The 50,337-nt window shown below is 71.6% G+C and carries 51 protein-coding genes and 1 riboswitch; of the genes, 36 read left to right on the top strand and 15 right to left on the bottom strand.

Annotation, left to right across the window (positions count from 1 at the left end):
• The first annotated feature begins 110 nt into the window (after positions 1–110).
• Complete coding sequence (gene ftsH, locus ACFQ79_RS24630) at positions 111–2,036, top strand: ATP-dependent zinc metalloprotease FtsH (RefSeq protein ID WP_383586919.1); 1,926 nt, start codon at positions 111–113, stop codon at positions 2,034–2,036.
• A gap of 40 nt (positions 2,037–2,076) precedes the next feature.
• Here ftsH and ACFQ79_RS24625 read toward each other — a convergent pair whose 3' ends face one another.
• Positions 2,077–2,802, bottom strand: a complete 726-nt coding sequence (locus tag ACFQ79_RS24625) for a class I SAM-dependent methyltransferase (protein ID WP_383586917.1) — start codon at positions 2,800–2,802, stop codon at positions 2,077–2,079.
• A gap of 362 nt (positions 2,803–3,164) precedes the next feature.
• Here ACFQ79_RS24625 and ACFQ79_RS24620 point away from each other — a divergent pair, with 362 nt between their 5' ends.
• The 17 genes from ACFQ79_RS24620 (at position 3,165) to ACFQ79_RS24540 (ending at position 16,325) form a co-directional block, all read left to right on the top strand.
• Positions 3,165–3,758 carry a hypothetical protein gene (locus ACFQ79_RS24620; RefSeq protein WP_351787236.1) on the top strand — a complete coding sequence of 198 codons (594 nt, stop codon included), beginning with the start codon at positions 3,165–3,167 and terminating at the stop codon, positions 3,756–3,758.
• Between the two features lie 155 nt (positions 3,759–3,913).
• On the top strand, positions 3,914–4,357 hold the full coding sequence (gene rpsP / locus ACFQ79_RS24615) for a 30S ribosomal protein S16 (protein ID WP_187623038.1): 444 nt from the start codon (positions 3,914–3,916) through the stop codon (positions 4,355–4,357).
• 2 nt (positions 4,358–4,359) lie between these two features.
• Positions 4,360–4,599 (top strand): RNA-binding protein, encoded by a 240-nt coding sequence (locus ACFQ79_RS24610; protein ID WP_003980229.1) that lies wholly within the window; start codon positions 4,360–4,362, stop codon positions 4,597–4,599.
• Between the two features lie 116 nt (positions 4,600–4,715).
• The gene (gene rimM, locus ACFQ79_RS24605) at positions 4,716–5,360 is read left to right on the top strand and encodes a ribosome maturation factor RimM (RefSeq protein WP_383586915.1); all 645 of its coding nucleotides are present in this window, start codon (positions 4,716–4,718) and stop codon (positions 5,358–5,360) included.
• Positions 5,357–6,178 carry a tRNA (guanosine(37)-N1)-methyltransferase TrmD gene (gene trmD / locus ACFQ79_RS24600; RefSeq protein WP_266969673.1) on the top strand — a complete coding sequence of 274 codons (822 nt, stop codon included), beginning with the start codon at positions 5,357–5,359 and terminating at the stop codon, positions 6,176–6,178. The genes rimM and trmD overlap by 4 nt, the downstream gene beginning before the upstream one ends.
• A 128-nt stretch (positions 6,179–6,306) precedes the next feature.
• The gene (rplS, locus tag ACFQ79_RS24595) at positions 6,307–6,657 is read left to right on the top strand and encodes a 50S ribosomal protein L19 (protein ID WP_053644504.1); all 351 of its coding nucleotides are present in this window, start codon (positions 6,307–6,309) and stop codon (positions 6,655–6,657) included.
• 69 nt (positions 6,658–6,726) lie between these two features.
• Positions 6,727–7,560 carry a signal peptidase I gene (gene lepB / locus ACFQ79_RS24590; protein ID WP_383586912.1) on the top strand — a complete coding sequence of 278 codons (834 nt, stop codon included), beginning with the start codon at positions 6,727–6,729 and terminating at the stop codon, positions 7,558–7,560.
• Positions 7,553–8,545, top strand: a complete 993-nt coding sequence (lepB, locus tag ACFQ79_RS24585; RefSeq protein ID WP_383586910.1) for a signal peptidase I — start codon at positions 7,553–7,555, stop codon at positions 8,543–8,545. Before lepB (ACFQ79_RS24590) ends, lepB (ACFQ79_RS24585) begins: the two co-directional genes overlap by 8 nt.
• The gene (gene lepB, locus ACFQ79_RS24580; RefSeq protein ID WP_383586929.1) at positions 8,514–9,458 is read left to right on the top strand and encodes a signal peptidase I; all 945 of its coding nucleotides are present in this window, start codon (positions 8,514–8,516) and stop codon (positions 9,456–9,458) included. Before lepB (ACFQ79_RS24585) ends, lepB (ACFQ79_RS24580) begins: the two co-directional genes overlap by 32 nt.
• Before the next feature lie 74 nt (positions 9,459–9,532).
• Complete coding sequence (lepB, locus tag ACFQ79_RS24575) at positions 9,533–10,309, top strand: signal peptidase I (protein ID WP_383586908.1); 777 nt, start codon at positions 9,533–9,535, stop codon at positions 10,307–10,309.
• On the top strand, positions 10,306–10,881 hold the full coding sequence (locus ACFQ79_RS24570; protein WP_383586906.1) for an NUDIX hydrolase: 576 nt from the start codon (positions 10,306–10,308) through the stop codon (positions 10,879–10,881). The genes lepB (ACFQ79_RS24575) and ACFQ79_RS24570 overlap by 4 nt, the downstream gene beginning before the upstream one ends.
• A gap of 55 nt (positions 10,882–10,936) precedes the next feature.
• Positions 10,937–11,245 (top strand): DUF2469 domain-containing protein, encoded by a 309-nt coding sequence (locus ACFQ79_RS24565; protein ID WP_005311352.1) that lies wholly within the window; start codon positions 10,937–10,939, stop codon positions 11,243–11,245.
• Positions 11,246–11,415: 170 nt separating this feature from the next.
• Positions 11,416–11,781 carry a YraN family protein gene (locus ACFQ79_RS24560; RefSeq protein ID WP_383586904.1) on the top strand — a complete coding sequence of 122 codons (366 nt, stop codon included), beginning with the start codon at positions 11,416–11,418 and terminating at the stop codon, positions 11,779–11,781.
• Position 11,782: 1 nt separating this feature from the next.
• A complete protein-coding gene (locus ACFQ79_RS24555; RefSeq protein WP_383586902.1) occupies positions 11,783–13,405 on the top strand; it encodes a YifB family Mg chelatase-like AAA ATPase in 1,623 nt (540 codons plus the stop codon).
• The gene (gene dprA / locus ACFQ79_RS24550) at positions 13,402–14,628 is read left to right on the top strand and encodes a DNA-processing protein DprA (RefSeq protein ID WP_383586900.1); all 1,227 of its coding nucleotides are present in this window, start codon (positions 13,402–13,404) and stop codon (positions 14,626–14,628) included. The genes ACFQ79_RS24555 and dprA overlap by 4 nt, the downstream gene beginning before the upstream one ends.
• 239 nt (positions 14,629–14,867) lie before the next feature.
• Entirely contained in the window at positions 14,868–15,704 is an 837-nt protein-coding gene (whiG, locus tag ACFQ79_RS24545) for an RNA polymerase sigma factor WhiG (protein ID WP_383586898.1), read from the top strand.
• Between the two features lie 72 nt (positions 15,705–15,776).
• Complete coding sequence (locus ACFQ79_RS24540; RefSeq protein ID WP_187623228.1) at positions 15,777–16,325, top strand: TetR/AcrR family transcriptional regulator; 549 nt, start codon at positions 15,777–15,779, stop codon at positions 16,323–16,325.
• A gap of 69 nt (positions 16,326–16,394) precedes the next feature.
• Here ACFQ79_RS24540 and ACFQ79_RS24535 read toward each other — a convergent pair whose 3' ends face one another.
• Entirely contained in the window at positions 16,395–16,844 is a 450-nt protein-coding gene (locus ACFQ79_RS24535) for a murein hydrolase activator EnvC family protein (protein WP_383586896.1), read from the bottom strand.
• 255 nt (positions 16,845–17,099) lie between these two features.
• Here ACFQ79_RS24535 and rpsB point away from each other — a divergent pair, with 255 nt between their 5' ends.
• From rpsB to ACFQ79_RS24505, 6 genes are all read left to right on the top strand, one after another.
• On the top strand, positions 17,100–18,014 hold the full coding sequence (gene rpsB, locus ACFQ79_RS24530) for a 30S ribosomal protein S2 (protein WP_383586895.1): 915 nt from the start codon (positions 17,100–17,102) through the stop codon (positions 18,012–18,014).
• Between the two features lie 102 nt (positions 18,015–18,116).
• A complete protein-coding gene (tsf, locus tag ACFQ79_RS24525; protein WP_073912937.1) occupies positions 18,117–18,953 on the top strand; it encodes a translation elongation factor Ts in 837 nt (278 codons plus the stop codon).
• Positions 18,954–19,116: 163 nt separating this feature from the next.
• A complete protein-coding gene (gene pyrH / locus ACFQ79_RS24520) occupies positions 19,117–19,881 on the top strand; it encodes a UMP kinase (protein ID WP_015036487.1) in 765 nt (254 codons plus the stop codon).
• A gap of 94 nt (positions 19,882–19,975) precedes the next feature.
• Complete coding sequence (frr, locus tag ACFQ79_RS24515; protein WP_030322321.1) at positions 19,976–20,533, top strand: ribosome recycling factor; 558 nt, start codon at positions 19,976–19,978, stop codon at positions 20,531–20,533.
• Positions 20,533–21,636 (top strand): phosphatidate cytidylyltransferase, encoded by a 1,104-nt coding sequence (locus tag ACFQ79_RS24510; protein WP_383586893.1) that lies wholly within the window; start codon positions 20,533–20,535, stop codon positions 21,634–21,636. Before frr ends, ACFQ79_RS24510 begins: the two co-directional genes overlap by 1 nt.
• Before the next feature lie 156 nt (positions 21,637–21,792).
• Positions 21,793–23,430, top strand: coding sequence for an MFS transporter (locus tag ACFQ79_RS24505; RefSeq protein ID WP_383586891.1), 1,638 nt, complete (start codon positions 21,793–21,795; stop codon positions 23,428–23,430).
• A 142-nt stretch (positions 23,431–23,572) separates the two neighbouring features.
• Here ACFQ79_RS24505 and ACFQ79_RS24500 read toward each other — a convergent pair whose 3' ends face one another.
• Entirely contained in the window at positions 23,573–25,288 is a 1,716-nt protein-coding gene (locus ACFQ79_RS24500) for an RICIN domain-containing protein (RefSeq protein ID WP_383586889.1), read from the bottom strand.
• A gap of 282 nt (positions 25,289–25,570) precedes the next feature.
• On the opposite strand from ACFQ79_RS24500, the gene rlmN reads away from it, so the two are divergent.
• The 5 genes from rlmN to ACFQ79_RS24475 all read left to right on the top strand — a co-directional run bounded on the left by rlmN (position 25,571) and on the right by ACFQ79_RS24475 (position 31,419).
• Positions 25,571–26,677: a 23S rRNA (adenine(2503)-C(2))-methyltransferase RlmN gene (rlmN, locus tag ACFQ79_RS24495; protein WP_055598437.1), complete on the top strand. Its 1,107-nt coding sequence runs from the start codon at positions 25,571–25,573 to the stop codon at positions 26,675–26,677.
• Positions 26,678–26,706: 29 nt separating this feature from the next.
• A riboswitch (TPP riboswitch) is annotated at positions 26,707–26,817 on the top strand.
• Between the two features lie 97 nt (positions 26,818–26,914).
• Positions 26,915–28,012, top strand: a complete 1,098-nt coding sequence (locus tag ACFQ79_RS24490) for a thiamine ABC transporter substrate binding subunit (RefSeq protein ID WP_383586927.1) — start codon at positions 26,915–26,917, stop codon at positions 28,010–28,012.
• 38 nt (positions 28,013–28,050) lie between these two features.
• The gene (locus ACFQ79_RS24485) at positions 28,051–29,664 is read left to right on the top strand and encodes an ABC transporter permease (RefSeq protein WP_383586925.1); all 1,614 of its coding nucleotides are present in this window, start codon (positions 28,051–28,053) and stop codon (positions 29,662–29,664) included.
• Positions 29,664–30,692, top strand: a complete 1,029-nt coding sequence (locus ACFQ79_RS24480) for an ABC transporter ATP-binding protein (RefSeq protein ID WP_383586886.1) — start codon at positions 29,664–29,666, stop codon at positions 30,690–30,692. Before ACFQ79_RS24485 ends, ACFQ79_RS24480 begins: the two co-directional genes overlap by 1 nt.
• 79 nt (positions 30,693–30,771) lie before the next feature.
• Positions 30,772–31,419 carry a dihydrofolate reductase family protein gene (locus tag ACFQ79_RS24475; RefSeq protein WP_383586884.1) on the top strand — a complete coding sequence of 216 codons (648 nt, stop codon included), beginning with the start codon at positions 30,772–30,774 and terminating at the stop codon, positions 31,417–31,419.
• 100 nt (positions 31,420–31,519) lie between these two features.
• Here the strand turns inward: ACFQ79_RS24475 and ACFQ79_RS24470 are convergent, their stop codons facing one another.
• From ACFQ79_RS24470 to ACFQ79_RS24450, 5 genes are all read right to left on the bottom strand, one after another.
• On the bottom strand, positions 31,520–32,659 hold the full coding sequence (locus tag ACFQ79_RS24470) for an LOG family protein (RefSeq protein ID WP_383586882.1): 1,140 nt from the start codon (positions 32,657–32,659) through the stop codon (positions 31,520–31,522).
• Positions 32,660–32,757: 98 nt separating this feature from the next.
• Complete coding sequence (locus ACFQ79_RS24465) at positions 32,758–33,909, bottom strand: hypothetical protein (protein ID WP_383586879.1); 1,152 nt, start codon at positions 33,907–33,909, stop codon at positions 32,758–32,760.
• Positions 33,891–34,619 carry an ABC transporter ATP-binding protein gene (locus tag ACFQ79_RS24460; RefSeq protein WP_383586877.1) on the bottom strand — a complete coding sequence of 243 codons (729 nt, stop codon included), beginning with the start codon at positions 34,617–34,619 and terminating at the stop codon, positions 33,891–33,893. The genes ACFQ79_RS24465 and ACFQ79_RS24460 overlap by 19 nt, the downstream gene beginning before the upstream one ends.
• 214 nt (positions 34,620–34,833) lie before the next feature.
• Positions 34,834–36,213 (bottom strand): aspartate aminotransferase family protein, encoded by a 1,380-nt coding sequence (locus ACFQ79_RS24455; RefSeq protein ID WP_173861483.1) that lies wholly within the window; start codon positions 36,211–36,213, stop codon positions 34,834–34,836.
• Positions 36,198–36,689 (bottom strand): Lrp/AsnC family transcriptional regulator, encoded by a 492-nt coding sequence (locus tag ACFQ79_RS24450; RefSeq protein ID WP_030322349.1) that lies wholly within the window; start codon positions 36,687–36,689, stop codon positions 36,198–36,200. The genes ACFQ79_RS24455 and ACFQ79_RS24450 overlap by 16 nt, the downstream gene beginning before the upstream one ends.
• A gap of 205 nt (positions 36,690–36,894) precedes the next feature.
• Here ACFQ79_RS24450 and ACFQ79_RS24445 point away from each other — a divergent pair, with 205 nt between their 5' ends.
• The 4 genes from ACFQ79_RS24445 to ACFQ79_RS24430 all read left to right on the top strand — a co-directional run bounded on the left by ACFQ79_RS24445 (position 36,895) and on the right by ACFQ79_RS24430 (position 40,399).
• Positions 36,895–38,331: a gamma-aminobutyraldehyde dehydrogenase gene (locus tag ACFQ79_RS24445; RefSeq protein ID WP_383586875.1), complete on the top strand. Its 1,437-nt coding sequence runs from the start codon at positions 36,895–36,897 to the stop codon at positions 38,329–38,331.
• A gap of 140 nt (positions 38,332–38,471) precedes the next feature.
• Positions 38,472–39,638, top strand: coding sequence for a spermidine/putrescine ABC transporter substrate-binding protein (locus tag ACFQ79_RS24440; protein ID WP_383586923.1), 1,167 nt, complete (start codon positions 38,472–38,474; stop codon positions 39,636–39,638).
• A gap of 53 nt (positions 39,639–39,691) precedes the next feature.
• Positions 39,692–39,829 (top strand): hypothetical protein, encoded by a 138-nt coding sequence (locus tag ACFQ79_RS24435; RefSeq protein ID WP_383586873.1) that lies wholly within the window; start codon positions 39,692–39,694, stop codon positions 39,827–39,829.
• Positions 39,830–39,859: 30 nt separating this feature from the next.
• Positions 39,860–40,399: a hypothetical protein gene (locus ACFQ79_RS24430; protein ID WP_383586871.1), complete on the top strand. Its 540-nt coding sequence runs from the start codon at positions 39,860–39,862 to the stop codon at positions 40,397–40,399.
• Between the two features lie 91 nt (positions 40,400–40,490).
• On the opposite strand, the gene ACFQ79_RS24425 is transcribed toward ACFQ79_RS24430, so the two are convergent.
• From ACFQ79_RS24425 to ACFQ79_RS24400, 6 genes are all read right to left on the bottom strand, one after another.
• Positions 40,491–41,678 carry a serine hydrolase domain-containing protein gene (locus ACFQ79_RS24425; RefSeq protein ID WP_383586869.1) on the bottom strand — a complete coding sequence of 396 codons (1,188 nt, stop codon included), beginning with the start codon at positions 41,676–41,678 and terminating at the stop codon, positions 40,491–40,493.
• 96 nt (positions 41,679–41,774) lie between these two features.
• Complete coding sequence (locus ACFQ79_RS24420; protein WP_383586867.1) at positions 41,775–42,488, bottom strand: response regulator; 714 nt, start codon at positions 42,486–42,488, stop codon at positions 41,775–41,777.
• Complete coding sequence (locus tag ACFQ79_RS24415; protein WP_383586865.1) at positions 42,485–43,657, bottom strand: sensor histidine kinase; 1,173 nt, start codon at positions 43,655–43,657, stop codon at positions 42,485–42,487. The genes ACFQ79_RS24420 and ACFQ79_RS24415 overlap by 4 nt, the downstream gene beginning before the upstream one ends.
• Positions 43,657–44,442: an SAM-dependent methyltransferase gene (locus ACFQ79_RS24410; protein ID WP_383586863.1), complete on the bottom strand. Its 786-nt coding sequence runs from the start codon at positions 44,440–44,442 to the stop codon at positions 43,657–43,659. Before ACFQ79_RS24410 ends, ACFQ79_RS24415 begins: the two co-directional genes overlap by 1 nt.
• Positions 44,439–45,164, bottom strand: a complete 726-nt coding sequence (locus tag ACFQ79_RS24405) for a glycerophosphodiester phosphodiesterase (protein WP_383586921.1) — start codon at positions 45,162–45,164, stop codon at positions 44,439–44,441. Before ACFQ79_RS24405 ends, ACFQ79_RS24410 begins: the two co-directional genes overlap by 4 nt.
• Before the next feature lie 56 nt (positions 45,165–45,220).
• Positions 45,221–46,252, bottom strand: coding sequence for an adenosine deaminase (locus ACFQ79_RS24400; RefSeq protein WP_383586861.1), 1,032 nt, complete (start codon positions 46,250–46,252; stop codon positions 45,221–45,223).
• Between the two features lie 75 nt (positions 46,253–46,327).
• Between ACFQ79_RS24400 and ACFQ79_RS24395 the strand changes: the two genes are divergently transcribed.
• The gene (locus tag ACFQ79_RS24395; protein ID WP_383586859.1) at positions 46,328–47,023 is read left to right on the top strand and encodes a DUF4190 domain-containing protein; all 696 of its coding nucleotides are present in this window, start codon (positions 46,328–46,330) and stop codon (positions 47,021–47,023) included.
• 184 nt (positions 47,024–47,207) lie between these two features.
• On the opposite strand, the gene ACFQ79_RS24390 is transcribed toward ACFQ79_RS24395, so the two are convergent.
• Complete coding sequence (locus ACFQ79_RS24390) at positions 47,208–47,759, bottom strand: NADAR family protein (protein ID WP_383586857.1); 552 nt, start codon at positions 47,757–47,759, stop codon at positions 47,208–47,210.
• A gap of 175 nt (positions 47,760–47,934) precedes the next feature.
• Between ACFQ79_RS24390 and ACFQ79_RS24385 the strand changes: the two genes are divergently transcribed.
• Together ACFQ79_RS24385 and ACFQ79_RS24380 are read left to right on the top strand one after the other, a co-directional pair.
• Complete coding sequence (locus ACFQ79_RS24385) at positions 47,935–49,449, top strand: gamma-aminobutyraldehyde dehydrogenase (protein WP_383586855.1); 1,515 nt, start codon at positions 47,935–47,937, stop codon at positions 49,447–49,449.
• Positions 49,450–49,498: 49 nt separating this feature from the next.
• Positions 49,499–50,337, top strand: an 839-nt coding sequence (locus tag ACFQ79_RS24380; protein ID WP_383586853.1) for an extracellular solute-binding protein, incomplete at its 3' end; no start/stop codon positions are given.

Below are 50,337 nucleotides of genomic sequence, written 5' to 3'. Positions count from 1 at the left end.
GGGCGGTGCGAAACCGCCCCGGGCCCCTTCTCATCCCTCCGGACCGCCCGCGATGCCGCGTTCGTCCCGCTCTTCGATACTGGGGCCACAGCCGCCCCGAGGAGAGCCACGTGGCCAACCCCGTACCCCCGCGCGACCGGACCGACCAGCCCTGGCGCTCGGAAGGGGCCCCGCCGCCACCGCCGGCGAAGAGGAAGATGCCCGGCGGCTGGGGCGGCCTCATCCTCACCGCCCTGGTCGTCTATCTGATCGCCAACCTCGTGCTGTCGTTCTTCAACCGGGGCGACGAGCCGACGATCTCGTACACCGAGTTCAGCAAGCAGGTGAACTCCGGCAACGTCACCAAGATCTACTCCAAGGGCGACGCGATCCAGGGGGAGCTGAAGAACAAGCAGCCCCTGCCCAACGGAGACAAGGGCGACTACAGCAAGTTCGTCACCCAGCGGCCCGCTTTCGCCGACGACAACCTCTGGGGAGAGCTGACCTCGAAGGGCGTCACCGTCACCGCGGAGCCGGTCGTCCAGGAGCGCAGCTTCCTCGCCAACCTGCTGATCTCGCTCGCGCCGATGCTGCTGCTCGTCGTGCTGTGGATCTTCATCGCCCGCCGGATGAGTTCCGGGATGGGCGGCGCCGGCGGCATGCTGGGCCGCAAGGCGCCGCCCAAACCCGTCGAACTGGAGGCCGGGGACAAGCGCACCACCTTCGCCGACGTCGCCGGCATCGACGAGGTCGAGGGCGAACTCAACGACGTCGTCGACTTCCTCAAGAATCCGCAGGCCTACCGCGAGATGGGCGCCAAGATGCCGCGCGGCGTGCTCCTCGCGGGCCCGCCCGGCACCGGCAAGACCCTGCTCGCCCGCGCCGTCGCGGGGGAGGCCGGGGTGCCGTTCTTCTCCGCCTCCGCGTCCGAGTTCATCGAGATGATCGTGGGCGTCGGCGCCTCCCGGGTCCGCGAGCTGTTCGCCGAGGCCCGCAAGGTCGCCCCCGCGATCATCTTCATCGACGAGATCGACACCATCGGCCGGGCCCGCGGCGGCGGCTCCGGGATGGGCGGCCACGACGAGCGCGAGCAGACCCTCAACCAGATCCTCACCGAGATGGACGGCTTCACCGGCTCCGAGGGCGTCATCGTCCTCGCCGCCACCAACCGCGCCGACGTCCTCGACCCCGCCCTCACCCGGCCCGGCCGCTTCGACCGGATCGTGCACGTCAACCCGCCGGACCGGGGCGGGCGCGAGGCGATCCTCAGGATCCACACCCGGGAGATCCCGCTCGCCAAGGACGTCGACCTGGAGCACGTCGCCCGCACCACCCCCGGCATGACCGGTGCCGAGCTGGCCAACCTCGCCAACGAGGCGGCCCTCCTCGCCGTGAAGCGCGACCAGAGGGCCGTCACCCAGTCGGACCTCTCCGACGCCCTGGAGAAGGTCCAGCTCGGCGCGGAACGGCCGCTGGTGATGCCCGCGGAGGAGCGTCGCCGGACCGCGTACCACGAGAGCGGCCACGCCCTCCTCGGCATGCTCCAGCCCGGCGCCGACCCGGTCCGCAAGATCACCATCGTGCCCCGGGGCCGCGCGCTCGGTGTCACGCTCTCCACCCCCGACGCCGACCGGTACGCCTACACCGAGGAGTACCTGCGCGGCCGGATCATCGGCGCCCTCGGCGGCATGGCCGCCGAACAGGTCGTCTTCGGGGTCGTCACCACCGGCGCCGAGAGCGACCTGGAGCAGGTCACCAACATCGCCCGGGGGATGGCGGGACGCTGGGGCATGAGCGAGCTCGTCGGCCGCCTCACCGCCATCCCGAGCGACGCCCAGCAGGCGTACGGACTCTCGGCGGCCCCCGCGACCCTCGACACCGTCGACGCGGAGATGCGGCGCATCGTCGACGAGTGCTACGAGAGCGCCGTACGGCAGCTCCACGAGCACCGCGACAAGCTGGACGCACTGGCCGCCGCGCTCCTGGAGAACGAGACCCTGGAAGAGGCCGACGCCTACCGCGCGGCGGGCATCACGCGCGCGGCGCGGGAGGACTGAGCCGGCCGTACGGGCCACCGGCGTCCGGCGGCCACGGGCCTCACCGCACCCGGGCGACGACGTACCGGAAGACGTTCGGCATCCACACCGTGCCGTCGGCGCGCACGTACGGAGCGAGCGCCTCCTCGATCTCCTTCTCGACCTGGGAGAGTTCCGTCGCCCGCACGGCCTCGTCGAACGCGCCCGTCGACAGCAGCCCGCGCACCGCGCTGCCCTCGTCGGCGTACCCGAAGGGACAGGCCACCCGTCCCGAACCGGCCGGCCGCAGCCCCGCACCCGCCGCCAGCCCCTCCAGGTCCGTCCGGAGGCCCGGCCGGCGGTCGGCGAGCCGGGCCGCGACGCGCAGCACCGCCTCCGTGGAACACCGCTCGGCCGGCCCCCAGCCGGCGAGCACGACCGTCGCGCCCGGTTGGGCCGTACGGGTGAGGGCCGCCAGCTCCGGCAGGAGCGCGTCCGTCGTGTGGAAGGCCGTGATCACGTCGTACGGGTCACCCTCGGGGGGCTCCTCCGTGACCGTCACGTCCGCGGGGAGCCGCTCCCTCGCCAGCTCCACGCGCGCGTGGTCCCGGTCCACGCCGGCCACCCGGGCGCCCCGCGCCGCCGCCATGAGAAGCGCCAGGCCGGAGCCGCAGCGGAGGCCCAGGACCCGGGTCCCGGCGCCCACGCCGAGGCGGTCGTACACCGCTTCGTAGAGCGGGACGAGCATCCGTTCCTGGATCTCGGCCCAGTCGCGCGCGGGGTGGTACGGGACGAGCGTAGGTGTCATGGAAAACTGCCCCAATCCGTGCTCGGACGACGACCCCCCGTAGCCAGGGAACTGCGCATCCCGTGCCGCGTCCAGTGCTCGCACCGCACCGATTCGTCCGGGAGAGAGGCGACCCGGTAATGTCCCTGTCACGCTTCCCCGATCCGTCCGGGAGGCCGTTCCCCAAGGGGCGCGCGCACCATGGCTACACGCCGGGGCGTATGCGCCGCTACGCACCAGCTTGACGCCCCCTGCGTGACTCCTCCGCAGATCGGCGCACTGGCCCTCGTCACGACACATCAACGGCAACTGACGGGTACGTGCAAAATATTTGGGATGCCCCGGAATGGAACCCGGGGGCGCTTCGGCTCGTTGTACGCGACGTGAGCACGACACCACCTGTTCTCGCCGCAGAGCTGGCACAGGCGTGGGCCGACATTCAGCGGCACCACCCCGAGCTGCCCGATCTTGCCGCGCCCGAGTCCCTGATCGGAGAGTCCTCGTCCGCCTGCGGCGCCGAGCTCTCCTTCGAACGACTGCTCCACGAGGCAGTCCACGGCATCGCCGCCGCCCGGGGTGTCCGCGACACCTCCCGCGCCGGCCGCTATCACAACCGCAGATTCCTCGCGATCGCCGAGGAGATGGGCCTCGACCACCCCGAGGAGCCGCACGCCAGCAGCGGCTTCTCCCTGGTCACGCTCAACCCCGAGGCGAGGCGGCGCTACCGCCCCACCATCGAGCGGCTCCAGCGCGCCCTCAAGGCCCACACGGTCGCCACGGCTGCCGACACCAAGCGCTCCTTCCGCGGACCGGCCGCCCGGCACGGCTCCTCGGGCGGCGGTGTCCGCGTCAAGGCCGTCTGCGACTGCGGACGCAATGTGCGCGTGGTGCCCTCGGTGCTCGCCCAGGCCCCGATCGTCTGCGGCGGCTGCGGCAAGCCCTTCCGTATCCCGGAGGCGGTGGGCGCCGCGAGCTGACCTCGCGGTGTGTGGCACAATGGCTAGCTGTACTCGACAGTCGCACAGGACCCCTCTCTCCTCCGGCTGACGCGTCCATCGGGCATCCGAGTACCGCAACCCCACGTGGCATCTCAAAGTGCCCAACCACGTCAAGACCAGGAGACACCACTCCAGTGGCAGTCAAGATCAAGCTCAAGCGCCTCGGCAAGATCCGCCAGCCCCACTACCGCATCGTCGTCGCCGACTCCCGCACCCGTCGGGACGGTCGCGCGATCGAGGAGATCGGCCTCTACCACCCGACGTACAACCCGTCGCGTATCGAGGTCGACTCCGAGCGTGCGCAGTACTGGCTGTCCGTCGGCGCCCAGCCGACCGAGCCGGTTCTCGCCATCCTGAAGCTCACGGGCGACTGGCAGAAGGCCAAGGGCCTCCCGGCCCCCGAGAAGGCCCTGCTCGTCCCCGCGACGAAGGAGGCCAAGCGCGCCTCGTTCGACGAGTTCGCGAAGGCCCTCGAGGGCGACGAGGCCAAGGGTGAGGCCATCACCCCGAAGGCCAAGAAGGCCGACAAGAAGGCGGACGAGGCCGAGGCCGCGTCCACCGAGTCGACCGAGGCCTGATCATGCTCGAGGAGGCTCTCGAGCACCTCGTGAAGGGCATCGTCGACAACCCCGACGACGTGCAGGTCGCCTCGCGCACCCTGCGCCGCGGTCGCGTGCTGGAGGTCCGGGTCCACCCGGACGACCTCGGCAAGGTGATCGGCCGCAACGGCCGCACCGCACGCGCGCTGCGTACCGTCGTGGGCGCCATCGGCGGCCGTGGCATCCGGGTCGACCTCGTCGACGTGGACCAGGTCCGCTGAGCAGGCCGGCAGCATCACCTTAGTTGTGCCGGCACGGGCCGGGGAGGGCTTACGAGCCCACCCCGGCCCGTTGTCGTTCGCGTCGTACGAGCTGTGTGACAGGAGAGTGTGGAGCAGTGCAGTTGGTAGTCGCGCGGATCGGCCGCGCCCACGGGATCAAGGGCGAGGTCACCGTCGAGGTACGCACGGACGAGCCCGAACTCAGGCTCGGCCCCGGTGCCGTACTGCGCACCGACCCGGCCTCCGCCGGGCCGCTGACCATCGAGACCGGCCGGGTGCACAGCGGCCGGCTGTTGCTGCGTTTCGAGGGCGTCCGCGACCGCAACGCCGCCGAGGCCCTGCGCAACATCCTCCTCATCGCCGAGGTCGACCCCACGGAGATGCCCGAGGAGGAGGACGAGTACTACGACCACCAGCTCATGGACCTGGACGTGGTGCTCGCCGACGGCACCGAGATCGGCCGCATCACCGAGATCTCCCACCTGCCGTCCCAGGACCTCTTCATCGTCGAGCGTCCCGACGGCACCGAGCTGATGATCCCGTTCGTCGAGTCGATCGTCACCGAGATCGACCTGGAGGAGCAGCGGGCAGTCATCGACCCGCCGCCCGGCCTGATCGACGACCGCGCCGAGATCGTCTCCTCCCGCGACGAGTCCGACGACGCGTCCGATGAAGAGTCCGGCGAGAAGCCCGCTGAGGATGAGGAGTCCGGCTGCTCCGGCGAGAAGTCCGACGACGCGTCCGGTGAGGCCCAGGCATGAGGCTCGACGTCGTCACGATCTTCCCCGAGTACCTCGAACCGCTGAACGTCTCCCTCGTCGGCAAGGCCCGCGCGCGCGGACAGCTCGACGTCCACGTCCACGACCTGCGGGACTGGACGTACGACCGGCACAACACCGTCGACGACACCCCGTACGGCGGCGGCCCCGGCATGGTCATGAAGACCGACCCCTGGGGCGACGCGCTCGACCAGACGCTCGCCGACGGCTACGAGAGCGGCGCCCACGGCCCCGTCATCGTGGTCCCGACCCCCAGCGGCCGGCCCTTCACCCAGGAGCTCGCCGTCGAGCTCTCCGAGCGGCCCTGGCTGATCTTCACCCCGGCCCGCTACGAGGGCATCGACCGCCGCGTCATGGACGAGTACGCGACCCGGATGCCCGTCTACGAGGTCTCCATCGGCGACTACGTCCTGGCCGGCGGCGAGGCGGCCGTCCTCGTCGTCACCGAGGCCGTCGCCCGCCTCCTGCCCGGCGTCCTCGGCAACGCCGAGTCCCACCGGGACGACTCCTTCGCCCCCGGCGCCATGGCCAACCTCCTCGAAGGCCCCGTCTACACCAAGCCCCCCGAGTGGCGCGGCCGGGGCATCCCCGACGTCCTGCTCAGCGGGCACCACGGCAAGATCGCCCGCTGGCGGCGCGACGAGGCCTTCCGCCGCACCGCCGCCCACCGGCCCGACCTCATCGAGCGCTGCGACCCGGCGGCCTTCGACAAGAAGGACCGCGAGATCCTCTCGATGATGGGCTGGGCGCCCGAGCCCGGCGGCCGATTTTGGCGCAAGCTAGACGACGTGGAAGAATAGGCCGCTGTCGTCCGTCCGGCGCGCGCCCCTGCCACAGGGGGAACGACGCCGCCAGGAGCGGACGATCTTCCGAATCACTTCGAACGTACCGCTGATGACCTGTGGCATCAGCGAGGAAAGAGACCTCCATGGCCTCCCTGCTCGACCAGGTCAACGCGGGTTCGCTCCGCTCCGACCTCCCCGCCTTCCGCCCCGGCGACACCGTGAACGTCCACGTGCGCGTCATCGAAGGCAGCCGCTCGCGTATCCAGCAGTTCAAGGGCGTCGTCATCCGTCGCCAGGGTTCGGGCGTCAGCGAGACCTTCACGGTCCGCAAGGTCTCGTTCTCCGTCGGCGTCGAGCGCACCTTCCCGGTGAACAGCCCGATCTTCGAGAAGATCGAGCTCGTGACCCGCGGTGACGTCCGTCGCGCCAAGCTCTACTACCTGCGTGAGCTGCGCGGCAAGGCTGCCAAGATCAAGGAGAAGCGCGACCGCTGAGCTCAGGCTCCCGGCACGCTCGACGCTTCCGAGCCCTCGCACAGGCAGTCCGGATAGGCTCTGCCAGCGATGGACACCGAAGCACAGCACACGGAGCGCGACCCCTCTTCCGGTACGGAGGACGGGTCGCGCTCCGCGCGCGTTTCCGAGGACACGAACGACGCGCGGGACACGGGGGACGCGGCCGCCGCGGCGGCAGACGCCGGGAGTGCGAGGAGCACCTCCTCCTGGCGGCGCACGGCCTTCGTGGGCGCCGCCTGCGTGACCTTCCTGCTGCTCCTGAGCCACTTCGTGATGCAGCCCTTCCTGATCCCCAGCCGCTCCATGGAACCGACCCTCCAGGTCGGCGACCGGATCCTGGTCAACAAGCTGGCGTACCGTTTCGGCAGCGAGCCGGGCCGGGGCGACGTCGTCGTCTTCGACGGCACCGGATCCTTCGTACGGGAGCAGCCCGGGGGCAATCCCGTCACCGGTCTCCTGCAGGACGGGGCGGCCGCCCTCGGCCTCGCCGAACCCGACGAGACCGACTTCGTGAAGCGGGTCGTCGGCATCGGCGGCGACCGGGTCGTCTGCTGCGACAAGGACGGCCGCCTCACCGTCAACGGCGTCCCCGTCGAGGAGCGTTACGTACTGCTCGGCGACCAGCCGTCCAGCGTGCCCTTCGACATCGTCGTCCCGCAGGACAGGCTCTGGGTCATGGGCGACCACCGCAGCCAGTCGAGCGACTCCCGCGACCACCTCGGCAGCCCCGGCGGCGGCATGGTCCCCGTCGACAGGGTCGTCGGCCGCGCCGACTGGATCGCCTGGCCCTTCGGCCGCTGGTCCACGGTCCAGGGGACCGACGCCTTCGACGCCGTACCCGCCGCTCCGGCCGGCGGACACGGGACGGCACCCCATGGGTAGCCGGGGCCGACCGCCGGGCGGCGGTCGCGCCGCCGACCAGGGACCCGAACCGGCCCCTTCGCTGCCGGGCCGGGCCGAGCGGCGCAGGCTCGCCCGCAAGGTCAAGCGGCGCAGGCAGCGCTCCGCGATCCGTGAGATCCCCATCCTGATCACGGTGGCCGTCCTCATCGCGCTCGTCCTGAAGACCTTCCTGGTCCAGGCGTTCGTCATTCCCTCGGGCTCCATGGAACAGACGATCCGCATCTCCGACCGGGTCCTCGTCGACAAGCTCACGCCCTGGTTCGGCTCCCGTCCGCAGCGCGGCGACGTCGTCGTCTTCAAGGACCCCGGCAACTGGCTCCAGCAGGAGGCCGCGCCGCCCGCCGACGACCCGGTCGGCATCAAGCAGGCCAAGCAGGCCCTCACCTTCATCGGGCTGCTGCCCTCCGCCGACGACCGCGACCTCATCAAGCGGGTCGTCGCCGTCGGGGGCGACACCGTCCGCTGCTGCGGCAAGGACGGGCGGATCACCGTCAACGGCGTACCGCTGGACGAGCCGTACCTGCACCCGGGCAACGAGCCGTCGACCATCCCCTTCGAGGTGAAGGTCCCGCAGGGCCGGATCTTCGTCCTCGGCGACCACCGCTCCGACTCGGCCGACTCCCGCTTCCACCTCGACGAGAAGGACCACGGCACCGTCTCCGAGGAGCAGGTCGTGGGCCGCGCCGTGGTGATCGCCTGGCCCGTCGCGCACTGGCGGGGCCTGGAGGAACGCGGGACCTTCGCCGCCGTACCGGACGCCCGTGCGAGTTCCGCGACCGCGCTCGGTCCGTCGCATAGTGTGTCCCAGCGGAATCTCAACGGATTCCCCGGGCTCCCGACCCCTGCGGAACTTCTGCTCGTTATGGGAGTGGTGGGCCTGTCCCTGTTCCGGGGCAGGCGATCGCACGGACTGAGGAGTGGATGTGGGGGATTTGGCCGTCGGCGCACGATCCGGACACGATGAGCCCGACAAGAGGGCCGGCGGGGCCTTCGGCGATGACACGACGGGTGACGACGTGACGGATGACGGGCAGGCGCAGCCGCCGGGCGGCGGGGCACCGGACGGCGGGACGCCGGACGACGGTGACGAGACGGCGGACGGCTCCGGCCGCCCCAGGAAGCCGCGTTCCTTCTGGAAGGAACTACCCCTTCTCGTCGGCATCGCGCTCGTCCTCGCCCTGCTGATCAAGACCTTCCTGGTGCAGGCGTTCTCGATCCCCTCGGAATCGATGATGAACACCCTCCAGCGGGGCGACCGGGTGCTCGTCGACAAGCTGACCCCCTGGTTCGGTTCCGAGCCCGAGCGCGGCGAGGTCGTCGTCTTCCACGACCCGGGCGGCTGGCTCGAGGGCCAGGAGACGCCCACGCCCAACGTGGTGCAGAAGTTCCTCAGCTTCATCGGCCTCATGCCGTCCGCCGAGGAGAAGGACCTCATCAAGCGGGTCATCGCCGTCGGCGGCGACACCGTGTCCTGCAAGGAGGGCGGCAAGGTCGTCCTCAACGGCGTGCCGCTGGACGAGACCTCGTACCTCTACCCCGGCTCCGTCCCCTGCCAGGACTCCTTCGGCCCGATCAAGGTGCCCGAGAACCGCATCTGGGTCATGGGCGACAACCGCCAGAACTCCCTCGACTCCCGCTTCCACCAGCAGCTCCCCGGGGGCGGCACGGTCTCCAACGACGAGGTCGTGGGCCGTGCGGTCGTGATCGCCTGGCCCGTCACCCGCTGGGCCACCCTCCCGGTGCCCGACATCTTCGACAACCCCGCGCTCAACAAGGCCCTGAGCGCCGCACCCCTCGGCGCGGCCGGTCTCGCCGGAGCGCTCCCGCTGGTCCTGTGGCGCCGGAAGAAGGCTGCCGCACGGCATACCGCCGAGTAGCGACCCGCGGGTAGGGTGCCGTCCCGGACCGTCGACAGACCAACGGTCCGCCGACAGACCTACGGGGTGCGCACATGAGCGGAAACATACGGACCAAGGGCGGCCACGGCCGCCTCGGCAGCACGCTGTCGGGGCTGGCCGTGGCCGTCGGCTGTGTGCTCTTCCTCGGCGGCTTCGTCTGGGGAGCCCTGCTCTACCAGCCGTACTCCGTCCCCAGCGACTCCATGACCCCCACCCTCGACGTCGGATCCAAGATCCTCGCCCAGCGCATCGACGGCGACGAGGTGAAGCACGGGGACGTCGTCGTCTTCACCGACCCCCTCTGGGGGAACACGCCCATGGTCAAGCGGGTCGCCGCGGTCGGCGGCGACACCGTCGCCTGCTGCGACGCGGACGGCCGCCTCACCGTCAACGGCCGGCCCGTCGACGAGCCCTATCTGAGGCCCGGACCGGGTGGCCGGATCGTCGCCTCAGGGACCGAGTTCTCCGTCACCGTCCCGCCCGCCAACCTCTTCCTCCTCGGCGACGACCGGCACACCTCGCTCGACTCCCGTACGCACATGGAGGAGGCCGGACAGGGCTCCGTGCCCCGCTCCTCCGTGGTCGCCAGGGTCGACGCCGTGGTCTGGCCCGCCAAGGGCCTCCTGGACCGCCCCACGGGCTTCGCCGGCCTTCCCGGCGGGATCTCGGAGCCCGGGCCCGTCATGCCCCTCCTGGGCGCGATCGCGGCCGGAGCCGCGCTGGTCCTCGCCGGCGGAGCGTACGGGCCGGTGGTACGACGGGTGGGCCGGCTGACGAAGCGCCGACCGGCGGGCACGGCTCCCGGGGCGCGGGAGAAGGTGGGTACATGACGGACTCCGACGCACGGCAGACGCGGGGGCCGGGTGCCGGTCCGGGTACCGGGTCGGGGGTCGCGTCGGGTGCCGGTCCGCAGGGGGAGGTCCGGCGGGTCGCGCGGGTCGTCCTGCTCGACGCCGACGACCGCATCCTTCTCATGCACGGGTACGAGCCCGACCACCCCGAGCAGACCTGGTGGTTCACGCCCGGGGGCGGCCTGGAGGGCGACGAGACCCGGCAGGAGGCGGCCCTGCGCGAGCTCGCCGAGGAGACCGGCATCACCGAGATCGACCTCGGGCCCGTGCTCTGGACGCGGTACTGCTCGTTCCCCTTCGACGGGCGCCGCTGGGACCAGGACGAGTGGTACTACCTCGCCCGCACCCGGAGGACCGAGGCCGCGCCCCGGCCCCAGGCCCTCACCGAGCTGGAGAACCGCAGCCTCGCGGGCCTCAGATGGTGGACCTCCGCCGAACTGTCGGCGGCCCGTGAGACGGTGTACCCGACCAGACTCGCCGAGCTGCTGCGCACGCTGCTCGACGAGGGACCTCCGCGTGCACCGGTGGTTCTCGCCCCGGAAATCGTTTAGGGGCGCGTCCGCCTGGCGCACAATAGGGGGACGCACGGCTGAAGGGGAACATGCCATGAGCGCCGAGGACCTCGAGAAGTACGAGACCGAGATGGAGCTGAAGCTCTACCGGGAGTACCGCGATGTCGTCGGGCTGTTCAAATACGTGATCGAGACCGAGCGGCGCTTCTACCTCACCAACGACTACGAGATGCAGGTGCACTCGGTCCAGGGCGAGGTCTTCTTCGAGGTCAGCATGGCCGATGCCTGGGTCTGGGACATGTACAGACCGGCCAGGTTCGTCAAGCAGGTCCGTGTCCTCACCTTCAAGGACGTGAACATCGAGGAGCTCAACAAGAGCGACCTCGAACTTCCCGGCAGCTGAACCGACCGCGCCCCGCCCCGGCCGAGTTCACCGGACCGCCCCCGACTTCGCCCGGCCCCTCCCGCCCTCGCCCGCAAGGGTGAGCAGGTTCTCCACAGGCACCCGGCCGTCCACAGTGCCGCACGCGATCCCACCACCTCCGTCACAGTCGGTGACGGAGGTGGTACCGCATGAACAGGACCCAAGCACTCGGACGGTACGGAGAAGAGCTGGCCACCCGCCTGCTCACCGCGACCGGCATGCACATCCTCGCCCGCAACTGGCGCTGCGGCCGGACCGGCGAGATCGACATCGTCGCCCGCCACGGCGACACCCTCGTCATCTGCGAGGTGAAGACCCGGCGCGACGGCGCGTACGAACACCCGATGGCCGCCGTCACACCCCGCAAGGCGGACCGGCTCCGGCGGCTCGCCGCCTGCTGGCTCGACCGCAACGGCGTCCCGGCCCCCCTCGGCGGCGTCCGCATCGACCTCGTCGGCATCGTCCTGCCCCGCCGCGGCGCCCCGCTCCTCACCCACGCCCGGGGGGTGGCCTGAGATGGGATTCGCCCGCACCTGCTCCGTCGCCCTCGTCGGTGTCGAAGGCGTCGTCGTCGAGGTCCAGGCCGACCTCGAACCCGGCGTCGCCGCGTTCACCCTCGTCGGCCTCCCCGACAAGAGCCTCACCGAGAGCCGCGACCGGGTCCGCGCCGCCGTCGTCAACTCCGGCGCCGAATGGCCCCAGAAGAAGCTCACCGTCGGACTCAGCCCCGCATCCGTACCGAAGGGCGGATCGGGCTTCGATCTCGCCGTGGCGGCGGCCGTGTTGGGCGCCGCCGAGCGCATCGACCCGCGGGCCATCGCCGACCTCGTCCTCATCGGCGAACTCGGCCTCGACGGACGCGTCCGGCCGGTCCGCGGCATCCTGCCCGCCGTCCTCGCCGCCGCCGACGCCGGGTACCGCCAGGTCGTCGTCCCCGAACAGACCGCGGGCGAGGCCTCCCTCGTCCCCGGGGTGTCCGTCCTCGGCGTCCGCAGCCTCCGCCAGCTCATCGCCGTCCTCACCGACGAACCCGTCCCGGAGGAGGAGCGCACCGAGGCCGGACGGCCCGACGCGATGCTCGCCGGCCTCCTCGTGCCCGGCGCCGGCCTCGGCACCGGGCTCGCCGCCGACCACACCGACCCCTCCGAAGGCCCCGACCTCGCCGACGTCGCCGGCCAGCACCGGGCCCGCCGCGCCCTCGAAGTCGCCGCCGCGGGCAGCCACCACCTCCTGCTCTCCGGACCGCCCGGCGCCGGGAAGACCATGCTGGCCGAGCGCCTCCCCGGCATCCTCCCGCCGCTCACCCGGCAGGAATCCCTCGAAGTCACCGCCGTCCACTCGGTCGCCGGCATCCTCCCGCCCGGCGAGCCCCTGGTCCGTCGCGCCCCCTACTGCGCGCCCCATCACTCCGCCACCATGCAGTCCCTCGTCGGCGGCGGAAACGGCCTTCCCAGGCCGGGCGCGGTCTCCCTCGCCCACCGGGGCATCCTCTTCCTGGACGAGGCCCCGGAGTTCTCGGGAAAGGCCCTCGACGCCCTCCGCCAACCCCTCGAATCCGGGCACGTCGTCATCGCCCGCGCCGCCGGAGTCGTCCGCCTCCCCGCCCGCTTTCTCCTCGCCCTCGCCGCCAACCCCTGCCCCTGCGGACGCCACACCCTGCACGGCGCGGGCTGCGAGTGCCCCGCCGCGCTCGTCCGCCGCTACCAGGCACGTCTCTCCGGACCCCTCCTCGACCGTGTCGACCTCCGGGTCGAGGTCGAACCCGTCACCCGCTCCGACCTCCTCGGCCGGGGAGGCCGCAGCGAGACCACCGAGGCCGTCGCGGCACGCGTCCGCGAAGCCCGCGACCGTGCCGCCGCCCGCCTCGCCGACACCCCCTGGAACGTCAACAGCGAGATCCCCGGGCACGAACTCCGCACCCGCTACCTCGCCGCCCCCGGAGCCCTCGCCACCGCCGAACGCGACATCGAACGCGGACTCCTCACCGCCCGCGGCCTCGACCGGGTCCTCCGGGTCGCCTGGACCGTCGCCGACCTCGCAGGACACGACCGCCCCGACAGCGAGGACATCGCCCTCGCCCTCGAACTGCGCACCGGCATCGCCCGCGGCGTGCCCGTCGAAGCGGGGGACCGCGCATGAACATCCCCGGCCCCCGCCCCGGCCCCGGCACCCCGGGCTCCGCGTCCATGGACGAGCGACGGGCACGGGCCGCGCTCAGCCGCGCCGTCGAACCCGGTGACGAACACGCGGGCCGCTGGCTCCACCGCTACGGAGCCATCGGCTTCCTCGACCGGCTCCTCGGCACCACGCCCGCTCGCCGCGCTCCCCGGGGGGACGGTGACGCCGACCCCTTCCCCGGTACCGGAGCGAAACGCGTAGCCTCCTGGCGACTGCGCGCCGCCGCCGCCGATCCCGGCCGCGACCTCGCCGCCATCCACGACCTCGGCGGACGCTTCCTCGTCCCCGGCGACACCGAATGGCCCCGCCAGCTCGACGACCTCGCGGACGCCCGCCCCCTCGGCCTCTGGGTCCGGGGCCCCGCCGACCTGCGCACCTGGGCCCTCCGCTCCGTCGCGCTCGTCGGCGCCCGGGCCTGTACCCCGTACGGCGCCCACACCGCCGCCGACCTCGCCACCGGCCTCGCCCGCCAAGGCTGGGTCGTCGTCTCCGGGGCCGCCTACGGCATCGACGGCGCCGCCCACCGCGGCGCACTGGCAGCGGGCGGCGCCACCGTCGCCGTCCTCGCCTGCGGCGTCGACACCCCGTACCCCCGCGGTCATGACCAGCTCATCCGGCGCATCGCCGAACAAGGCCTGGTCGTGGGGGAGTTGCCGCCCGACAGTCACCCCACCCCCAGCCGCTTCATCCTCCGCAACCGGGTCATCGCCGCCCTCACCCGGGGCACCGTGGTGATCGAGGCCCGACACCGCAGCGGTTCGCTCGTCACCGCCCGCGCCGCCGCCCGCCTCGGCCGTCACACCATGGGCGTCCCCGGCCCCGTGACCAGCGCACTCTCCGCCGGCGTCCATGAACTCCTCCGCGGCGACGCCGCCCTCGTCACCGACGCCGACGAGATCGTCGAACTCGTCGGCGACATGGGCCAGCTCGCCCCGGCGCGCCGGGGGCCCGTCCTCCCGCGCGACCTCCTCGCCCCGGCCGCGGCGCACATCCTCGAAGCCGTCCCGGCCCGCGGCCCCACCCCCGCCACCGTCATCGCCCGTCGCGCCGGAACCACCCCCGACGACACCCTCGCCAGGCTGTACGAACTCCACTCGCTCGGCTTCGTCGAACGGCACGGAGAGGGCTGGCAGTTGACGAACGCGACGACTCCCGCGTCGAACGCGCGGCGAGGCGGTACTTGACCTGGAGCATTCGGGTGAAAGGGTGATGGCGATGAACAATCGAGTTCTCTCGGCCGCACCCGAGGGGCCGACACGCGCCACGGCCCGGGTTCGAAGATGTGGCCGACGGCGTCCACCCGGAGCGGCGCGATCCGCCGATGTTCGCGCACCGCGACCGCGCACTCACGCTACGCTCACCAGAATTCCGTCCATGACACCCGCACCGACACACCCGACAGCAGAACGGCTCAAGGCAACGCATGCCCCAGCACACCTCCGGGTCTGACCGCGCTGCGGTGCCCCCAGCAGCCCGGTGCACCGTGCGACCACCCGCACCGACCTCCCTCGACGAACTGTGGCGGTCGTACAAGGACACGGGCGACGAGCGGCTGCGGGAACAGCTGATCCTGCACTACTCGCCCCTCGTCAAGTACGTCGCGGGACGAGTCAGCGTCGGGCTGCCGTCCAACGTGGAACAGGCCGACTTCGTCTCCTCCGGCGTCTTCGGCCTCATCGACGCCATCGAGAAGTTCGACGTCGAGCGCGCGATCAAGTTCGAGACGTATGCCATCACCCGCATCCGCGGTGCCATGATCGACGAGCTCCGCGCCCTCGACTGGATCCCGCGCTCCGTCCGCCAGAAGGCCCGCAACGTCGAGCGCGCGTACGCCACCCTCGAAGCCCAGCTCCGGCGCACCCCCTCCGAGACCGAGGTCGCCGCGGAGATGGACGTCACGCTCGAGGAACTGCACGCGGTTTTCAGCCAGTTGTCCCTGGCGAACGTCGTCGCCCTCGAAGAGCTGCTGCACGTCGGCGGCGAGGGCGGCGACCGGCTCTCCCTGATGGACACCCTCGAGGACACCGCCGCCGACAACCCCGTCGAGGTCGCCGAGGACCGCGAGCTGCGCCGGCTGCTCGCCCGCGCCATCAACACCCTCCCCGAGCGGGAGAAGACCGTCGTCACGCTCTACTACTACGAGGGCCTCACCCTCGCCGAGATCGGCCACGTCCTCGGCGTCACCGAGAGCCGCGTCAGCCAGATCCACACCAAGTCCGTCCTCCAGCTCCGGGCCAAGCTGGCCGACGTCGGACGCTGACCCGGCACGAGCCGGTCGTACAGTGGAGCCGTGCCCAGGATTCGAGCGGCCTCGGTGGCCGAGCACCGGACGATGCAGCGTGGCGCCCTCCTGGACGCCGCGCGTGCCCTGCTGTCCGAGGGCGGTACGGAGGCGCTGACCTTCCCCGCACTCGCCGAGCGCACGGGCCTCGCCCGTTCCTCGGTGTACGAGTACTTCCGATCGCGCGCGGCCGTCGTCGAAGAGCTGTGCGCGGTCGACTTCCCCGTCTGGGCGGCCGAGGTAGAGGTCGCCATGGACGGCGCGGACACCCCGCAGGGCAAGGTCGAGGCCTATGTCCGCAAGCAGCTGGAGCTCGTCGGCGACCGCCGGCACCGCGCGGTCGTCGCCATCTCGGCGAGCGAGCTCGACGACGGCGCCCGGGAGAAGATCCGCGCGGCACACGGCGGACTCGTCGCCATGATCGTCGAAGCGCTCGCGGCCCTGGGGCAGCCCCAGCCCCGCCTGGGCGCGATGCTCCTCCAGGGCGTCGTCGACGCCGCGGTCCGCCGCGTCGAGCTCGGCGCGGCCGAGAACCCCGAGGAGATCGCCGAGGCGGCGGTGACGATGGCCCTCCACGGGGTCAACGGCACCCAGGCCTGACCGCCCGCGCACGGCACCCGGCTCCGAGCAACCGAACATTCGACCGGCCGGTCACCCCGACCGTCCCGGTCACCCGCCGACCGGCAGCAGGCGCGACGGGGCGCGGGGGGTCAGGAGCAGCGGGTTCAGGTACCGGTCGCCTCTGAGGAGACCCCAGTGGAGGCAGCTCTCCGGGCAGTGCGTGCCGGGGGCGACCCGGGCGACCGGGGTGCCGGCCGCGACCCGCGTGCCGGTCCTCACCAGCGGAGTCACCGGGGAGAAGGTGGTCCGCAGCGGGGGTGCGCCCGAGTGCGGCAGGGTGAGGGTGAGGACTCCGCGCCCGCCGACCGGGCCCGCGAAGGTGACCGTCCCCGCGACCGGGGCCACGACGAGGGTCTCCGGCGGGGCGGCCAGGTCGACGCCGCGATGGCCGGCCGCGTAGGGCCCCGGCGGTGGCTGCCAGCCGCGGAGGATCTCCGGGAGCGGCGGGCCCACCGGCCACAGGAGGCCGAGGGTCAGGATCAGTGCCGTGAGGTGCATGGGAGAACGCTCCCCCGCAGGTCCGGTGCGCAGGGGTCACGGACGGTGTCTGTGGACCGCCCGCCGGTTGTGGACAGCGCCGTCACCCGCTGCTCCCGGGGTCCCGTACACTTCCTATGGCGACCCGGGTCACCGGGTCGACTTCGCACGCCCCGCCACTACCCTCACCGGCCGTGGCAGCGCCTTTCGGTCCCTCGCGGGCATGGCGCGTCGGGGCGTCAGGAACATAACCGAGAAACCCAAGGAGATACGGCCATGGCCGTCGTCACGATGCGGGAGCTGCTGGAGAGCGGCGTCCACTTCGGTCACCAGACCCGTCGCTGGAACCCGAAGATGAAGCGCTTCATCTTCACCGAGCGCAACGGCATCTACATCATCGACCTGCTCCAGTCGCTGTCGTACATCGACCGCGCCTACGAGTTCGTCAAGGAGACCGTCGCGCACGGCGGCTCCATCATGTTCGTCGGTACGAAGAAGCAGGCCCAGGAGGCCATCGCCGAGCAGGCGACGCGTGTCGGCATGCCGTACGTCAACCAGCGTTGGCTCGGTGGCATGCTCACCAACTTCTCCACCGTCTACAAGCGTCTGCAGCGCCTCAAGGAGCTCGAGCAGATCGACTTCGAGGATGTGGCCGCCTCCGGCCTCACCAAGAAGGAGCTCCTGGTCCTCTCCCGCGAGAAGGCCAAGCTGGAGAAGACCCTTGGTGGTATCCGCGAGATGCAGAAGGTGCCCAGCGCCGTCTGGATCGTCGACACCAAGAAGGAGCACATCGCCGTCGGTGAGGCGCGCAAGCTCCACATCCCGGTCGTCGCGATCCTCGACACCAACTGCGACCCCGACGAGGTCGACTACAAGATCCCGGGCAACGACGACGCGATCCGCTCCGTCACCCTGCTCACCCGCGTGATCGCCGACGCCGTCGCCGAGGGCCTCATCGCCCGCTCCGGCGCCGCGACCGGCGACTCGAAGCCGGGCGAGAAGGCCGCCGGCGAGCCCCTCGCCGAGTGGGAGCGCGACCTGCTCGAGGGTGAGAAGAAGGCCGACGACGCCGAGGTCCAGACCTCCGCCGAGACCGAGAAGGTCGCCGACGCCGAGGCCGCCGACGCCCCGGCCGAGGTCGCCGCCGAGGCTGCCGCCGAGGCTCCGGCCGCGGACGCCGAGCAGGCCTGACCCTTCAGGACCTTCGGGTGACGACGGCGGGGGCCCACGAAGCCCCCGCCGTCCACCCGTGGACCCGCCCGATCTTTCAGACTTCGAGAGAGAAACAGACTCATGGCGAACTACACCGCCGCTGACGTCAAGAAGCTCCGCGAGCTCACCGGCGCCGGCATGATGGACTGCAAGAAGGCCCTCGACGAGGCCGACGGCAACGTCGACAAGGCCGTCGAGGCCCTGCGCATCAAGGGCCAGAAGGGTGTCGCCAAGCGCGAGGGCCGCTCCGCCGAGAACGGCGCCGTGGTCTCCCTCATCGCCGACGACAACACCTCCGGCGTCCTCGTCGAGCTGAAGTGCGAGACGGACTTCGTCGCCAAGGGTGACAAGTTCCAGGCCGTCGCCAACCAGCTGGCCGCGCACGTCGCCGCGACCGCCCCGGCCGACATCGAGGCGCTGCTCGCCTCCGAGATCGAGGCCGGCAAGACCGTGCAGGCGTTCGTCGACGAGGCCAACGCCAACCTCGGCGAGAAGATCGTCCTGGACCGCTTCGCGCAGTACGCCGACGGCTTCGTCTTCGCGTACATGCACCGCACGATGCCGGACCTCCCGCCGCAGATCGGTGTCCTCGTCGAGTTCGACAAGGCCGACGCCGCCGTCGCCAAGGGTGTCGCCCAGCACATCGCCGCCTTCGCGCCGAAGTACCTCACCCGTGAGGACGTTCCGGCCGAGGTCGTCGAGACCGAGCGTCGCGTCGCCGAGGAGACCACCCGCGCCGAGGGCAAGCCCGAGGCCGCGCTCCCGAAGATCGTCGAGGGTCGCGTGAACGGCTTCTTCAAGGACGCGACGCTGCTCGGTCAGCCGTACGCCCTTGACAACAAGAAGTCCGTCCAGCAGATCCTGGACGAGGCCGGTGTCACCCTGAAGCGCTTCACCCGCATCAAGGTCGGCATCTGAGTCCGTACGCGAACGCGACGGACACCGGACCCCGGTAGGGTCTGAGGCAGTCGTCCGCGCACGCGCAGGACGACCGCAGATCTGACGAGGAGGCCATTGCCGTACGGGAAACCGCGAGGACCCAAGGCAATGGCCTCCTTCGTATGTGCACGAGGAGATCTCCATGAACCAGGGCGCCGTACAGGGCGACGACAACAACGGCAAGAAGGCCGGCCGCTACATGCTGAAGCTGTCCGGAGAAGCCTTCTCCGGCGGTACCGGCCTGGGCGTCGACCCCGACGTCGTGCACGCCATCGCGCGTGAGATCGCGGCCGTCGTCCGCGACGGCGCGGAGATCGCGATCGTGATCGGCGGAGGCAACTTCTTCCGTGGCGCCGAACTCCAGCAGCGCGGCATGGACCGGGCCCGCTCCGACTACATGGGCATGCTCGGCACCGTGATGAACTGCCTCGCCCTCCAGGACTTCCTGGAGAAGGAGGGCATCGACTCCCGGGTCCAGACCGCCATCACCATGGGCCAGGTCGCCGAGCCGTACATCCCGCTGCGCGCCGTGCGCCACCTGGAGAAGGGCCGCGTGGTCATCTTCGGTGCGGGCATGGGCATGCCGTACTTCTCCACGGACACCACCGCCGCCCAGCGCGCCCTGGAGATCGACGCCGAGGCGCTCCTCATGGGCAAGAACGGCGTGGACGGCGTGTACGACTCCGACCCGAAGGCCAACCCCGACGCGGTCAAGTTCGACGCACTGGAGTACGGCGAGGTGATCTCCCGCGACCTCAAGGTCGCCGACGCCACCGCCATCACCCTGTGCCGGGACAACAACCTCCCGATCCTCGTCTTCGAACTGCTCACCGAGGGCAATATCGCTCGCGCGGTGAAGGGTGAGAAGATCGGCACGCTCGTGAGCGACCAGGGCACCCGGGCCTGACCCGAACCGGGGAACCGCCCCGCAAGGGGATGGACAGAGCCCTGCCGGTCGTACACCGTGCAGGACACAACGCGACGACACGCAGGAGCATGTGGTGATCGAAGAGACCCTCCTCGAGGCCGAGGAGAAGATGGAGAAGGCCGTCGTGGTCGCCAAGGAGGACTTCGCCGCGATCCGCACCGGCCGTGCGCACCCGGCGATGTTCAACAAGATCGTGGCGGACTACTACGGTGCCATCACCCCCATCAACCAGCTGGCGTCCTTCTCCGTTCCGGAGCCGCGGATGGCCGTGGTGACCCCGTTCGACAAGAGCGCGCTGCGCAACATCGAGCAGGCGATCCGGGACTCGGACCTCGGCGTCAACCCGAGCAACGACGGCAACATCATCCGGGTGGTGTTCCCCGAGCTGACGGAGGAGCGCCGCCGGGAGTACATCAAGGTCGCCAAGGGCAAGGCCGAGGACTCGAAGATCTCGATCCGCTCGGTCCGCCGCAAGGCCAAGGAGACCATCGACAAGCTCGTCAAGGACGGCGAGGTCGGCGAGGACGAGGGCCGCCGCGCCGAGAAGGAGCTCGACGACACCACCGCGAAGTACGTCTCGCAGGTGGACGAGCTGCTCAAGCACAAGGAAGCCGAGCTGCTCGAGGTCTGATGAACGACTCTTCCTGGGGGGCCCCGGCCGGTTCCGGCCGTGGGGGACCCGACCAGGGGCCCGTCCCGGCGGGTCCCGCATACGATCGGCAGCAGGCGGCGCAGACTCGGCCCATGCCCATCGTGCCCGACGTTCCCGCCGGCGGATTCCAGGACGGTCACGGCCGGGGGGCCGCTCACCCGAGCGGTCCCCTGTTCCGTGACGAGACGCCGCACGAGCACCCGCAGGAGCCCATGCCCAGCCCCACCCCGCCTCCGCCGCCCGCGCCGCCGGCGCCACGGCAGAAGAAGAGCGCGGGGCGCAATCTGGGCGCGGCCATAGGGGTCGGGGTCGGCCTCGGGGCCGTCATCATCGCCTCGCTGTACGTCTGGGCTCCGGCGTTCGTCGGTGTGATAGCGGTCGCCGTGGTGGTCGGGCTGTGGGAGCTGACCTCCCGCCTCCAGGAGCGCAAGGGCATCAAGGCTCCGCTGGTGCCGCTCGCGGTCGGCGGTGCGGCGATGGTCGTCGCCGGCTACGTCCGGGGGCCCGAGGGCGCCTGGGTGGCGATGGCGCTCACGGCGCTCGCGGTACTCGTCTGGCGGATGACGGAGCCTCCCGAGGGCTATCTGAAGGACGTCACGGCGGGTGTGTTCGCGGCGTTCTACGTGCCGTTCCTGGCGACGTTCGTGGCGTTGATGCTGACGGCCGACGACGGCCCGGAGCGGGTGCTGACGTTCCTGGTGCTCACGGTGGTCAGCGACACGGGTGCGTACGCGATCGGCTGGCGCTTCGGCAAGCACAAGCTGGCACCGAGGATCAGTCCCGGCAAGACCCGTGAGGGGCTGTTCGGGGCGGTGACCTTCGCGATGGCGGCGGGCGCGCTGTGCATGCAGTTCATGATCGACGACGGTGTCTGGTGGCAGGGTCTGCTGCTGGGTCTCGCGGTGGCGACGAGTGCGACGCTCGGCGACCTCGGCGAGTCGATGATCAAGCGGGACCTGGGCATCAAGGACATGGGCACCCTGCTGCCGGGGCACGGCGGGATCATGGACCGGCTGGACTCGCTGCTGCCGACGGCTCCGGTCGTGTGGCTGCTGTTCGTGATCTTCGTCGGTTCGACCTGATCCGTACGCGTGTGCCATAAGGGCCCGTCACCCTCCGGGGGTGACGGGCCCTTGTGCATGGCCTTGCGCCTGGCCTTGCGCCTGGCCTTGCGCATGGGGGCTGCCGGCAGCGGCGGCCGCCGAGCCGAAACCATCCCGTATGGGGACAATGCGGTCATGACTTCCCAAGCAGGCTCCGGCCGGGCACCCGCGGGGGCGCGGCTCGTCCTGCTGACGCTCGCGGCGGGCCAGTTCCTGATGGCCCTCGACAGCTCCGTCATGAACGTGGCGATCGCGACCGTGGCCGAGGACGTGGGCACGACGGTGACCGGGATCCAGGGCGCCATCACCGCGTACACGCTGGTGATGGCGATGTTCATGATCCCCGGGGGCAAGGTCGGGGTGCTGATCGGCCGCCGGCGCGCGTTCATGATCGGCTGTGTGATCTACGGCTGCGGCTCGCTGACCACCGCGCTCGCGCCGAACCTCCCCGTGCTGCTGTTCGGCTGGTCGTTCCTCGAAGGCATCGGGGCGGCGCTCATCCTGCCGTCGATCGTGGCGCTCGTGGCCGGCAACTTCCCCACCGAGGGGCGGGCCGCGGCGTACGGCATCGTGGCGGCGGCGGGCGCCGTGGCCATCGGGCTCGGACCGCTCATCGGCGGTGTCGCCACCACGTACTTCTCCTGGCGCTGGGTCTTCGCCGGCGAGGTCCTGGTCGTGCTCGTCATCCTGGTGTTCGCCCGCCGCATCGCCGACGCCGGCGAGGAGGAACACCCGCGCATCGATCTCGTCGGCGCCGTCCTGTCCGCCGCCGGGCTCGGGATCTTCGTCTACGGCGTCCTGCGCTCGGACGAATGGGGCTGGGTCCGGCCGAAGGCCGACGCGCCCGCATGGCTCGGGGTGTCGCTGACCGTGTGGCTGATGATGGCGGGCCTGCTCCTGGTGTACCTGTTCCTCCGCTGGGAGGCCCGGCTCGTCGAGCGGGGCAGGGAGCCGCTGGTCGACCCGGCCATGCTGCGGAACAAGCAGCTCACCGGCGGTCTGACGATGTTCTTCTTCCAGTACCTCGTGCAGATGGGCGTCTTCTTCGTCGTCCCGCTCTATCTGTCCGTGGCCCTCGGTCTGTCCGCGCTGCAGACGGGCGCCCGGATCCTGCCGCTCTCGCTGACGCTGCTCGCCGCCGCGGTCCTCATCCCGCGCTTCCTCCCCGACGTCTCGCCCCGGCGGGTGGTGCGGACCGGGGTGGTGGCGCTCCTGGCCGGTGCGGTCGCCCTGATGGCCGCGCTGGACGCGGACGCCGGAGCCGAGATCGTCACCGTCCCGCTGCTGCTGATCGGCTTCGGGATGGGGGCCCTGGCCTCCCAGCTCGGATCGGTCACGGTGTCCGCCGTTCCGGACCGGCAGAGCGCGGAGGTCGGCGGCATCCAGAACGCCGTCACCAACCTCGGCTCCTCGATGGGCACGGCGCTCGCGGGCTCCCTGATGATCGCGGCGCTCACCTCGTCGTTCCTGGGCGCCGTGGAGCGGAACCCGGCCGTGCCGGCCGAGGTGAAGAGCCAGGCCGTGGTCGAGCTGCAGAGCGGTGTCCCGTTCCTCTCGGACGCCCAGCTGACGGCCGCCCTCGACGAGGCGGGCACCAGCGAGGAGGTCGCCGAGGCCGCCCTGGAGGCGAACGAGGCCGCCCGCCTGGACGGCCTGAAGGCGGCCCTCGCGATCCTGGCCGGCGCGTCCGTCGTGGCGCTCTTCTTCACCCACCGCATCCCCCGGACCCAGCCCAGGGCCCCCGGGACCCAGCCCCGGGCCCCCGCCTCCTGAGGCGGCGAACCGGTCCGCGGGCGCGCGTCTCCCCCAAAGGCGCGTCGTGATCACGGAGGGGCCGGCCCCGGTGCGGACACTGTTGGTCGAGTGTCCTGGTGCGGGCCGGCCCCTTGGCGGTGTGCGGGGAGCGGGTGCGGGGCTAGAAGCCCTTCACCACCCAGTCCTGGACGTCAGGAGTGGGGCTGCCCTGGGTCCACAGGGTCAGCCAGACGCCGTTGCCGAAGGAGTTGCCCTTCGGCGTGATGGCCTTGCCGTAGGCGTTCACGGCGCTGCCGTCGGCCGAGGGGGAGAACCGCTGGACGTCGCTGGAGGGGTTGCACGTCCACAGGGTCAGGAGCGCGCCGTTGGTGTTCGCGCCGTTCGCCTCGGGGGTGATGCACTTGCCGCTCGCCTTGTGGACGATCAGGCCGTTCTCGTACTTCCAGCGCTGGCCGTCGGCTCCCGTGCAGGTCCACACCGTGATCGGCGTGCCGTTGGCGGTGCCGTTGCCCTGGGGTGTCGCGCAGACGGAGCCCGCCTGGTGGAAGTTGGTGAGCCAGCTCCAGCCGTCGACGGGCTTGCCGGCGTCGGGCTCGATGTTGAACACGACCCTGCGCGGTCCGCTGGAGTCCACGAGCGCCTCGTTGGCGCCCCAGAGCCGCTTGGCGAGGGGGTCCCAGGAGAGGCCCTGGGTCAGCTGCGGCGCCTGGGTGAGGACGTGGGGCGCTTCGCCGGGCCTGGCCACGTGGATGCAGGAGTAGAGCTCGGTGCCGCCCGGCCAGTACGTCGGGCACGTGCCGCTCATGTAGTAGTTGGTGCCGTCCGTGGCCGTGCCCTGGATGCCCCAGACGGGCGAGGAGTAGCCCGTGGTCTCCGAGGCCACCGTGGTGGGGAGGCCGGTGCCGAGGGCCGACAGGGGCCAGCGGACGATGCGGGCGCCCGCGCCCGAGCGGTTCTCCACCGAGACCAGGGCCGGCGTCGCGCCGGAGCGGTCGACGCTGAGGCTGCTCAGGCACAGCTCGCCGTTGAGGCTCGGGCCGCAGGCGCGGGGGCTGTTGTTGAGCCAGGCCGTGGAGGCGTTGTCGACCGCGGCGGTGCTGATGGTGCTGTAGCGGGCGACGAGCGGCATCGCCCAGAGGTGGTACCGGGCGGAGGTCTTGCCCGCGTTCAGGCGGGTGAGGGCGCTCGTGGTGTCGTTCATGCGCCACATGCGGGTCAGGTCGAAGACCTGGAGTTCCGCGCCGTTGGCGACGAACAGCCGGTTGCCGTACCAGGCGACGCCGTCCGAGTGCGAGATGTACTCGAGGGGCTTGAAGTTGCCGTTGACCGGCTCCACGAGCGCGATGTGCCCGTACTTGACCTGGCCGCCGGCCGACTCCGTGATCGTGACCCGCGCGTAGTCCTCGACGGTCTCCGGCTTCCGGTCCTTGACCCAGGTGCCGTGGTACCAGGCGGTGGCGGTGAGGGAGCGGCCCGCATACAGCCCGTCGGCGGTGGCGGCATGCGAACCCGCGAAGCCCTGCGGCATCCAGCCGCCGCCGGCGTCGGCGTAGTTGGACCGGTCGTCCTCGTCGTCCCAGCAGAACCCGTCGGGCTTGAGGGCGCCGTTCAGTCCGGTGGCGTGGCAGAGCCCCGGACGTCCGGTACGGGTGCCCAGGACGTCGGTGACGGACGCCTTGGCGACTCCGGCGGCCTCGGCGGAGTCGATGAGGCCCGTCTTGTCCCCGTCGACGCGGGTGAGCTTGAAGTTCGCGGTGAACGGGTCCAGACCCGAGGCGGCCTGGGCGGGCTGGGCGGGAAGCAGGACCGAGGCGGCCACGGCCGCGCCGAGTGCGAACCGGGCGAGGCGGTTTCTTCGTCCGAACGTGAGTTTCATTCGGGCAGGCTACGTGGCTCCGTTCCTCCATGATCATCTTCTTCACCGGGTCTTCACGCAGGTCACAGGGTCTGCGCAGGCTTCGCGCCGGATGTCCGGAGGTACCTCCAACGAGCCGGATCGGCCGTTGGCGGATCGGCCGTTTCCCGCTTCCGAGCCCCGCCCGGGTCCGTCTCCGGGCCGTCCGCGGCCACCCCGGACGGCCCCGGGCCGCCCCGGGCGACCACCACCGGAGGCTCGGGAACCTGGTTACCGCGTTCCGTCTGCGACACTGGGGGAACCATGCCCAAGCCCGGAGAACTCACTTTCGTCGCCCCCCGCGGAGCCAAGAAGCCGCCGCGGCACCTGGCCGACCTCACGCCCGCCGAGCGGAAGGAGGCCGTCGCCGCGATCGGCGAGAAGCCCTTCCGCGCCAAGCAGCTGTCCACCCACTACTTCGCGCGGTACGCGCACGATCCCGCCGAGTGGACGGACATCCCGGCCGCCTCGCGGGAGAAGCTGGCCGGAGAGCTGCTGCCCGATCTGATGTCCGTGGTGCGGCACATCTCGTGCGACGACGACACCACCCGCAAGACCCTGTGGCGGCTGCACGACGGCACGCTCGTCGAGTCGGTGCTCATGCGCTACCCGGACCGGGTGACCATGTGCATCTCCTCGCAGGCCGGCTGCGGGATGAACTGCCCGTTCTGTGCGACGGGGCAGGCCGGGCTCGACCGGAACCTGTCGACCGCCGAGATCGTGCACCAGATCGTGGACGGCATGCGGTCCCTGCGGGACGGGGAGGTGCCCGGGGGACCGGCGCGGCTCTCCAACATCGTGTTCATGGGCATGGGCGAGCCCCTCGCGAACTACAAGCGGGTCGTCGGTGCCATCCGGCGCCTCACCGACCCCGAGCCGGACGGTCTCGGGCTCTCGCAGCGCGGAATCACCGTCTCCACCGTCGGGCTCGTGCCCGCGATGCTGCGGTTCGCCGACGAGGGCTTCAAGTGCCGGCTCGCGGTCTCGCTGCACGCCCCGGACGACGAGCTCCGGGACACCCTGGTGCCGGTCAACACGCGCTGGAAGGTGCGGGAGGTCCTGGACGCGGCCTGGGAGTACGCGGAGAAGTCCGGCCGCCGGATCTCCATCGAGTACGCGCTCATCCGCGACATCAACGACCAGGCCTGGCGCGGCGACCTGCTGGGCCGGCTGCTCAAGGGACGTCGGGTGCACGTCAACCTGATCCCGCTGAACCCGACACCGGGTTCGAAGTGGACGGCGTCGCGCCCGGAGGACGAGAAGGCCTTCGTCGAGGCCATCGCCCGCCACGGCGTCCCGGTGACCGTGCGGGACACCCGCGGCCAGGAGATCGACGGTGCCTGTGGACAGCTGGCGGCCGCCGAGCGCTGACCTTGTACTCTGAGGTCGAACACATCTCCATATTCCGACAGGGGAGCGCCACAGCGCTGAGAGTGCGGTCACCGTAGGACCGCAGACCCTCTGAACCTTGCCCAGGTCATTCTGGGTAGGAAGTTCGGTCGTTAACTCAAGCTGTTGCGCCCTGCCCGCGTCCGGTCCGCCGGTCGTGGGCAGGGCCGCGTCTCTTCCTGGACATACCCAGGAGGAATCTCAGTGAGCACCAATCCGGTGAGCATCAAGAAGGCCGCCGCCGCCGCGCTCGTCGCGGCGCTGGGCGTCACCACCCTCGCCGCCTGCGGCACGGACGACGTCCGCGAGGCGGCCGGCAAGTCCGGCGCGCCCGCGCCGAAGACCGTGACCCTCGTGAGCCACGACTCGTTCAACGCCTCCAAGGAGGTGCTGGCCGAGTTCACGAAGCAGACGGGCTTCACCGTCAAGGTGCTGAAGAGCGGCGACGCGGGCGAGGCCGTCAACAAGGAGATCCTGACCAAGGGCTCCCCGCAGGGCGACGTCTTCTTCGGCGTCGACAACACCCTGCTGTCCCGCGCCCTCGACAACGGCATCTTCGTGCCGTACGCGGCGAAGGGCCTGGACCGCGTCCCGGCCGAGTACCAGCTCGACAAGGAGCAGCGGCGGGTGACGCCGATCGACTCCGGCGACATCTGCGTCAACTACGACAAGAAGTACTTCGCCGACAAGAAGCTGGCCCCTCCGGTGACCTTCGACGACCTGGCGAAGCCGGCGTACCGGGACCTGCTCGTCGTCGAGAACCCCGAGCGGTCCTCCCCGGGCCTCGGCTTCCTCCTCGGTACGGCCGCGAAGTACGGGGACGAGGGCTGGCAGGACTACTGGAAGAAGCTCAAGGCCAACGGCGTGAAGACCGTCGACAGCTGGGAGCTCGCCTACAACCAGGAGTTCTCCGGCTCGGCAGGCGGCAAGCAGGCCAAGGGCGACCGGCCGCTCGTCGTGTCGTACGCCTCCAGCCCGCCGGTCGAGGTGCTCTACGGCGAGCCGCAGCCGAAGACGGCCCCCACCGGGGTCTCCACCGGCACCTGCTTCCGGCAGACCGAGTTCGCGGGCCTGCTGAACGGCGCGAAGAACCCCGAGGGCGGCAAGGCGCTGATCGACTTCCTGATCTCGAAGAGGTTCCAGGAGGACATGCCGCTCCAGATGTTCGTCAACCCGGTGGCCAAGGACGCGGCCCTGCCCGAGCTGTTCACGAAGCACGGCGTGGTGGTCGACAAGCCGGAGACCATGGCGCCCGAGAAGATCGCCGAGAAGCGTGACCCGTGGATCCAGCAGTGGTCGTCGCTCGTTCTGAAGTAGTCCCCGACCGCCGGGGAAGCGCGGCGCGGCTCGGCCTGATGGCCGTGCCCGTCGCCTTCTTCGCGCTCTTCTTCGCCTGGCCCGTCGTCTCGATCGTCGAACGCGGGCTGCGGGTCGACGGGGCGTGGCGGTTCGGGCGGTTCGGCGAGACGCTGAGCCGGCCGGAGATCCTCGACGTCCTGTGGTTCACGCTGTGGCAGGCGCTCGCCTCCACCGGTCTCACCCTGCTGATCGCGCTGCCCGGCGCGTACGTCTTCGCGCGCTTCGAGTTCCGCGGCAAGGGGCTGCTGCGCGCGGTCGTCACCGTGCCCTTCGTGATGCCGACCGTCATGGTCGGTACGGCCTTCCTGGCACTCGTGGGGCGCGGGGGGCTCCTCGACGGGCTGTGGGGCGTTCGGCTCGACACCACGGTCTGGGCGATCCTGATCGCCCATGTGTTCTTCAACTACGCCGTGGTCGTCCGGACCGTCGGGGGCCTGTGGGCGCAGCTCGACCCGCGGCAGGAGGAGGCGGCCCGGGTCCTCGGCGCGTCCCGCTGGAAGGCGTGGCGGAGCGTGACCCTGCCGGCGCTGGCGCCGTCCGTCGCCGCGGCGGCGCTGATGGTCTTCCTGTTCACCGCGAGCTCCTTCGCCGTCGTCCAGATCCTCGGCGGATCCACGTACTCCACCCTGGAGACGGAGATCTACCGGCAGACCGTCGTCCGCTTCGACCTGACGACCGCGGCCGTCCTCACGATGGTGCAGTTCGCCGCCGTCGGCGTCGTCCTCGCCGTGCACGCCCGGACGGTCCGCCGCCGGGAGAGCGCGCTGAAGATGGTGGCCCCTGAGGGGACGGCCCGCCGGCCCCGGGGCATCGGCCAGTGGGCGCTGTTCGCCGCCGTCCTGCTCTCCGTCGCCCTGCTGATCGTGCTGCCGCTCGGGGTGCTCGTCGAGCGGTCCTTCGCCACCTCCCACGGCTACGGACTCGACTACTACCGGGCGCTGCGGACGCCCGACCCCTCCGGCACCTTCCTCGTGCCGCTGCTCGACACGATCGGGAACTCGCTGCGGTACGCCGTCGTCGCCACCCTGATCGCCCTGGTCATCGGAGGGCTCGCCGCGGCGGCGCTGACCCGGCGGGCCGGGCGGCTCGTCCGGGGCTTCGACGCGCTGCTCATGCTGCCGCTCGGGGTGTCGGCGGTGACCGTCGGCTTCGGGTTCCTCATCACGCTCGACGAGCCGCCGTTCGACCTGCGGGCCAGCTGGATCCTGGTACCGCTGGCGCAGGCGCTGGTCGGTGTGCCCTTCGTCGTACGGACGATGCTGCCGGTCCTCCGCGCGGTGGACGAGCGGCTGCGGGAGGCGGCGGCCGTGCTCGGCGCCTCGCCGTGGCGGGCCTGGCGGGAGGTGGACCTGCCGCTGGTGCGGCGGGCGCTGCTGATCGCCGCCGGGTTCGCGTTCGCCGTCTCGCTGGGCGAGTTCGGCGCGACCGTCTTCATCGCCCGCCCCGACGGTCCGACCCTCCCGGTGGCGGTGGCCCGGCTCCTCGGCCGGCCCGGCGAACTCAACTACGGCCAGGCGATGGCCCTCTCGACGATCCTCATGGTGGTGTGCGCGGTGTCCCTGCTGCTGCTCGAACGGCTCCGGACCGAACGCACCTCGGGGGAGTTCTGATGCTGGTACTCGACGGGGCGACCGTACGGTTCGGGGAGCGGGCCGCGCTCGACGCCGTGGACCTGGAGGTCGCCGACCACGAGATCGTGTCCGTGCTCGGGCCGAGCGGCAGCGGCAAGTCCACGCTGCTGCGGGCCGTCGCGGGGCTGCAGGCCCTCGACGGCGGGCGGGTGCTCCTCGGCGGCGCCGACCAGCGCGGGGTGCCGGTGCACCGGCGGGGCGTCGGCCTGATGTTCCAGGACCACCAGCTGTTCCCGCAGCGCGACGTCGGCGGCAACGTCGCCTTCGGCCTGCGGATGCGCGGGGCAGGCAAGGCCGAGCAGGCCGAACGGGTGGCGGAGCTGCTCGACCTCGTCGGCCTGCCGGGCGCAGGACGGCGGTCCGTCGCCGCGCTCTCCGGCGGTGAGCAGCAGCGTGTCGCGCTGGCCCGCGCCCTGGCGCCGCGGCCCCGGCTGCTGATGCTCGACGAGCCGCTCGGCCAGCTCGACCGGGGGCTGCGGGAGCGGCTCGTGGTGGAGCTGCGGCAGCTCTTCGGGCGGCTGGGCACGACGGTGCTCGCGGTGACCCACGACCAGGGCGAGGCGTTCGCGCTGGCCGACCGGGTGGTGGTCATGCGGGACGGACACATCGCCCAGTCGGGTGCGCCCGTCGAGGTGTGGTCGCGGCCGGCCTCGGAGTTCGTGGCCCGCTTCCTGGGGTTCGACAACGTGGTTCCGGCGCGGGTGACCGGGCCGGTCGCGGAGACCGTCTGGGGGAAGGTCCCGGTGCCGGACGGCTCGCCGCAGGGCGAGCGGCGGCTCCTGGTCCGGCCCGGCGGGGTGCGGCTCGTGCCCGTCGAGAAGGGATCGGCCTGGACGGTCGAGTCCCGGACGTTCCGGGGCAGCCATGTGGCCGTACGGCTCCGCCCGGTGGACGGACCGCCGCTGGACGCGGAGCTTCCGCTGCGGGAGGTGCCGGGGGAGGGCGACGCGGTGGGGGTGGAGTTCCGTCCGGAGGACGTGGTGGTGCTGGGGGACGACATTCCGTAGCGGGTGCGATGAGTTTCGCGGTCCGGTGGAGTCTCCTGGGTGTTCGTCATGTCTGTGTCGACCACGCGGGAGGAACCCCATGGGCCAGCTGCTCAGAGTCCAGAACTTCATGGTCTCGTCCGACGGATTCGGTACGGGGGAGGGCCAGAGCCTGGAGCATCCCTTCGGGCACGCGGATCCCGGGGCCATGTTCGCCTGGGCGGGTGCCACGGCCAGCTGGCCCAACCGCACCGATCCCGGGGGCAGCCGCGGCCTCGACGACTACTTCACCCGTGACTTCTCGCACAACATCGGCGCCGAGATCATGGGCCGCAACAAGTTCGGGCCCCAGCGCGGTCCCTGGCAGGACCACGAGTGGCAGGGCTGGTGGGGTGACGAGCCGCCGTTCCACACGCCAGTGTTCGTCATGACGCACCACCCGCGTCCCTCGTTCACGCTCTCCGACACCACGTTCCACTTCGTCGACGGAGACCCGGCGAGCGTGCTGGAGCGGGCGAAGGAGGCGGCGGACGGCAAGGACGTCCGGCTCGGCGGCGGGGCGACCGTCGTCCGCGAGTTCCTCGACGCCGACCTCGTCGACACCCTGCACGTCGCGGTCGCGCCGGTGAAGCTCGGTTCCGGGGTACGGCTCTGGGAGTCGCCCGACGAGCTCCTCGACCGGTTCCATCGCGACGTCGTGCCCAGCCCTGGCGGTGCGGTGACGCACCACCTCTTCTGGCGGAAGTGACCCGGAGCCCCTTCGGCGTCGTGTTCCGGGCCCTCCGGCGCCGGGACCCGGGGGCGTCGGCCCGGAGGCCGGTCCCGCTCCGCCGTGCGGCCGAGCCCGGCTAGGCCTTCGTGAGCCGCTCCAGGGCGTCCGGTGCCTCGTCGATCGAGTCCACGAGGGCGATGCGGGCCGCCATCGGACGGCCCGCCGCCAGGGCCTCCAGGAGGGGCCAGGCCGGAAGGCGCTCCGTCCAGTGGGCGCGGTCGACCAGGACCATCGGGGTCGGCCGGCCCTGGGACGGGTAGTAGTTCGGGGTCGCGTCGTCGAAGATCTCCTGGACCGTGCCCGCCGCGCCCGGCAGGAAGACGACGCCCGCCGTGGAGCGGGAGAGGAGGCCGTCCTCCCTCGTGGCGTTGGCGAAGTACTTGGCGATGCGGCCCGCGAAGGCGTTCGGCGGCTCGTGGCCGTAGAACCAGGTGGGGATGCCCACCGAGTCGCCGCCGTGCGGCAGGCGGGCCCGTACCCGGAAGGCCGCCCGGGCCCACTCCGTCACCGAGGGCGCGAAGGACGGGACCGCGGCCAGCTCGGCGAGTGCCTCCGTCAGGGCCTCGTCGGGGAACGGCGCCACGTACGCGCCGAGGTTCGCGGCCTCCATCGCGCCGGGGCCGCCGCCGGTCGCCACGGTGAGCCCGGCGCGCGCCAGCGCTCTGCCGAGCCTGGCGGCGCCCGCGTACGCCTCGGTGCCCCGGCCCATCGCGTGGCCGCCCATCACGCCGACGACCCGGGCCCCGTCGAGGAGTTCGTCGAGGGCGTCGGAGACGGCGTCGTCGTGGATCGAGCGGATCATCGAGGCGAGGATGTCGCCGTCCGCCCGGGTCCGGCCGAACCAGGCGTACGCGAGGGCGTCGGGCGTCCCCTCGTACCCCGTGTCCGCGAGCCCGTCGAACAGCTCGTCGGGGGAGTAGAGCGCCGCCCGGTAGGGGTCGACGGGCAGGTCGGGGACGGGCGGGAACACGAGCGCGCCCTCGGCGCGGACCTTGGCGGACGCTTCCGGTTCCATCGGGCAGCCGAGGAACACGGCGCCGGCGGTCACGGCGGTCAGGAGGGCGAAGGTCCGGTCGGTGAGGTCGACGGACTGCACGCGGTACCCGGCGAGCGAGCCGGGCCGGGCGACCGCCTCGTCGAAGGCTTCGAGCGTGTGGATCTCGCGCCCGTGCCCGCGTGGTCCGGGCGGCCGGTGTGCCGGGGGGAGCGTCGCCATGGGCCCACGATAGGGGCGGCACCGGGGTGCCGCCCCTGGAGGTGTCGTGCCCGCCGGCCGGGCCGGTGGCCCGGCCGGAGGGCCACCCGTTCGGTGTCTCAGCCGGTCAGCGGCAGCGCCGCCAGTTCCGCCACGGCCCACGTGAGGGGGAGGAAGACCGCGAGCAGCACGCCGGCGCGCATCAGGGCCGCCGAGCGGAGGACCGTGGGCGGGGCGCCGATGCGGAGGAGGGCCTCGGTGGTGTGGGCGCGGCACTGCTTGGACTCCAGGGCCGCGGTGAGGAGGGTCGCCGTCGTGCAGGCCAGGATGAGGGCCGCGCCCAGGCCGGTGAGCGGGCCGAAGGCGCCGGGGCCGGTGCCCGCGTCGTCCAGGGCCGCCGCCGCGAGCGTTCCGGAGATCACCGCGCTGACCACGCCCAGGGGACGGCCGATACGGCGGGACTCGTCCATCAGGACGCGGCCCGCGAGCAGCCGGGTGGCACCCGGCCGGACGGACTGGAGGAGGCGGCCGCAGCCGTGGACCAGCCCGGGGCCCGCCAGCGCGAGGCCGACGGCGGTGAGGACCCAGCCGGCCAGGACGCCCGCCGGGTTGCCGTCGAAGCGCCCCGGCAGGGGGAGTCCGCCGGCGGCGCCGCTGCGGCCCGCGTACGTCTCGACGGCCAGCCCGACCGCGACCAGGGCGATCCCCCACGGCAGCCCGGAAGGCGTCGGCTTCTCCGCGCCCTCCGGTGCGGCGGGCGCGGTGCGCGGGCGCAGGGCGAGGCCGGCGCCGGTGGCCGCGACCACCGGGACGACGGCGAGCAGGGTGAGGGCGGCGGCGAGCGGCATCGGCTGGTCGGCGGCGAGGAGGTCGGCGGCGGCCCCGTCGAAGGGCAGCCCCGTGATGTCGCCGCGCAGGTGCAGGTAGAACAGCAGCGCGACCATGGAGCCGAGCGTGCAGGCGACGGCCGTCGACGCGGCCGCGATCGCGGTGAGGCGGGCGGGGCCGAGGCCGATCGCGGAGAGCCCGGGGCGCGGCCGGGTGCTGGGGTCGGTCCGGGCCACCGCGACCGCGAACTGGACGGTCGCGGCGAGCGGCAGGACGCACCAGAGGAGCCGCAGCACGGACGCCGATGACCGCTCCGGGTGCCCGACCGCGTATCCGAGGGTGCAGAGCAGGAGGAAGCCGACCCCCGCCGCCGCGGCGGCGACGAGGAGCCGGCGCGTCTGGACGAGGGGGTGGGCCCCGCGGGCTAGACGGAGAGCGAGCACGCCGCGACGCCCTCCGCCCCTGACGCCGGCGGTACGGTGCCGACCCGGCGTCCGTCGAGGAGTGCGACCGTGCGGTCGGCGAGCGCCGCCACCTCGGCGTCGTGGGTGGCGAGGAGCACGGTGATGCCGTGCGAGCGGGCGGCGGCGGTCAGGGTGCGCAGCACCTGGGCGCCGTCGGCCCGGTGCAGGATCGCGGTGGGTTCGTCGGCGAACAGCACGGAGGGGGTGGTGACCAGCGCGCGGGCGATCGCGATGCGCTGGCGCTCCGCGTGGGTGAGGGCGTGCGGGCGCTTGCGGGCGCAGGCGCCGATGTCCAGGCGCTCGAGCCACTCCATGGCGGCGGTCCTCGCGGCCCGGTGGGAGGTGCCGCGGAGCAGCAGGGGCAGGGCCGTGTTCTCCCAGCCGGTGAGCTCGGGGACGAGTCCGGGCTCGGGGTCGATCCAGCCGAAGCGGTCGCGGCGGAGCCGTTCGCGGTCGGCGGGGCTCAGGGTGTGCACGGGGCTGCTGTTGAACCAGACCTCGCCCTGCTGGGCGAGGAGCTGGCCGGACAGGCACCGCATGAGGGTGGTCTTGCCGCTGCCGCGCGGGCCGACGAGGGCGAGGATCTCGCCCTCGCGGACGCCGAGGGAGACGCCGCTGAGGGCGTCCGAACCGCCCAGGGCGCAGTGCAGGGAACGCGCCCAGAGCACGTCGTTGTCCGGTGGGGCCATCGCGTACACCTCGATGTCGGATCCGATCTGTGTCCCCCGTCCGGGGGAACGAAAGGACGGGCCTGTCGGTCACTGGGCACCGTAAGTATTCGGATCCGTTTGTACGGACAGCACGCGGCCCGGGCCGCCGCCATCCACTCGGATGGCGGCATGCCCGGGCCGGGGTCACGCCGTGAGGGCGGCGTGATGTCGTGTGCCTAGCGGGGCGGGGACCTTAGAGCTTGGTCCAGGCCTCGGTGAGCACCGAGCGCAGGATGCCTTCGATCTCGTCGAAGGTGCCCTGGTCGGCGATCAGCGGCGGGGCGAGCTGGATGACCGGGTCGCCACGGTCGTCGGCACGGCAGTACAGACCGTTCTCGAACAGCGCCTTGGAGAGGAAGCCGTAGAGGACGCGCTCGGTCTCCTCGTCCGTGAAGGACTCCTTGGTGACCTTGTCCTTGACGAGCTCGATGCCGTAGAAGAAGCCGTTGCCGCGGACGTCGCCGACGATCGGGAGGTCGTGCAGCTTCTTCAGGGTGTCGAAGAAGTTGCCCTCCTGGTCGAGGACGTGCTGGTTCAGGCCTTCCTTGTCGAAGATGTCGAGGTTGGCGATGGCGACCGCCGACGACACCGGGTGGCCACCGAAGGTGTAGCCGTGGAGGAAGGTGTTGTCGCCCTTGTAGAAGGGCTCCGCGATGCGGTCCGAGACGATGCAGGCGCCGATCGGGGAGTAGCCCGAGGTCATGCCCTTGGCGCAGGTGATCATGTCCGGCACGTAGCCGAACTTGTCACAGGCGAACATCGTGCCGAGGCGGCCGAAGGCGCAGATCGTCTCGTCGGAGACGAGCAGCACGTCGTACTGGTCGCAGATCTCGCGGACGCGCTGGAAGTAGCCGGGCGGCGGCGGGAAGCAGCCACCGGCGTTCTGCACCGGCTCGAGGAAGACGGCCGCGACGGTGTCGGCGCCCTCGAAGAGGATCTGCTGCTCGATCTGGTCGGCGGCCCAGCGGCCGAAGGCCTCGGGGTCGTCGCCGTGGATCGGGGCGCGGTAGATGTTGGTGTTCGGCACCTTGTGCGCGCCGGGGACCAGCGGCTCGAAGGGGGCCTTCAGGGCCGGCAGGCCGGTGATGGACAGGGCGCCCTGCGGGGTGCCGTGGTAGGCGACCGCACGCGAGATGACCTTGTACTTGGTGTGCTTGCCCTGCAGCTTGAAGTACTGCTTGGCGAGCTTCCACGCGGTCTCGACGGCCTCGCCGCCACCGGTGGTGAAGAAGACCTTGTTCAGGTCACCCGGCGCGTAGTCCGCGAGACGCTCGGCGAGCTCGACGGCCTTGGGGTGCGCGTACGACCACACGGGGAAGAACGCGAGCTCCTGGGCCTGCTTGTACGCGACCTCGGCCAGTTCCTTGCGGCCGTGTCCGGCGTTGACCACGAAGAGACCCGCGAGACCGTCGAGGTAGCGCTTGCCCTTGTCGTCGAAGATGTAGGTGCCCTCACCACGCACGATGGTGGGAACGGGCGAGTTCTCGTACGACGACATGCGGGTGAAGTGCATCCACAGGTGGTCGTACGCGGTCTTGGAGAGGTCCTGGGTCACGATTATCGAGTTCCCCACATATAGGTCTGCTTCTTGAGCTTGAGGTAGACGAAGCTCTCGGTGGAGCGCACGCCGGGGAGGGTGCGGATGCGCTTGTTGATCACATCCAGCAGGTGGTCGTCGTCCTCGCAGACGACCTCCACCATCAGGTCGAAGGAGCCCGCGGTCATCACCACGTACTCGCATTCGGCCATGGCCGTCAGGGCTTCCGCAACCGGATCAAGGTCACCCTCGACGTTGATGCCGACCATCGCCTGCCGCCGGAAACCCACGGTGAGCGGGTCGGTGACGGCGACGATCTGCATGACGCCCTGGTCGAGCAGCTTCTGGACGCGCTGCCGCACGGCGGCCTCGGAGAGGCCCACGGCCTTGCCGATCGCCGCGTAGGGACGGCGACCGTCCTCCTGGAGCTGTTCGATGATCGCCAGGGAGACGGCGTCGATCGTCGGGGACGAACCGGTTCCGGTTCTGGGTTCTGTGCTTCGACTGGCCACGGCTTCACTGTGCACCGAGAATGTCGGTCTTGCAACCCCAGAGCGATGAAATTCGTTGTCGAGCGGCTCGAAACTCACGGAATCCGAAGTTGGAGAGGGTTGGGCCTGTTGAAAGCGTCTGCCGAGCGACTAGGCTGAGGTGTCTCGCCCATCGGGACACCGCACAAGGACGTGCGACGACAGAACGTGACAGGAGGGGTGGCAAGTGACCACCGAGCTGCGCCGGCTGCGTAACTACATCAACGGGGAGTTCCGCGACGCGGCCGACGGCCGCACCATCGAGGTGGTCAACCCGGCCACCGGCGAGGTGTACGCCACCTCCCCGCTCTCGGGACAGGCTGACGTCGACGCCGCGATGGAGGCCGCCGCGGCCGCCTTCCCCGCCTGGCGTGACAGCACGCCGTCCGAGCGCCAGAAGGCGCTCCTCAAGATCGCCGACGCCTTCGAGGAGCGCGCCGAGGACCTGATCGCCGCCGAGGTCCAGAACACCGGAAAGCCCGTCGCCCTCACGGCGAGCGAAGAGATCCCGCCGATGGTGGACCAGATCCGCTTCTTCGCCGGTGCCGCCCGGCTGCTCGAGGGCCGCTCGGCCGGCGAGTACATGGAGGGCATGACCTCCATCATCCGCCGCGAGCCCGTGGGCGTCTGTGCCCAGGTCGCGCCGTGGAACTACCCGATGATGATGGCCGTGTGGAAGTTCGCCCCGGCGCTCGCCGCGGGCAACACCGTCGTCCTCAAGCCCTCGGACACGACCCCCGCGTCGACCGTCCTGATGGCGGAGATCATCGGCCAGATCCTCCCCAAGGGCGTCTTCAACGTCGTCTGCGGCGACCGCGAGACGGGCAAGGCGATGGTCGAGCACCCGACCCCCGCCATGGCCTCCATCACCGGCTCGGTACGCGCCGGCATGCAGGTCGCCGAGTCGGCCGCCAAGGACGTCAAGCGCGTCCACCTGGAGCTGGGCGGCAAGGCCCCGGTCGTGGTCTTCGAGGACACCGACATCGACAAGGCCGTCGAGGACATCTCCGTCGCCGGCTTCTTCAACGCCGGCCAGGACTGTACGGCCGCGACCCGCGTCCTCGTGCACGAGTCCATCCACGACGAGTTCGTCGCCGCGCTCGCCAAGGCCGCCTCCGAGACCAAGACCGGTCAGCCGGACGACGAGGACGTGCTCTACGGCCCGCTCAACAACGCCAACCAGCTGAAGCAGGTCACCGGCTTCATCGACCGCCTCCCGGCGCACGCCAAGGTCCAGGCCGGCGGCCACCGGGTCGGCGACAAGGGCTACTTCTACGCCCCGACCGTCGTCTCCGGCCTCAAGCAGGACGACGAGATCATCCAGAACGAGGTCTTCGGCCCCGTCATCACCGTCCAGTCCTTCGAGGACGAGGCGCAGGCCCTGGAGTTCGCGAACGGCGTCGAGTACGCCCTCGCCTCCTCCGTCTGGACCAAGGACCACCAGCGCGCCATGCGCATGTCCAAGTCCCTCGACTTCGGCTGCGTGTGGATCAACACCCACATCCCGCTGGTCGCCGAGATGCCGCACGGCGGCTTCAAGAAGTCCGGCTACGGCAAGGACCTCTCCGCCTACGGCTTCGAGGACTACACGCGCATCAAGCACGTCATGACCTCCCTGGGCTGAACCCCCTGAACGCAACGCGGCCCCGGCACCCCGGTCGACAGGGTGTCGGGGCCGCGTCGCGTCGCTCGACGGAGCGTCCATTGCCCCGGCCGGTGGCCTGCCGCGATGCTGCACGGGTGAGAGCGACAGCCAGGAACAACATCTCCCGCCGGTCCCTGCTGCGCGGCATCGGCGGTGCGGGGGCCGCGAGCCTGCTCGCCGCCGGATGCGGGGTCCCCGCCGCCTATGTCGACGAGGGCGACCGGGCCGGCCGCGACCTCTCCGCCCGGGACAGGACGCTCGACTTCGCCAACTGGCCGCTCTACATCGACACCGATGACGAGGACGCCAGGAAGCGCCCGACCCTCGACGCGTTCAGGAAGCGCACCGGCATCTCCGTCCGGTACACCGAGGAGATCAACGACAACGACGAGTTCTTCGGCAAGATCAGCCCGTCCCTGATGAACCACCAGGAGACCGGCCGCGACCTGATCGTCGTCAGCGACTGGATGGCCGCCCGCTTCGTCCGCCTCGGCTGGGCCCAGGAGATGAACCGCGCCGCCCAGCCGAACGTCACCGAGCACCTCGACCCGCAGCTCCGCTCGCCCGCCTTCGACCCGGGCCGGCTGCACAGCGTCCCCTGGCAGTCCGGGATCACCGGCATCGCGTACAACCGCAGGAAGCTCGGCAGGGAGCTCCGCTCCACCAAGGAGCTGTGGGCCGACGACCTGCGCGGCAAGGTCACCCTGCTGTCCGGGCTCGACGAGTCCTTCGCCCTGCTGATGATGGGCAGGGGCGTCGACGTCACCCGGTGGACCGGCGACGACTTCCACGCCCTGTGCGAGCAGATCGAGGGCCTCGTGAAGAAGCGGCACATCCGCCGCTTCACCGGGAACGACTACATCAAGGACCTGTCGACCGGCGACGTGCTGGCCTGCCAGGCGTACTCGGGCGACGTCATCCAACTCCAGGCCGACAACCCGGACATCGAGTTCGTCGTTCCCGAGGAGGGCGCCGAACTGTGGGCCGAGTCCCTCATGATCCCCAACCTCGCGCACCACAAGACCAACGCCGAGAAGCTCGTCGACTACTACTACGAGCCCGAGGTCGCCGCCGAACTCGCCGCCTGGGTCAACTACGTCTGTCCGGTGCCGGCCGCGCAGAAGGTCCTCGCGGACTCCGGTGACGAGGAGCTCGTGGCGCTCGCGGAGGACCCGCTGATCTTCCCGGACGCGGACATGCGCGGGCGTCTCGCGATCGCCCGGGACATCACCGCGCAGGAGCGGCAGGACTTCACGAAGCGGTGGAACGCGATCGTCGGTCTCTGAGCTCTCCTGATGTGACCGCATCCCGCTCGAACTCCGCCTTCTGACAGGGGGCGTTGAACGGCTTCGGCCTGCACGGCCTCGTCCGCCTCGCGCAGGCCGGACTCCGGGGCACGGTCACCGGCCTGGGAGTGGCGGCGGCCGCCACCGTCGTCGCGCACGCGGTGGCGCGTCGGCCGACCCCCCGTTTCTGAACGCGTTCAAGAGGGGCGTACGCTGCCCCCATGAGCGACTCGAACGGGCCGAGAGCCCTTCTCACGCGCATCCGCGTCTGGCTGATCGTCTTCGTCGTCTGCCTGGTCCTGAGCGGGATCACCGCGTTCCCGCTCGTCACCGAACTCCGGCTGCTGGACTCCTCGCTCGACGGATGGGCGGCTCCCGTGGCCGACCTCCTCCCCGGGCTCGCCGAATGGATCGACCGGGTGCGGGGCGGCTTGGAGACCGCCGACGAGCAGGCCCCGTACCTGCTCTACGGCACCGACTGGCTCGCCTTCGCCCACCTCGTCATCGCGGTGGCCTTCTACGGCGCCTACCGCGACCCCGTCCGCAACATCTGGGTCGTCGAGTTCGCCATGATCGCCTGCGTCGGCATCATCCCGCTCGCCCTGATCTGCGGGCCCCTCCGGGGCATCCCCTTCTGGTGGTCGGTCATCGACATGTCCTTCGGAGTCATCGGGATCCTGCCGCTGCTCCACGTGCGCCGGCTGATCAAGCGGCTCGAAGCCGCTCCGGCGCAGGAGCCCGTGCCGGCGGGGACCCGCTAGCCGGACCGGTGCCCGCTGGTCCGGCCCGTGCCCGCTGGTCCGGCCCGTGCCCGCTGGTCCGGCCCGTGCCCGCTGGTCCGGCCCGTGCCCGCTAGTCCGGCAGGCCGTACGCCGCGACCATGAGGTTCAGGGCGGTCGGGTTCATGTCCTGGCCCTTCGCGTCGGTGGAGTTGACGCTGTAGACGAGGGTGCGCGCGCCGTCGCGGGTGGAGGCGACGGCCGCGTTGTACCCCCAGCGGCCGCCGGTCTTGCCCCAGACCTCGCGGCCGCCGAGCCTCTTCATCGACAGGCCCGCGGAGTACGCGGCCGGGTCGCCGGACTTCAGGTCCGCGACCTTCGGCAGGGTGAACATCTCCTCCAGGAGCGGCCCGCGCACCACCCGGCCCGCGAACAGCGCCCGGGTGAACCGCTCCAGGTCGGCCGTGGTCGAGACGAGGTCGCCTGCCGCCCAGCCGTCCGTCGCCCGCCACACCGAGACGTCCCGCAGGCCGGTCGTCCCGTCGTCGAGCCGCATGGTCTGGTAGCCGTGGTTGTACGGGCCGGCGATCTCGGCCGCGGCGCCCGGGAGATAGGTGTCCCGCAGGCCCAGCGGGCGCAGGATCCGCCGCTCCACCTGGTGCTCGTACGAGTCGCCCGTCACCCGCTCCACGATCAGACCGGCGATCGTGTAACCGATGTTGAGGTAGTGCTGCTTCGCGCCGGGCCGGAACTCGCGCGGCTTCGCCGTCGCCGAGCGGACCATGACCTCCGGGCTGTGGACGTCGAAGCGGTGGGCGTACCACTCCTCGACCGTGTCGCCGACGGCGAGCTCGGGGGCCGGGATGCCATGGGTGTGGTTCAGGAGCTGGCGCACGGTCACCGTGGCGTACCGGCCGGGGATGAGCTCCGGCAGGTACGAGCGGGCCGTCCGGTCCAGGTCGATCCGGCGCTCGGCCGCCAGCTGCAGGACGGTCGCGGCCGTGAAGACCTTCGTCACCGATCCGGCGCGGAAGCGGGCGGCCGGGTCCGCCGGGGCGCCGGTCGCCAGTTCATGGACCCCTGAACTGCCCTGCCAGGAACCCTCGGTGCCGCCGACCCGGACGAGCGCGGCCGTGGCGTCGGCCCGCGGGAGGCCGGCGATCACCGCGCTCAGGTCCGGGCTGGTCGACCGTGCGGCCGACGCCGCCGCCGTGGGCGTCGAGAGGGCCGTGGGCGTCGCGAAGGCCGGGGCCAGGGCCGGGCCCGCCGCGACCCCCAGGACCAGCGCGGTGGCGAGCAGCGTGCGGGTGGACGTCCTCATGGTCAACTCCGGTGGTGTGAGCCGTTGTTCTCGATGGCTCCATCCTGCTGACCTGCGGCGATCGGCGGATCGCCCGCACCGGCGGTCTTCCGCCGGTCAGTTCCTCGCCGACGCGGGGGAGGGACCCGGCCCCTCGCCTCCCCCGGGCGGGGGAGAGCCCGCCGCGACCAGACCCGTCTCGTACGCGCAGATCACCGCCTGGATCCGGTCCCGCAGGCCGAGCTTGGCGAGCACGTTCCCCACGTGGGTCTTCACCGTGTGGTCGCTGACCACCAGCTCCGCCGCGATCTCCGCGTTGGACAGCCCGCGCGCGAGGAGCAGCAGGGTCTCCCGCTCCCGGCCCGTCAGCACGTCGAGCCGCGGGTCGGGGGCGGTCCTGCGCGGGCCGCCCGCGGTGTACTGCTCCACCAGACGGCGGGCCACGGAGGGCGCGAGCAGCGAGTCACCGGCCGCCACCACCCGTACCGCGTGCACCAGGTCGTCCCTGCGCACGTCCTTGAGGAGGAAGCCGCTCGCGCCCGCGTGCAGCGCCTCGTACACGTACGCGTCGGTGTCGAAGGTCGTGAGGATCACCGTCCGGCAGCCGGTGCCCGCGCTGATCGCCCGGCAGGCCTCGATGCCGTCGGTGCCGGGCATCCGGATGTCGAGCAGCGCCACGTCGGGGGCGTGCCGGCGCACCGCCTCGACGGCCTCGGCGCCGTCCCCGGCCTCGGCCACGACCTCGATGTCCGGCTGCGCGTCGAGGATCATCGCGAAGCCGCTGCGGACCAGTTCCTGGTCGTCCGCGACCACCACCCGGATCGTCGTCATCTCCCCACCTCCGCCGTGGAGGGTACGGGGAGCAGGACCCGCACCTCGAAGCCCCGGCCGCCCGGTCCCGGGCCGGTCGTCGCCGTCCCGCCGTGCGCGGCGGCCCGCTCCCGGATGCCGGTGAGGCCGTGGCCGCCGGAGCCGCGACCCGCCGGCCCCGGCGCGGGGCCGCGCCCGTCGTCCGTCACCGTGACCCACAGGGCGCCGTCGGCATGGGCGAGCCGGACGTCGGCCCGGCGGGCGCCCGCGTGCCGGACGACGTTCGTCAGGGCCTCCTGCACGATCCGGTAGGCGCTCGCGCCGGTCGCCGCCGGCAGCGCCCGCACCCCGCCCTCCGTCGTGTACTCCACCAGCAGGCCGCCGGACCTCACCCGCTCCACCAGTGCGGGGATCCCGGAGAGGTCCGGCTGCGGCTCGCGCGGCGGCGCCCCCTCGGGCCCCTCCCGCAGCAGCCCCAGCATCTGCCGCAGCTGGGCCATCGCCTCGCGGCCCGTCTCCGAGATCGCCTCGAACGCGGCCTCCGCGCGCTCCGGTGCCGTCCGTACCGCCACCGGGCCCGCCTCCGCCTGCACGATCATCAGGCTCACCGCGTGCGACAGGATGTCGTGCATCTCCCGTGCGATCCGGGCCCGTTCGCGCGCGGCGGCCCGCTCCGCCTCGATCCGGTGCGCGCGCTGCCGGGCGTCCTGGAGCCGGCCGAAGACATAGGCGGCGCCGAACACGAAGAGCGAGAAGGTCAGTTCACGGGCCGACCGGGTGTTGAGCCAGACCGAGGCGGGCACCGCGACGACCAGGAGCCCGGCCGTCGCGAGCCGCTTCACCGGCGGGGAGACGTGCGCGATCGTGTAGACGATGACGAGCCCGGTGTACGGCAGCGGCTGGCCCGGTCCCTCCAGGGCCAGGACGTACAGCGTGCTCGTGGCCAGGATCGCCAGGAGCACGGCGACGGGCGCCCGCCGCCGCCAGACGAGCGGGACCACCGTGAGCGTCGTCAGTCCGTACGCGGCCCAGGTCGCCGGTTCGAGTTCCGGCCCGCGCGGCACCACGAACGGCATCGTCATCGCCGCCTGGACGAGCAGCGCGATCCCCAGGTCCACCGCCCACGGGTTCGCCCCGCCCCAGGTGCGCGCCCGCTCCCACCGGCCGCGGACCTCCCCCCGTACATGCATTACGGCTTGCGGCCCACCGCGCCGAACTGCGCCACCACGGGCGCGTCCTCGGTCGTCGCGCGCCAGCGCGAGCAGGAGAGGATGCCCGGCTCCAGGAGGTCGAGGCCGTCGAAGAAGGAGGCGAACTCGGTGCGGCTGCGGGCGGTGATCGGCGGGGTCGCGTTCTCGTTCCAGAACGCCATGGCCGCCTTGTTGCCCTCGCCGCCGAGCTCCGGCTCCAGGGTGGGGTGGGTCAGGACCAGGTGGCTGCCGGAAGGGACGGCGTCCATCAGGGTGCGGACGATCGTCCGGGCTTCGGCGGTGTCCAGGACGAAGTTGAGGATGCCGAGCATCATCACGGCGACCGGCCGGGACAGGTCGAGCGTCGCACCGGCCGCCGCCAGGATCTTCTCCGGGTCGTGGGCGTCGGCGTCCACGTACTCCGTGACACCCTCCGGCGCGCTGGTCAGGAGCGCGCGGGCGTGGGTGAGGACGATCGGGTCGTTGTCGACGTAGACGATCCGGGCGTCGGGCGCGGACCGCTGGGCGACCTCATGGGTGTTGTCGGCGGTCGGCAGGCCCGTACCGATGTCGAGGAACTGGCGCGTCCCGGCGTCCGCGGCGAGGAAGGTGACGGCGCGGCCGAGGAACGCCCGGTCCGCGCGGGCCACTTCGCCGATGCTCGGGTAGAAGCCGGTGACCTGGTCGCCGACCGCGCGGTCGACCGGGTAGTTGTCCTTGCCGCCCAGCCAGTAGTTCCACACCCGGGCGTTGTGCGCGATGTCGGTCCGGATCCGGTCGTTCATCCCTGAGCCTTTCGCAGGACGGCGGCGAGTGCGTCGACCCGGTTCGTGGTGATCGAGTCGACCCCGTTCCCGATCAGCTTACGCATGGTGCGGGAGGTGTCCGCCGTCCAGGCCGAGACGAGGAGACCGTCCCGGTGCACCCGGTCCGTCAGGGCCCGACTCACCAGGCCGAAGCGGTAGTTGAGCCAGCGCGGCCGGACCACGTCGAGCAGGATCGGGCGGGGCGGCGCGAGCGAGGTCCAGGTGAGGGCGATCTCGGCGGCCGGGTCGGCGGCGCGCACCTGGAGCATGGCGACGGCCCCGGCGCAGTAGTAGACGCGTTCCCCCGCGCCGCACTCGCGGACCGTACGGACGATGGCGCGGACCGAGTTCTCGTCGCCGCCCGGCAGGTCCAGCATCAGCCGCCTGTCCCCGGCGGTGAGCAGCGCCTCGCGCAGGGTCGGGACCCCGCCGTACGTCAGCTCCCGGACCTGCTCGTGCGAGAGCGCGGAGAGCGGGCGGTCGTGGCCCCACAGGCGCTTCAGGGTGTCGTCGTGGAGGAGGACGGGCACGCCGTCCTTCGTCAGCCGGACGTCGACCTCGACCGCGTCCGCCCCCCGCCCGATCGCCGAGGCGATCGAGTCGAGGGTGTTCTCGCGGACGCGGTACGGGTCGCCGCGATGGCCCACGACGGTGACGGAGGCCGTGGCCTCGGCGGCTTTCACGACGGCGGTCGGGTCCATGGCGGTGTCGGAGTCCATGGGCCCATTCTCGCCGTCGTGGGCGCGCGGGCCAGTCGTCAGCGCGCGAGCCAGGTGTCGGTGTACGTGTCGATCTCGGCGGCGATCCTGGCCTTCCCTGCCGGGTCGAGGAACGAGGCCTCCACCGCGTTCTTCGCGAGGGCGGCGACACCGCGCTCGTCGAGGCCGAGGAGCCGGGCGGCGACCGCGTACTCGTTGTTGAGGTCGGTGCCGAACATCGGCGGGTCGTCGCTGTTGATCGTGACGAGGACGCCGGCGTCCACCATCTGCCGGATCGGGTGCTCGTCGAGGGTGGCGACGGCGCGGGTGGCGATGTTGGAGGTCGGGCAGACCTCCAGGGCGATGCGGTGCTCCGCCAGGTGGGCGAGGAGCGCCGGGTCCTGGACCGAGCTGGTGCCGTGGCCGATGCGCTCGGCGCCCAGGTCGTTGATGGCGTCCCAGACCGTCTGCGGGCCGGTCGTCTCGCCCGCGTGCGGGACGGAGCGCAGGCCGGCCGCCCGTGCCCGGTCGAAGTACGGCTTGAACTGCGGGCGCGGCACGCCGATCTCCGGGCCGCCGAGCCCGAAGGAGACCAGGCCCTCGGGGCGCAGTCCGTCGGTGGTGGCGAGACGGGCGGTCTCCTCGGCGGAGACCAGGCCGGCCTCGCCCGGGATGTCGAAGCACCAGCGCAGGATGGTGCCGAACTCGGCCTCGGCCGCCTTGCGGGCGTCCTCGATGGCGGCCATGAAGGCACGCTCGTCGATGCCGCGGCGGGTGGAGGAGTAGGGGGTGATGGTCAGCTCGGCGTACCGGATGTTCTGCCGGGCCATGTCACGGGCGACCTCGAAGGTCAGCAGCCGGACGTCCTCGGGGGTGCGGACCAGGTCGACGACCGAGAGGTAGACGTCGATGAAGTGCGCGAAGTCGGTGAACGTGAAGTAGTCGGTCAGCGCCTCCGGGTCCGTGGGGACCTTGGAGTCGGGGTGCCGGGCGGCGAGCTCGGCGACGATCCGGGGCGAGGCGGAGCCGACGTGGTGGACGTGCAGCTCTGCCTTGGGCAGGCCCGCGATGAAGGGATGGAGATCGGTCATCCCGTCATCGTAGGCCGGACGGTTACCCCTCAGGGGTGAGGCCGTAGCATGGCGGGACCATGATGGGGGAGGCCCATGTCTGACAACCAAGACCAGTCGCGGGGCGGGTACGACCCGACGGACCCGTGGGCTCCGCCGAACCGCGACGGGGTGGAACTGAGCAAGCCGACGACTCCGTCGCCGTCGCCGGTGCACGACCAGCAGACCGTCACGTCCGTTCCGCTGGCGCAGCCCGGCCCCACCGACGTGCCGCCGCCGCCGGTCGCACCCGGCGGGCCCGCGGCCACGCCCGGCGCGTACGGCTACCCGGCGGCGGACACGTCCGGCGGATACGGGTACCCGTCGGCGGTGACCCCGCCGCCCGCCCCGACGGGCTCCGGGTACGGCTATCCCGGCTACCCGTCGGCCGGCGGCTACCCCGGCCAGGCCGGCTGGCAGCAGTCGCCGTCCAACGGCATGGGGACGGCCTCGATGGTGCTCGGCATCATCGCGGTGGCGGGCTTCTGCATGTACGGCCTGGGTGTGGTCCTCGGCATCCTGGCGCTGATCTTCGGCATCATCGGCATCAAGAAGTGCGGCCGGGGCGAGGCGACCAACCGGGGCATGGCCATCGCGGGCATCGTGCTCGGTGCCATCGGCACCCTGGTCAGCGCCGTCTTCCTGGGCTTCGTGATCTGGGCGGTCAGCCAGGACTCGACGTCCTTCGAGGACTCCGGCTACGACGAGGACCCGTTCGCGTCGAGCCTGGTGGTCGAGAGCGGCAGCCGCTGAGCCACCCGCGGTCACTCCGGGTGATCCCACCCCGAGCGGCCCGCGGTCACCCCGGGTGATCCCACGGCCGAGGGCCCCGCACCTCACGAGGTGCGGGGCCCTCGGCGTCCCGTCGGCGCTTCGCACCCGCCCCGGAGCCGCCGGCCCGGTGCTTCGCACGCGCCCGACGTCCCCCGGCGCCTCCTCACGCGCCCTGGCGCAGCCGTTCCCGGGCCTCCATCAGGGCGAAGCCCAGGAGGTTGTCGCCGCGCCAGTTCGCCGGGTCGTGGGCGCGCGGGTCGTCGGCGGCCAGGCCGATGCCCCAGACGCGGTCCACGGGGCTCGCCTCCACCAGGACCCGGGTGCCGGTGCCGAGGAGATAGCCGCGCAGGGCCTCGTCCGAGGAGAACTTGTGGACGCTGCCCTCGACGACGATCCCGAAGCGCTCCCGCGCCCACACCGTCTCGTCGAAGCCCCGGACGAGCCGCCCCGCCTTCTTGGCCTCGGCGGGGGTACGGGCGGACAGCGCGGCCCGCTCCGCCTCGGCGTCCTCGAAGAGCCGGGCCTTGGCCGCCATCATCCAGTGCTCGGCGGTCGCGTACGACACGCCGTCGACCACGAAGGGGGCCGGCCACCACTGGCTGAGACAGCTCGCCGAGAGCCGCCCGTCCGGGTGCGGTCGGTGACCCCAGAAGTGCAGCCACTTCACCCGGTCACCCCTGTTGACCTGCTGTATCAGAGACTCGCGCTCGCTCATGCACGCGAGTGTGGCATCCGCCACGGACACTTAGTACGGAGATGATCCGGCCGCCTCGACACATGGTCGACCGATTCCGTCGCGTAACCAAAAGGCAACAACGGAATCACTTGTTGGGCCATCGTCCCTCTGTCAGGATCGGCACTCAATTCGAGCTGGAACAACGGAGAGCGTCATGGGCAACCGCTTCCAGGTGACGGACCGCTTCGCGGACGGCGCACAGTACATCGGCGGGCGGCTCCGCGCCGGAACCTCCGGTCAGGAACACAGCGTGATCGATCCGGCGACCGGGGAGAGCGTGTACACCTACACGCTCGCCTCCACCGCCGACGTGGACGAGGCGGTCGCCGCCGCCAAGGCCGCCTTCCCCGGCTGGGCCGGCGCCACCCCGGGAGAGCGTTCCGACGCGCTCCACCGCTTCGCCGGCGTCCTCGCCGAGTGGGCCGAGGACTTCGCCCGCGTCGAGTCCCTCCAGTGCGGCAAGCCGCTCAAGCTCACCACCGAGTTCGACGTGCCCGGCACCGTCGACAACGCCGCCTTCTTCGCGGGGGCGGCCCGCCACCTCCAGGGCCAGTCCGCCGCCGAGTACAGCGGCGACCACACCTCGTACATCCGCCGCGAACCCCTCGGCGTCGTCGGCTCCATCGCCCCCTGGAACTACCCGCTCCAGATGGCCGCCTGGAAGATCCTCCCGGCCATCGCCGCCGGCAACACGATCGTCCTCAAGCCCGCCGAGCTCACCCCGCTGACCTCCCTGATGTTCGCGCAGGCGGCGAAGGAGGCCGGCATCCCCGACGGTGTGGTCAACATCGTCAACGGTGCCGGGAAGACCGTCGGCGAACACCTCGTCGGCCACCCCGACGTCGTCATGACCTCCTTCACCGGTTCCACCCCCGTCGGCAAGCGGGTCGCCGAGATCGCCACCGCCACCGTGAAGCGCCTCCACCTCGAACTCGGCGGCAAGGCCCCCTTCGTGGTCTTCGACGACGCCGACCTGGAGGCCGCCGCCCACGGCGCCGTCGCCGCCTCCCTCATCAACAGCGGCCAGGACTGCACCGCCGCCACGCGCGCGTACGTCCAGCGCCCGCTCTTCGACGCGTTCGTCGCGCGCGTCGCCGAACTGATGGAGACCGTCCGGCTCGGCGACCCCTTCGACCCGGCCACCGACCTCGGCCCGCTCGTCAGCCACCGCCACCGCGACGGCGTCGCCGCCTTCGTGGAGCGGGCCCGCGGCTACGCCACCGTCGTCACCGGCGGGGAAGCCCCTGGCGGAGACCTCAAGGACGGTGCGTACTATCGTCCGACCCTGATCACCGGCGCCGCGCAGGACAGTGAGGTCGTGCAGTCGGAGATCTTCGGCCCGGTCCTGGTGGCCCTGCCCTTCGACGGCGACGACGAGGGCATCCGGCTCGCCAACGACACCCCGTACGGCCTGGCCGCCTCGGCCTGGAGCCGGGACGTCTACCGGGCCAACCGCGCCACCCGGGAGATCAAGGCCGGCTGTGTCTGGGTCAACGACCACATCCCGATCATCAGCGAGATGCCCCACGGCGGCACCAAGGCATCGGGCTACGGGAAGGACATGTCGGCGTACTCCTTCGAGGAGTACACGCAGGTCAAGCACGTGATGTTCGACAACACCGCGGTCGCCGCGAAGGACTGGCACCGCACGATCTTCGGGGACCGATAGCAATTCGCCGCCCGACCGGCGGCCCTCCCATCCCGAAAGGGCACAGCGCATGGAGCAGTACGAGCCCGACAGCCTCTCCGCCGCGCAGACGGCGGCGATACGTCGCAGCCTGACGAGCGGCCGGGGCGCCCTCACCCGCCGTTCGATGCTGCGCGCGGGCGGTGTCGGCGCGCTCACCGTCGGAGGCCTCGCCTCCCTGAGCGCCTGTGGCATCCCGCCGGCCAAGCGGGAGGGCCAGGGGCCCGCCTCCACCGACGTGTCGGCCAAGGAGAAGACCCTCGCCTTCTCCAACTGGACCGAGTACATGGACGTCAGCGAGGACGAGAAGTCCCGCCCGACCCTGGAGGCGTTCACGAAGCGCACCGGGATCAAGGTCAAGTACACCGAGGACATCAACGACAACGTCGAGTTCTTCGGCAAGATCAAGCCGCAGCTCGCCGCCGGCCAGGACACCGGCCGCGACCTCATATGCGTCACCGACTGGCTCGCCGCCCGGATGATCCGGCTCGGCTGGGCCCAGAAGCTCGACCCCTCGAACCTCCCCCACGCGTACGCGAACCTCTCCGCCCAGTTCCGCAGCCCCGACTGGGACCCGGGCCGCGCCTACTCGTACCCGTGGACCGGCATCTCCACGGTCATCGCGTACAACGTCAAGGCGACCGGCGGGAAGAAGGTCGACTCGGTCACCCAGCTCCTCGACGACCCCTCGCTCAAGGGCCGGGTCGGCTTCCTCACCGAGATGCGGGACTCCGTCGGCATGACCCTGCTCGACCTCGGCAAGGACCCCGGCTCCTTCACGGACGCCGACTACGACGCGGCGATCGGACGCCTCCAGAAGGGCGTCGACAAGAAGCAGATCCGTCGCTTCACCGGCAACGACTACACCTC

The sequence above is a fragment of the Streptomyces sp. NPDC056480 genome (genome assembly GCF_042795405.1).
Lineage (GTDB): Bacteria > Actinomycetota > Actinomycetes > Streptomycetales > Streptomycetaceae > Streptomyces.
Note: the sequence above shows the minus strand (reverse complement) of the source record. Positions and strands in the feature narration are given on the sequence as shown.

What these genes read in the sequence shown, in the direction of transcription:
- ACFQ79_RS24460 (WP_383586877.1), bottom strand. Translation starts at nt 34,619, where the DNA reads ATGGCCCCACCGGACAACGACGTGCTCTGGGCGCGTTCCCTGCACTGC.
- rlmN (WP_055598437.1), top strand. Translation starts at nt 25,571, where the DNA reads ATGCCCAAGCCCGGAGAACTCACTTTCGTCGCCCCCCGCGGAGCCAAG.
- ACFQ79_RS24540 (WP_187623228.1), top strand. Translation starts at nt 15,777, where the DNA reads ATGCAGCGTGGCGCCCTCCTGGACGCCGCGCGTGCCCTGCTGTCCGAG.
- ACFQ79_RS24425 (WP_383586869.1), bottom strand. Translation starts at nt 41,678, where the DNA reads ATGAGGACGTCCACCCGCACGCTGCTCGCCACCGCGCTGGTCCTGGGG.
- ACFQ79_RS24400 (WP_383586861.1), bottom strand. Translation starts at nt 46,252, where the DNA reads ATGACCGATCTCCATCCCTTCATCGCGGGCCTGCCCAAGGCAGAGCTG.
- ACFQ79_RS24405 (WP_383586921.1), bottom strand. Translation starts at nt 45,164, where the DNA reads ATGGACCCGACCGCCGTCGTGAAAGCCGCCGAGGCCACGGCCTCCGTC.
- ACFQ79_RS24560 (WP_383586904.1), top strand. Translation starts at nt 11,416, where the DNA reads ATGAACAGGACCCAAGCACTCGGACGGTACGGAGAAGAGCTGGCCACC.
- ACFQ79_RS24470 (WP_383586882.1), bottom strand. Translation starts at nt 32,659, where the DNA reads ATGGCGACGCTCCCCCCGGCACACCGGCCGCCCGGACCACGCGGGCAC.
- lepB (WP_383586910.1), top strand. Translation starts at nt 7,553, where the DNA reads ATGGGTAGCCGGGGCCGACCGCCGGGCGGCGGTCGCGCCGCCGACCAG.
- ACFQ79_RS24480 (WP_383586886.1), top strand. Translation starts at nt 29,664, where the DNA reads ATGCTGGTACTCGACGGGGCGACCGTACGGTTCGGGGAGCGGGCCGCG.
- ACFQ79_RS24410 (WP_383586863.1), bottom strand. Translation starts at nt 44,442, where the DNA reads ATGAACGACCGGATCCGGACCGACATCGCGCACAACGCCCGGGTGTGG.
- lepB (WP_383586912.1), top strand. Translation starts at nt 6,727, where the DNA reads ATGGACACCGAAGCACAGCACACGGAGCGCGACCCCTCTTCCGGTACG.
- ACFQ79_RS24570 (WP_383586906.1), top strand. Translation starts at nt 10,306, where the DNA reads ATGACGGACTCCGACGCACGGCAGACGCGGGGGCCGGGTGCCGGTCCG.
- trmD (WP_266969673.1), top strand. Translation starts at nt 5,357, where the DNA reads ATGAGGCTCGACGTCGTCACGATCTTCCCCGAGTACCTCGAACCGCTG.
- ACFQ79_RS24485 (WP_383586925.1), top strand. Translation starts at nt 28,051, where the DNA reads ATGGCCGTGCCCGTCGCCTTCTTCGCGCTCTTCTTCGCCTGGCCCGTC.
- whiG (WP_383586898.1), top strand. Translation starts at nt 14,868, where the DNA reads ATGCCCCAGCACACCTCCGGGTCTGACCGCGCTGCGGTGCCCCCAGCA.
- pyrH (WP_015036487.1), top strand. Translation starts at nt 19,117, where the DNA reads ATGAACCAGGGCGCCGTACAGGGCGACGACAACAACGGCAAGAAGGCC.
- ACFQ79_RS24535 (WP_383586896.1), bottom strand. Translation starts at nt 16,844, where the DNA reads ATGCACCTCACGGCACTGATCCTGACCCTCGGCCTCCTGTGGCCGGTG.
- ACFQ79_RS24555 (WP_383586902.1), top strand. Translation starts at nt 11,783, where the DNA reads ATGGGATTCGCCCGCACCTGCTCCGTCGCCCTCGTCGGTGTCGAAGGC.
- ACFQ79_RS24420 (WP_383586867.1), bottom strand. Translation starts at nt 42,488, where the DNA reads ATGACGACGATCCGGGTGGTGGTCGCGGACGACCAGGAACTGGTCCGC.
- ACFQ79_RS24510 (WP_383586893.1), top strand. Translation starts at nt 20,533, where the DNA reads ATGAACGACTCTTCCTGGGGGGCCCCGGCCGGTTCCGGCCGTGGGGGA.
- rpsB (WP_383586895.1), top strand. Translation starts at nt 17,100, where the DNA reads ATGGCCGTCGTCACGATGCGGGAGCTGCTGGAGAGCGGCGTCCACTTC.
- lepB (WP_383586908.1), top strand. Translation starts at nt 9,533, where the DNA reads ATGAGCGGAAACATACGGACCAAGGGCGGCCACGGCCGCCTCGGCAGC.
- ACFQ79_RS24500 (WP_383586889.1), bottom strand. Translation starts at nt 25,288, where the DNA reads ATGAAACTCACGTTCGGACGAAGAAACCGCCTCGCCCGGTTCGCACTC.
- ACFQ79_RS24430 (WP_383586871.1), top strand. Translation starts at nt 39,860, where the DNA reads ATGAGCGACTCGAACGGGCCGAGAGCCCTTCTCACGCGCATCCGCGTC.
- ACFQ79_RS24415 (WP_383586865.1), bottom strand. Translation starts at nt 43,657, where the DNA reads ATGCATGTACGGGGGGAGGTCCGCGGCCGGTGGGAGCGGGCGCGCACC.
- dprA (WP_383586900.1), top strand. Translation starts at nt 13,402, where the DNA reads ATGAACATCCCCGGCCCCCGCCCCGGCCCCGGCACCCCGGGCTCCGCG.
- ACFQ79_RS24505 (WP_383586891.1), top strand. Translation starts at nt 21,793, where the DNA reads ATGACTTCCCAAGCAGGCTCCGGCCGGGCACCCGCGGGGGCGCGGCTC.
- ACFQ79_RS24625 (WP_383586917.1), bottom strand. Translation starts at nt 2,802, where the DNA reads ATGACACCTACGCTCGTCCCGTACCACCCCGCGCGCGACTGGGCCGAG.
- rplS (WP_053644504.1), top strand. Translation starts at nt 6,307, where the DNA reads ATGGCCTCCCTGCTCGACCAGGTCAACGCGGGTTCGCTCCGCTCCGAC.
- ACFQ79_RS24565 (WP_005311352.1), top strand. Translation starts at nt 10,937, where the DNA reads ATGAGCGCCGAGGACCTCGAGAAGTACGAGACCGAGATGGAGCTGAAG.
- ACFQ79_RS24610 (WP_003980229.1), top strand. Translation starts at nt 4,360, where the DNA reads ATGCTCGAGGAGGCTCTCGAGCACCTCGTGAAGGGCATCGTCGACAAC.
- ACFQ79_RS24390 (WP_383586857.1), bottom strand. Translation starts at nt 47,759, where the DNA reads ATGAGCGAGCGCGAGTCTCTGATACAGCAGGTCAACAGGGGTGACCGG.
- ACFQ79_RS24385 (WP_383586855.1), top strand. Translation starts at nt 47,935, where the DNA reads ATGGGCAACCGCTTCCAGGTGACGGACCGCTTCGCGGACGGCGCACAG.
- ACFQ79_RS24475 (WP_383586884.1), top strand. Translation starts at nt 30,772, where the DNA reads ATGGGCCAGCTGCTCAGAGTCCAGAACTTCATGGTCTCGTCCGACGGA.
- ACFQ79_RS24395 (WP_383586859.1), top strand. Translation starts at nt 46,328, where the DNA reads ATGTCTGACAACCAAGACCAGTCGCGGGGCGGGTACGACCCGACGGAC.
- tsf (WP_073912937.1), top strand. Translation starts at nt 18,117, where the DNA reads ATGGCGAACTACACCGCCGCTGACGTCAAGAAGCTCCGCGAGCTCACC.